49 protein-coding genes, 1 tRNA gene and 3 pseudogenes (1 of these 53 running past the window's edge) are annotated in these 57,671 nt (G+C 70.4%); 31 read left to right on the top strand and 22 right to left on the bottom strand.

Features of this window, described 5'->3' with window-relative positions; all coding sequences use genetic code 11:
- The 3 genes from B277_RS06585 to B277_RS06575 form a co-directional block, all read right to left on the bottom strand.
- A protein-coding gene (locus B277_RS06585; RefSeq protein ID WP_040881008.1) for a SelB domain-containing protein crosses the window boundary here: on the bottom strand, positions 1-1,121 show its 5' portion. The gene continues 775 nt to the left of window position 1, outside the view; only the first 1,121 of its 1,896 coding nucleotides appear in the window; its start codon is at positions 1,119-1,121; the stop codon falls past the left edge of the window.
- Positions 1,118-2,470, bottom strand: coding sequence for an L-seryl-tRNA(Sec) selenium transferase (selA, locus tag B277_RS06580; protein WP_007926452.1), 1,353 nt, complete (start codon positions 2,468-2,470; stop codon positions 1,118-1,120). The genes B277_RS06585 and selA overlap by 4 nt, the downstream gene beginning before the upstream one ends.
- Before the next feature lie 41 nt (positions 2,471-2,511).
- Positions 2,512-2,607, bottom strand: a tRNA-Sec gene (locus B277_RS06575).
- An 81-nt stretch (positions 2,608-2,688) separates the two neighbouring features.
- On the opposite strand from B277_RS06575, the gene selD reads away from it, so the two are divergent.
- On the top strand, positions 2,689-3,690 hold the full coding sequence (gene selD / locus B277_RS06570; protein WP_007926451.1) for a selenide, water dikinase SelD: 1,002 nt from the start codon (positions 2,689-2,691) through the stop codon (positions 3,688-3,690).
- A complete protein-coding gene (locus tag B277_RS06565; RefSeq protein WP_007926450.1) occupies positions 3,687-4,079 on the top strand; it encodes a rhodanese-like domain-containing protein in 393 nt (130 codons plus the stop codon). The genes selD and B277_RS06565 overlap by 4 nt, the downstream gene beginning before the upstream one ends.
- Positions 4,080-4,178: 99 nt before the next feature.
- On the opposite strand, the gene B277_RS06560 is transcribed toward B277_RS06565, so the two are convergent.
- The 6 genes and pseudogenes from B277_RS06560 to B277_RS06530 form a co-directional block, all read right to left on the bottom strand.
- A complete protein-coding gene (locus B277_RS06560; RefSeq protein WP_007926449.1) occupies positions 4,179-4,607 on the bottom strand; it encodes a hypothetical protein in 429 nt (142 codons plus the stop codon).
- Between the two features lie 92 nt (positions 4,608-4,699).
- Positions 4,700-5,971, bottom strand: a complete 1,272-nt coding sequence (locus tag B277_RS06555) for an L-lactate MFS transporter (RefSeq protein WP_007926448.1) — start codon at positions 5,969-5,971, stop codon at positions 4,700-4,702.
- A 43-nt stretch (positions 5,972-6,014) separates the two neighbouring features.
- Positions 6,015-7,160: an NrfD/PsrC family molybdoenzyme membrane anchor subunit gene (gene nrfD / locus B277_RS06550; RefSeq protein WP_007926447.1), complete on the bottom strand. Its 1,146-nt coding sequence runs from the start codon at positions 7,158-7,160 to the stop codon at positions 6,015-6,017.
- A complete protein-coding gene (locus tag B277_RS06545; RefSeq protein ID WP_007926445.1) occupies positions 7,157-8,296 on the bottom strand; it encodes a 4Fe-4S dicluster domain-containing protein in 1,140 nt (379 codons plus the stop codon). Before B277_RS06545 ends, nrfD begins: the two co-directional genes overlap by 4 nt.
- Positions 8,296-11,614 (bottom strand): annotated as a pseudogene (gene fdh, locus B277_RS18975) (formate dehydrogenase). The gene B277_RS06545 and the pseudogene fdh overlap by 1 nt, the downstream one beginning before the upstream one ends.
- Positions 11,615-11,757: 143 nt before the next feature.
- Positions 11,758-13,290 carry an SDR family NAD(P)-dependent oxidoreductase gene (locus tag B277_RS06530; protein WP_007926441.1) on the bottom strand — a complete coding sequence of 511 codons (1,533 nt, stop codon included), beginning with the start codon at positions 13,288-13,290 and terminating at the stop codon, positions 11,758-11,760.
- A 216-nt stretch (positions 13,291-13,506) separates the two neighbouring features.
- Between B277_RS06530 and B277_RS06525 the strand changes: the two genes are divergently transcribed.
- The gene (locus tag B277_RS06525) at positions 13,507-14,154 is read left to right on the top strand and encodes an HAD-IA family hydrolase (protein ID WP_007926439.1); all 648 of its coding nucleotides are present in this window, start codon (positions 13,507-13,509) and stop codon (positions 14,152-14,154) included.
- A 25-nt stretch (positions 14,155-14,179) separates the two neighbouring features.
- Here B277_RS06525 and B277_RS06520 read toward each other — a convergent pair whose 3' ends face one another.
- The 3 genes from B277_RS06520 to B277_RS06510 form a co-directional block, all read right to left on the bottom strand.
- Positions 14,180-14,704 carry a ferritin gene (locus B277_RS06520; RefSeq protein ID WP_007926436.1) on the bottom strand — a complete coding sequence of 175 codons (525 nt, stop codon included), beginning with the start codon at positions 14,702-14,704 and terminating at the stop codon, positions 14,180-14,182.
- Positions 14,705-14,757: 53 nt separating this feature from the next.
- A complete protein-coding gene (locus B277_RS06515; RefSeq protein WP_040881024.1) occupies positions 14,758-14,940 on the bottom strand; it encodes a hypothetical protein in 183 nt (60 codons plus the stop codon).
- Between the two features lie 106 nt (positions 14,941-15,046).
- Positions 15,047-15,835, bottom strand: coding sequence for a PIG-L deacetylase family protein (locus tag B277_RS06510; RefSeq protein WP_040881023.1), 789 nt, complete (start codon positions 15,833-15,835; stop codon positions 15,047-15,049).
- Between the two features lie 205 nt (positions 15,836-16,040).
- Here B277_RS06510 and B277_RS06505 point away from each other — a divergent pair, with 205 nt between their 5' ends.
- The 4 genes from B277_RS06505 to B277_RS06490 are packed head-to-tail and all read left to right on the top strand — an operon-like array spanning position 16,041 to position 19,804.
- Positions 16,041-17,012 carry a siderophore ABC transporter substrate-binding protein gene (locus tag B277_RS06505; RefSeq protein ID WP_007926429.1) on the top strand — a complete coding sequence of 324 codons (972 nt, stop codon included), beginning with the start codon at positions 16,041-16,043 and terminating at the stop codon, positions 17,010-17,012.
- Complete coding sequence (locus B277_RS06500) at positions 17,009-17,992, top strand: ABC transporter permease (RefSeq protein ID WP_040881021.1); 984 nt, start codon at positions 17,009-17,011, stop codon at positions 17,990-17,992. Before B277_RS06505 ends, B277_RS06500 begins: the two co-directional genes overlap by 4 nt.
- Entirely contained in the window at positions 17,985-19,052 is a 1,068-nt protein-coding gene (locus B277_RS06495; RefSeq protein ID WP_007926425.1) for an iron chelate uptake ABC transporter family permease subunit, read from the top strand. Before B277_RS06500 ends, B277_RS06495 begins: the two co-directional genes overlap by 8 nt.
- On the top strand, positions 19,049-19,804 hold the full coding sequence (locus tag B277_RS06490) for an iron ABC transporter ATP-binding protein (RefSeq protein ID WP_007926423.1): 756 nt from the start codon (positions 19,049-19,051) through the stop codon (positions 19,802-19,804). Before B277_RS06495 ends, B277_RS06490 begins: the two co-directional genes overlap by 4 nt.
- Positions 19,805-19,858: 54 nt before the next feature.
- Here B277_RS06490 and B277_RS19500 read toward each other — a convergent pair whose 3' ends face one another.
- A complete protein-coding gene (locus B277_RS19500; protein WP_007926421.1) occupies positions 19,859-21,022 on the bottom strand; it encodes a sterol desaturase family protein in 1,164 nt (387 codons plus the stop codon).
- A 62-nt stretch (positions 21,023-21,084) separates the two neighbouring features.
- Between B277_RS19500 and B277_RS19495 the strand changes: the two are divergent.
- Positions 21,085-21,291, top strand: a pseudogene (locus B277_RS19495) (TetR/AcrR family transcriptional regulator); the annotation flags it as partial.
- Positions 21,292-21,491: 200 nt separating this feature from the next.
- On the opposite strand, the gene B277_RS18365 reads toward B277_RS19495, so the two are convergent.
- On the bottom strand, positions 21,492-23,039 hold the full coding sequence (locus B277_RS18365; RefSeq protein WP_007926418.1) for a spinster family MFS transporter: 1,548 nt from the start codon (positions 23,037-23,039) through the stop codon (positions 21,492-21,494).
- 176 nt (positions 23,040-23,215) lie between these two features.
- Between B277_RS18365 and B277_RS06475 the strand changes: the two genes are divergently transcribed.
- The gene (locus B277_RS06475) at positions 23,216-23,791 is read left to right on the top strand and encodes an LOG family protein (RefSeq protein WP_202948417.1); all 576 of its coding nucleotides are present in this window, start codon (positions 23,216-23,218) and stop codon (positions 23,789-23,791) included.
- 9 nt (positions 23,792-23,800) lie between these two features.
- Here the strand turns inward: B277_RS06475 and B277_RS06470 are convergent, their stop codons facing one another.
- Positions 23,801-24,010: a hypothetical protein gene (locus B277_RS06470; protein ID WP_040881005.1), complete on the bottom strand. Its 210-nt coding sequence runs from the start codon at positions 24,008-24,010 to the stop codon at positions 23,801-23,803.
- A 97-nt stretch (positions 24,011-24,107) separates the two neighbouring features.
- On the opposite strand from B277_RS06470, the gene fumC reads away from it, so the two are divergent.
- On the top strand, positions 24,108-25,508 hold the full coding sequence (gene fumC, locus B277_RS06465) for a class II fumarate hydratase (protein WP_007926414.1): 1,401 nt from the start codon (positions 24,108-24,110) through the stop codon (positions 25,506-25,508).
- A gap of 117 nt (positions 25,509-25,625) precedes the next feature.
- Here fumC and B277_RS06460 read toward each other — a convergent pair whose 3' ends face one another.
- Both B277_RS06460 and B277_RS06455 read right to left on the bottom strand, forming a co-directional pair.
- Complete coding sequence (locus B277_RS06460; RefSeq protein ID WP_007926413.1) at positions 25,626-26,042, bottom strand: tetratricopeptide repeat protein; 417 nt, start codon at positions 26,040-26,042, stop codon at positions 25,626-25,628.
- A 38-nt stretch (positions 26,043-26,080) separates the two neighbouring features.
- Positions 26,081-26,635: a nucleosidase gene (locus tag B277_RS06455; protein ID WP_007926411.1), complete on the bottom strand. Its 555-nt coding sequence runs from the start codon at positions 26,633-26,635 to the stop codon at positions 26,081-26,083.
- Positions 26,636-26,667: 32 nt separating this feature from the next.
- Here B277_RS06455 and B277_RS06450 point away from each other — a divergent pair, with 32 nt between their 5' ends.
- Positions 26,668-28,170, top strand: coding sequence for an amidohydrolase (locus tag B277_RS06450; RefSeq protein WP_007926410.1), 1,503 nt, complete (start codon positions 26,668-26,670; stop codon positions 28,168-28,170).
- Between the two features lie 79 nt (positions 28,171-28,249).
- On the opposite strand, the gene B277_RS06445 is transcribed toward B277_RS06450, so the two are convergent.
- A complete protein-coding gene (locus B277_RS06445; RefSeq protein WP_007926409.1) occupies positions 28,250-29,413 on the bottom strand; it encodes a S1 family peptidase in 1,164 nt (387 codons plus the stop codon).
- Positions 29,414-29,723: 310 nt separating this feature from the next.
- Here B277_RS06445 and ahpC point away from each other — a divergent pair, with 310 nt between their 5' ends.
- The 10 genes from ahpC (at position 29,724) to B277_RS06395 (ending at position 40,431) form a co-directional block, all read left to right on the top strand.
- Positions 29,724-30,290, top strand: coding sequence for an alkyl hydroperoxide reductase subunit C (gene ahpC / locus B277_RS06440; protein ID WP_007926408.1), 567 nt, complete (start codon positions 29,724-29,726; stop codon positions 30,288-30,290).
- A 141-nt stretch (positions 30,291-30,431) separates the two neighbouring features.
- On the top strand, positions 30,432-32,111 hold the full coding sequence (gene ahpF / locus B277_RS06435; protein ID WP_007926407.1) for an alkyl hydroperoxide reductase subunit F: 1,680 nt from the start codon (positions 30,432-30,434) through the stop codon (positions 32,109-32,111).
- A 51-nt stretch (positions 32,112-32,162) separates the two neighbouring features.
- The gene (locus B277_RS06430) at positions 32,163-32,591 is read left to right on the top strand and encodes a cupin domain-containing protein (RefSeq protein WP_007926406.1); all 429 of its coding nucleotides are present in this window, start codon (positions 32,163-32,165) and stop codon (positions 32,589-32,591) included.
- A gap of 172 nt (positions 32,592-32,763) precedes the next feature.
- Positions 32,764-33,579: an alpha/beta fold hydrolase gene (locus B277_RS06425; protein WP_007926405.1), complete on the top strand. Its 816-nt coding sequence runs from the start codon at positions 32,764-32,766 to the stop codon at positions 33,577-33,579.
- A 151-nt stretch (positions 33,580-33,730) separates the two neighbouring features.
- Entirely contained in the window at positions 33,731-34,237 is a 507-nt protein-coding gene (locus B277_RS06420) for a hypothetical protein (protein WP_156811749.1), read from the top strand.
- Positions 34,238-34,470: 233 nt separating this feature from the next.
- Positions 34,471-36,084, top strand: coding sequence for a flavin-containing monooxygenase (locus B277_RS06415; protein ID WP_007926397.1), 1,614 nt, complete (start codon positions 34,471-34,473; stop codon positions 36,082-36,084).
- A complete protein-coding gene (locus B277_RS06410) occupies positions 36,081-36,932 on the top strand; it encodes an SDR family NAD(P)-dependent oxidoreductase (RefSeq protein ID WP_007926395.1) in 852 nt (283 codons plus the stop codon). The genes B277_RS06415 and B277_RS06410 overlap by 4 nt, the downstream gene beginning before the upstream one ends.
- Positions 36,933-36,995: 63 nt before the next feature.
- Positions 36,996-37,988, top strand: coding sequence for an NAD(P)H-dependent flavin oxidoreductase (locus tag B277_RS06405; RefSeq protein WP_040881003.1), 993 nt, complete (start codon positions 36,996-36,998; stop codon positions 37,986-37,988).
- Between the two features lie 50 nt (positions 37,989-38,038).
- Positions 38,039-38,869: an aldo/keto reductase gene (locus tag B277_RS06400; protein ID WP_007926387.1), complete on the top strand. Its 831-nt coding sequence runs from the start codon at positions 38,039-38,041 to the stop codon at positions 38,867-38,869.
- 59 nt (positions 38,870-38,928) lie between these two features.
- Complete coding sequence (locus B277_RS06395) at positions 38,929-40,431, top strand: acetate--CoA ligase (protein ID WP_051987918.1); 1,503 nt, start codon at positions 38,929-38,931, stop codon at positions 40,429-40,431.
- Positions 40,432-40,434: 3 nt separating this feature from the next.
- Here the strand turns inward: B277_RS06395 and B277_RS06390 are convergent, their stop codons facing one another.
- A complete protein-coding gene (locus B277_RS06390) occupies positions 40,435-40,704 on the bottom strand; it encodes an SRPBCC family protein (RefSeq protein WP_007926383.1) in 270 nt (89 codons plus the stop codon).
- 2 nt (positions 40,705-40,706) lie between these two features.
- On the opposite strand from B277_RS06390, the gene aztD reads away from it, so the two are divergent.
- Positions 40,707-41,996: a zinc metallochaperone AztD gene (gene aztD, locus B277_RS06385; protein WP_007926381.1), complete on the top strand. Its 1,290-nt coding sequence runs from the start codon at positions 40,707-40,709 to the stop codon at positions 41,994-41,996.
- Between the two features lie 23 nt (positions 41,997-42,019).
- Here the strand turns inward: aztD and B277_RS06380 are convergent, their stop codons facing one another.
- The gene (locus B277_RS06380) at positions 42,020-43,486 is read right to left on the bottom strand and encodes a cytochrome P450 (protein WP_007926379.1); all 1,467 of its coding nucleotides are present in this window, start codon (positions 43,484-43,486) and stop codon (positions 42,020-42,022) included.
- A gap of 115 nt (positions 43,487-43,601) precedes the next feature.
- Here B277_RS06380 and B277_RS06375 point away from each other — a divergent pair, with 115 nt between their 5' ends.
- Positions 43,602-43,895: a hypothetical protein gene (locus B277_RS06375; RefSeq protein WP_007926377.1), complete on the top strand. Its 294-nt coding sequence runs from the start codon at positions 43,602-43,604 to the stop codon at positions 43,893-43,895.
- A gap of 90 nt (positions 43,896-43,985) precedes the next feature.
- Here B277_RS06375 and B277_RS06370 read toward each other — a convergent pair whose 3' ends face one another.
- Positions 43,986-46,091, bottom strand: a complete 2,106-nt coding sequence (locus tag B277_RS06370) for an NAD(+) synthase (RefSeq protein ID WP_007926376.1) — start codon at positions 46,089-46,091, stop codon at positions 43,986-43,988.
- Here B277_RS06370 and B277_RS16680 point away from each other — a divergent pair.
- Both B277_RS16680 and B277_RS06365 read left to right on the top strand, forming a co-directional pair.
- Positions 46,090-46,278 (top strand): annotated as a pseudogene (locus tag B277_RS16680) (ribosomal protein bL36); the annotation flags it as partial. The gene B277_RS06370 and the pseudogene B277_RS16680 sit on opposite strands and share 2 nt — an antisense overlap.
- A gap of 53 nt (positions 46,279-46,331) precedes the next feature.
- Positions 46,332-47,078 carry a hypothetical protein gene (locus B277_RS06365; protein WP_007926374.1) on the top strand — a complete coding sequence of 249 codons (747 nt, stop codon included), beginning with the start codon at positions 46,332-46,334 and terminating at the stop codon, positions 47,076-47,078.
- 70 nt (positions 47,079-47,148) lie between these two features.
- Here B277_RS06365 and B277_RS06360 read toward each other — a convergent pair whose 3' ends face one another.
- On the bottom strand, positions 47,149-48,726 hold the full coding sequence (locus B277_RS06360; protein WP_007926367.1) for a hypothetical protein: 1,578 nt from the start codon (positions 48,724-48,726) through the stop codon (positions 47,149-47,151).
- A gap of 187 nt (positions 48,727-48,913) precedes the next feature.
- Here B277_RS06360 and B277_RS06355 point away from each other — a divergent pair, with 187 nt between their 5' ends.
- From B277_RS06355 to B277_RS06330, 6 genes are all read left to right on the top strand, one after another.
- Positions 48,914-50,398 (top strand): type I restriction-modification system subunit M, encoded by a 1,485-nt coding sequence (locus B277_RS06355; protein WP_040881001.1) that lies wholly within the window; start codon positions 48,914-48,916, stop codon positions 50,396-50,398.
- Positions 50,395-51,504 (top strand): restriction endonuclease subunit S domain-containing protein, encoded by a 1,110-nt coding sequence (locus B277_RS15910; protein ID WP_007926360.1) that lies wholly within the window; start codon positions 50,395-50,397, stop codon positions 51,502-51,504. Before B277_RS06355 ends, B277_RS15910 begins: the two co-directional genes overlap by 4 nt.
- The gene (locus tag B277_RS06345; RefSeq protein WP_007926359.1) at positions 51,504-52,409 is read left to right on the top strand and encodes a restriction endonuclease; all 906 of its coding nucleotides are present in this window, start codon (positions 51,504-51,506) and stop codon (positions 52,407-52,409) included. The genes B277_RS15910 and B277_RS06345 overlap by 1 nt, the downstream gene beginning before the upstream one ends.
- A 91-nt stretch (positions 52,410-52,500) precedes the next feature.
- Positions 52,501-52,980 (top strand): hypothetical protein, encoded by a 480-nt coding sequence (locus B277_RS06340; RefSeq protein WP_007926358.1) that lies wholly within the window; start codon positions 52,501-52,503, stop codon positions 52,978-52,980.
- A gap of 122 nt (positions 52,981-53,102) precedes the next feature.
- The gene (locus B277_RS06335) at positions 53,103-54,206 is read left to right on the top strand and encodes a Fic family protein (RefSeq protein ID WP_040880999.1); all 1,104 of its coding nucleotides are present in this window, start codon (positions 53,103-53,105) and stop codon (positions 54,204-54,206) included.
- Entirely contained in the window at positions 54,203-57,586 is a 3,384-nt protein-coding gene (locus B277_RS06330) for a DEAD/DEAH box helicase family protein (RefSeq protein WP_007926353.1), read from the top strand. Before B277_RS06335 ends, B277_RS06330 begins: the two co-directional genes overlap by 4 nt.
- The last annotated feature ends 85 nt before the right edge of the window (positions 57,587-57,671 follow it).

Raw genomic sequence — 57,671 nt, 5'->3', positions numbered from 1 at the left:
CACAGCCGCCGGCTGCCCGGGTCGCGCAGGATCGCCCGGTCGCCCACCCGCCACGGCAGATCTACGCGCGCCGACAGCCGGGCGAGGTCGTCACCGAGCGGCCGCACGTGCACCGGCACGTCGATCGACCCCACGTGCAGCGTCGCCTGCTCCGGCACCCCCGCGCCGTCCTCGAGGTCGTGCGCACCCTGTGGCATTTCCCTAGGGACATGCGTCCCCGGTCGCATCTCCCTAGGGAAATGCGTCTCCTTCCGTATTTCCCTAGGGAAATGCCGGCCAGGCGCGCCACCCACCTCGGTGAGCCGCACGTCGACGGTCGGGGCGAGCGCCCAGGCCCCAGGGGTGAGCAGGGCGGCCGTGCGCCCGACCTGATCGACGCGGCGCAGGTTGACGGCCGTCCGTGACACCGGCCCGACCTCGTCGCGGGCCTCGTCCTGGCTGTGCAGCCCGCGGACCGTCACCTCGCGGGTGGAGCCGTGGTCGAGCAGCAGCAGCCGGTCGCCGGTGCGGATCGTGCCGGCCCCGAGCGTGCCCGTGACGACGGTGCCCGCACCCGATACCGAAAAGGCCCGGTCGCACCAGAGTCGCACTGCCGCAGCGGGATCCGGCTCGGGCAGCCGGGCGGCGAGGTCGGCGAGCGCGGTGCGCACGTCATCGAGGCCGATCCCCTTCGACGCTGCCACCTCGACCGCCGGCACGTCGAGACCGGCCCCGGCCAGGCGCCGACCCGCCTCGCCACGGACCGCTGCAATGCGGTCGTCGTCGGCGAGGTCGCAGCGGGCGATGACGAGCAGCCCGTCGGTGATGCCGAGCGCCCGCACGGCCGCGAGGTGTTCGCTGCTCTGCGCCTGCCAGCCCTGATCCGCCGCGACGACGAAGACCACGGCCGGCGCCGGCCCCAGCCCCGACAGCATCGTCCCGACGAACCGCTGGTGCCCCGGCACGTCGACGAAGGCCACCTCGGCCCCGCCCGGCAGCGCCGTCCACGCATAGCCGAGCTCGATGGTCAGGCCGCGCTCCTGCTCCTCGGCGAGCCGGTCGGGGTCGCGCCCGGTGAGGGCGCGAACGAGCGTGGACTTGCCGTGGTCGACGTGGCCGGCGGTCGCGAGCACCCGCCTCATGACGAAGGGGGCCCCGCGCCGGTCGCGTCGTGGGCAGCGCTGTCGCCCAACGCCGCTCGTAGAGCACGCTCGATGTCGGTGTCTCGCTCGGGCGGCACGCACCGGAGGTCGACCAGGCCCCGGCCGCCCTCGACCCGGGCCAGCACGACGGGCACGTCGCCCGGGGGCCGCCGCAGCCGCTCGACCGCCTCGACGGGCACCTCGAGAGCCCAGCCGGGCAGCGGTACGCCGGGGGCACCGCCACCCCCGACGCGGCCGTCGACTCCGACGACGTCACGATGCAGCGCCGCGGCCAGGGCGTCGACCCTCGGCCGCAGTTCGTCGGCGGTCGCGCGCAGGGCTGCGGTGACCGGTGGCACTGGGCCACGCACGGTCGCCTCGAGCGCGGCGAGGGTGAGCTTGTCGACCCGCAGGGCCCGGGCGAGCGGGTGGCGGCGCAGCCGCTCGACGACCTCGGCGTCACCGAGGACGAGGCCGGCCTGGGGCCCGCCGAGCAGTTTGTCGCCGCTGGCGGTCACGATCGTCGCGCCGGCGCGCAGCCAGGTCGTCGCGTCGGGTTCGTCGGGTAGCAGTGGGTCGGGGGTCAGCAGCCCGGAGCCGATGTCGGCGACGACCGGCACCGGTGAGCCGTCGGGCCGGGTCAGCCCGCGCAGCTCCTCCAGCCCGACCGACGTGGTGAAGCCGTCGACGCGGAAGTTGCTCGGGTGCACCTTGAGCACGCACCCGGTCTCGGGGCCGATCGCGTCGGCGTAGTCGCGCAGGTGGGTCCGGTTGGTCGTGCCGACCTCGCGCAGGCGCGCGCCGGTCGAGGCGATGAGGTCGGGCAGACGAAAACCGTCGCCGATCTCGACCATCTCGCCGCGCGAGACGACGACCTCGCGGCCGGCGGCCAGGGCGGTCGTTGCGAGCACGAGGGCGGCCGCGCCGTTGTTGACCGCTAGCGCACCAGCCGCGTCGGGCACGGCCTCGAGCAGTGCGGCCAACGCGCCGGCACCCCGTCGGCTGCGCGCCCCGGTCGTCAGGTCCATCTCGACGTCGACGTAGCCGGCGGCATCGACGACGGCCTCGATCGCGCTGGGGGACAAGGGTGCTCGCCCGACATTGGTGTGCACCACGACGCCCGTCGCGTTGAGCACCGGCCTCAGGGACGAGGCCCGGGCCGGGAGCGACGCCAGCGCCGCACCGGCCACGTCCTCCGGCGGGATCTCGCCGGCCCTCGCCCGCTGCTGGGCCGCGACGATCGCCGCGCGCACCACCGGCCGACCGAGACGCTCCGCCGCCGCGACGAAGGGGGGATCCGCCAGCAGCGTGTCCGTGCGCGGGATCGACCGGCGCGGGTCCTCGCTCACGGGCGCTGCTCCCTTCGTCGGGCGTGGTGGTCGTGCAGATCTGGCGGAGGCGGACGGGAATCGAACCCGCCAGACCGAGATGCTCGGCCTCACCGGTGTTGAAGACCGGGGGGACCACCAGGAACCCAGACGCCTCCGAGGGACACCCTAGACAGTCGGACGCCCGCGATGCCGATGGCGACCGCGGCTCTGACGAGTCCTGGACCTACGGTGGGTCCATGGAGCCGATCCGCCTGACCCAGTACGCGCGCGGCGGAGGCTGCGCCTGCAAGATCCCGGCCGGCGAGCTCGAGCAGATCGTCGCCGGTCTGCACGCCACCGCACCGCCGGGGTCAGACGTCCTCGTCGGGCTCGACGACGGTGACGACGCGGCTGCCGTGCGTATCTCCGGTGGTCAGGCCGTGCTGTCGACGACCGACTTCTTCACCCCAGTCGTCGACGACCCCTACGACTGGGGGCGGATCGCCGCAGCCAATGCCGTCTCGGACGTCTACGCCATGGGTGGCGACCCGGTCATGGCGATCAACCTCGTCGCCTGGCCGCGCGAGCTGCTGCCGACCGACCTGCTGCGCGAGGTCCTGCGCGGTGGGCTCGACATCGCCATCGAGGCCGGCTTCCCCGTCCTCGGTGGCCACAGCATCGACGCCCCCGAGCCGATCTACGGCATGGCCGTCACCGGCACCGCCGACCCCGAGCGGCTCATGCGCAACGACGCGGCGGAGGCCGGTCTGCCGATCAGCCTGACCAAGCCGCTCGGCGTCGGCGTGCTCAACAACCGGCACAAGGCGACCGGCGAGCGGAGCGAGGAGGCGATCGCCTCGATGGTCACCCTGAACCGCGACGCCTCCCGGGCCGCCATCGCGGCGGGCATCCGGGCGGCGACCGACGTCACCGGATTTGGTCTGCTCGGCCACCTCTACAAGATGACTCGCGCCTCGGGCATCGCCGCTCGCGTCGACGCCGCGGCCGTGCCCTACGTCGCCGGTGCTCGCGCAGCCCTTGCCGCCGGGCACGTCCCCGGTGGGTCGCAGCGCAACCTCGACTGGGTGCGGCCGCACCTCGCGGCCGACGGCATCGGCGAGGACGAGCTGATCCTCCTCGCCGACGCGCAGACCTCCGGCGGCCTGCTTGTCGTCGGCGAGGTGCCGGGCGCCCCGGTCGTCGGCGAAACGGTCGCGGCCGGCTCCCTCGGTGACGGCGTGCTCGTACAGGTCTCGTGAGCGAGGTCGACCGGGTCCTCGAGGCGGCTCGGGCCAGCCTGACTCGGTTCACCCCGCAGCAGGCCCACGACGCGGCGAAGGGGGGAGCCCTCCTCGTCGATACCCGCACCTCCGCGCAGCGGGCCCGGCAGGGCGAGCTGCCCGGCGCGCTCGTCATCGACCGCACCGTCCTCGAGTGGCGGCTCGACCCGACCTGCCCGCACCGCATCCCCGAGGCGCTGCCCGGGACCCGGGTCGTCGTGCTGTGCCGACAGGGCTACAGCTCGTCGCTGGCGGCGCACTCTCTTCGCTCGCTCGGGGTGGACGCCACCGATGTCATCGGCGGGGTCGAGGCCTGGGCCGCCGCCGGCCTGCCCCTGCACACCGGCCCCGCCGACATCCGGGAGTGACCGGTCGAGACGCGAGGATGCCCTCCGTGACCTCGCGGAGCGTCACGGAGGGCATCGGCCGGAACCGGGGCCCGGACGTGCGGGCTGGCGGGCTGCGCCTCAGACGGGGACGTGCCCGATGTAGTAGCGCTGCACGTAGACCTTGGAGATGTAGACGCTGCCGGTCTTCGTGAGCTTGCTGGCCGTCGGGTACATGGTGGAGCCGTAGCCGGTCGGGGTACGCCAGCTCTTGGTGCACCGCGTCACGTACTTCGAGCTGTTGGTGAAGGAGGCGACGGTGCCGAAGGCCGTCGGCTGCAGGTTGGCCTTGGTGGTGCCCTTGCCGACGACGCAGTACCGGTAGGTGGCTCCCGGGACGGGCTTGAAGGAGCGGCCCAGCGTCGTCCACGAGGAGTACGAGAGGGACTTGCCGACGGTGGACGTCGACACGGTGCTCCAGCCGGAGGCGTTGGCGGGTGCAGCGGTGGTGCCGGCGATGCCCGCGGCCATGGCCACCGCCGCGGCCACGCCGAAGAGTCGAGTGCGCATGTGGAGTTGTCCCCTGATCTCGTGATGGTGGCCGACCCCGTGCCAGCCGGGTAGAAGACTGCCAGAGCCGCACCACCGTGCGCCAGAGGTGATCAGGCGTGCTGCGGCTTCCTTGTGATGACGGGGATGATCGCCCCCACGAGGGCGATGACGCCGACGACGGTGAAGGCGAGCGTGTACGCCTGGTCCTCGCCGATGAGCCACGAGATGAGCAGCGGGCCGACGACGCCACCGATCGACCAGCCGATGAGCATCAGGCCGTAGATCGCGCCGGAGTTCTTCACCCCGAAGAAGTCTCCGGCGGTCGACGGGAGGGTGCCGAAGGCCCCGCCGTAGCAGGTGTAGACGATCGCGCACAGCACGTAGAAGGCGACCGCCGAGCCGGCGTGGGGGATCGCGAGCAGAGCGAGCCCCTGCAGGCCGAGGATGCCGATGAAAGCCGGCATCCGCCCGATCTTGTCGGAGACCGCCGCCCAGAGGATGCGGCCGCCGCCGTTGAAGAGGCCCATGACACCGACGAGGGTCGCGGCCGCCGCAGCACTCATGCCGGCGACGTCGGTCGCCGTGCCCGCGGCGACCGAGATGAGCGAGATGCCCGCCGTCACCGAGATCGTTAGGATGAGCGTCAGCAGGTACCACTGCGGGGTGCGCATCGCCTCCTGCTGGGTGAAGTCCTTGCCGGCGGTGCTGGCGGGAGCAGCCCCCTTCGCCGCGGCCGTAGCGCCGCCGACGGTGTAGCCGGCCGGGGGGTTCTTGAAGACCGAGGCGCCGACGAGACCCATGACGAGGTAGGCGATGCCGAGGTAGAGGAAGACCTTGGTCGGGTACTGCTGGAAGTCATCGCTCGAGTCGATGAGCCGCTGCGCGAGCGGCGAGGTGATGACCGCACCGAAGCCGAAACCACCGACGGCGATGCCGGTGATCAGGCCCCGCTTGTCGGGGAACCACTTCTGCAGCATGGCGATCGGCACGATGTAGGCCAGGCCGAGGCCGAAGCCGCCGAGCACGCCGTAGCCGAGGACGAGCAGCCACAGGTCGGAGGCATCGCGCGCGAAGCTCGCGAGGATGATGCCGATCGAGTAGATCGTCACCCCGACGAGGGCGACGAGTCGTGGCCCCTGCTTGTCCTGGATCCGCCCACCGAGGAAGGTCCCGACGAAGATCATGCCGATGGCGACCTCGAAGGGGATGGTCGCCTGCACCTTGGTCAGCTCCAGCGCCGACGGGTCGGCCTGGATCGCCTTGCTGAAGGTGCTCCACGCGTAGACCGCGCCGATCGCGAGCTGGACGAGGACGCCGCCCGCGAGGATGAGCCAGCGGTTGCCGCCGGCGCTCGTCGGGGCCTGCTCGGTTGCCGTGCTCATGGAATCTCCCACTGATCGGGTGCCACCGGAGGGTGACGCCGTGCTACCGGACGGTGACGCTGCTGTCGTGGACGATGCCCTCCCTGCGACGACGCTCGAGGCGGTCGCGCTGCACCCGGACGGTGTAGCGCGGGTCCTTGGCCGACTCGATGCCTGCCTCGACGATGCCCATGCGGGTCAGTGCCGACGCCGTGGCGAGGGCGGCGCCGGAGGCGATGGCGACGAGCCGACTGCGTCCGGCGAGCAGGGTGCCGAGACCGCCACCGATGGCGAGGGCGCGGGCCAGGCGCAGGCGACCGCCTGCAGTGCCGGTGCGCACGGGCTCGTCGATGCCCAGGTCGGTGAGGTGCTCCTCGAGGCGGTGCATGGCGAGCAGCTCGGTGCCGACACCGAGCAGCGCCAGTCGTCGCACCGGTCCGGCGAGGGCCGTGGGCGTGAGCACCATCTGCACGCCGCCGGCGGCCAGCGCGGCCGACCCGACGAAGACGAAGGGGAGCTGCCGCCGGCTCTCGTGCCACACCGGGTGCGCGGTGTCGGCGAGCAGCACCGCCGTGTAGGCCGCGAGCGGGGCGCCGAAGGCGGCCTGGCCGATGGTCGAGGGCGTGCCGAGGGCATCGGTGACCCGGGTGAGCGCGGGTACCGGACCACGGGAGGGCAGCAGGCGCAGCACCTCGGCGCCCGTGGTCACCCCGGCGAAGCCCGCGTAGGCGGACAGGATCCACGTGCCGACGGACATCGGTGAGGTGAGCTTGACCGTGCGCATCATGTTGAGGAAGCGCTCGGGCCGGCCGAGGTCGGCGACGAGAGCGATGCCGCTGAGGCCTACGGCAGCCATCGCCGTCAGGCGCGAGTTGCGTTGCAGCACGGAGTTGCCCGTGGCCGCAGCGCCCGCCTGGACGATGCCGGAGACACCGGCGATGCCGCCGACGAAGAGATAGGCGGAGATCTTGTGGTCCCACGGCACCGGCTTGACGATCGGCTGGCCGTAGTAGCTGCTGAACTCCGCGTCCGGCACCGCCGGCGCCTCGCGTCGGCCCCCGCCCTCGCGGGTGAGCCAGCTGCGGGCGGCGCCGGCCCTCCTCGGTCCCTGAGGTGCGACGGAGGAGCCTCGAAGGGACGCGCGGTCGCGCCGGCGCCGCCGACCACCCTCCTCGGGCGGTCGGTAGCTGTCGAAGGGAGAGGTCGTCACGATCGGCTCCCGAGGAAGGAGACGGCGACGGCGCCGAGCAGGCCGACCCCGGCGAGGCCGGCGGCGCGGAACATCTCGGGCAGGCGCTTGGTCGGGGCCTCGGGGTCCGGCGGCAGCCCGTACACCTCGGGCTCGTCGAGCAGGAGGAAGACCGAGCCGGTGCCGCCGACCCCGTCGTGCTCGTTGGCCCCGTAGAGGCGCGCCTCGGTGAAGCCCTGCTCGTGCAGCTGCGCCACGCGCGCCTTCGCCGTGGCGACCATGTCGTCGTGGGTGCCGAACTTGATCGACGTCGTCGGGCAGGTCTGCGCGCACGCGGGTGTCTGGTCGTGGGAGAGACGGTCGTAGCAGAGCGTGCACTTCTGCGCGACGCCCACGTTGGGCACGTGGTCGTCGGCCCGGACCGAGACACTCGCGTCGTTGCGTCGCTCGATGACGCCGAAGGGGCAGGCGCCGACGCAGTAGCCGCAGCCGTTGCAGATGTCGGCCTGGACGACGACCGTGCCGTGCTCGCTGCGGAAGAGCGCACCCGTCGGGCACACATCGAGGCAGCCGGCGTGGGTGCAGTGCTTGCACACGTCGGAGGACATCAACCAGCGAAACTCCGGCACCGCTCCGACCATCGGCACGCCGTCCGCGGTCAGGCCGAGGTCCTCTCCCGGTCCCTGAGGAGGCGCGCCAGCGCCGTCTCGAAGGGCGGCGAGCATGTCGGTCAGTGCGGGCCCGTGCCCCTCGATCGGCGCAGGCAGGGTGCCGTAGCCGGCCGGCGCCGCACCTCCGGTCCCTGAGGTCCGAGCTTGCTCTGCACGCGAGGAGTCTCGAAGGGACGGCATGCCCAGGTCCACGAGCCGCTGCCCGGACTCGCGGGCGGCCTCGATCCGCTCGCGGGTCTGCTCGACGAAGGCGACGTGTCGCCACGTGCTCGCACCGAGGTCGCCGGTGTTGTCGTAGGAGTTGCCGGTGATGGCCAGCCCGTCGAGCGGGATGCCGTTCCACTCCTTGCACGCGACCTCGCAGGCCTTGCAGCCGATGCAGATCGAGGTGTCGGTGAAGAATCCCTTGCGCTCGGGCGCCTCCTGCCACCCGGCGTCACGGGCCGGGTCGGTGGCCCCGGCGAGCTGGCGGGCGAGGTAGCCCATCACGGTCTCCCTTCGTCGTGGGGCTCGTCGCGGTGGGTGTTGCCCGTCTCGACGGTGGTGCCCGAGCGGGACTGGTACTCGGCGACGAAGCGCAGCAGCTCCTCCCCACGCGGCCGACGGCCGGGGATGATGTCGCACAAACCCACCTTCGACTCCTGGATCTGGACGTTGGGGTCGAGCGCGATGCCGAGCAGGTCGTTGGCCCCGTCGCCCTCGACGACGGCATCGCGGCCGACGCCCCAGTGGTAGGGCAGACCGATCTGGTGGATCGTGCGGCCCTTGATCGTCAGCGGGGTCATCCGCTCGGTGACGAGCACGCGTGCCTCGATGGCGCTGCGGGCCGAGATGAGTGTCGCCCACTCTCCGTTGACGAGGCCCTGCTGCTCGGCGAGCTCGGGCGAGACCTCGCAGAACATCTCGGGCTGCAGCTCCGACAGGTAGGGCAGCCACCGGCTCATGCCGCCGGCCGTGTGGTGCTCGGTCAGGCGATAGGTCGTGAAGACGAAGGGGTAGACGTCCGACCCCGGCTCGTCCCCGGAGGGACTCCACAGGTTGTCCTTGCGCGGGTAGACCAGCCGGGCCGGGTTGCGCTGCTGCCCGTAGAGCGGGTTGGCGACCGGTGACTCCTGCGCCTCGTAGTGCGAAGGGAGCGGACCGTCGACCATGCCCTTGGGCGCGAAGAGCCAGCCCTTGCCGTCCGCCTGCATGATGAAGGGGTCGTCGCCGGCGATGGCCGCCGGCCCGCCGACGTCAGGGTCGGGCCGGAAGGACGGGTCGCGGTCGACGGGGAAGTCGGGGACGTCCTTGCCCGTCCACTTCTGCTCCGTCTCGTCCCACCAGATGTACTTCTTGCGCTCGCTCCACGGCCGCCCCTGGGGGGTCGGCGGAGGCGCGGTTGTAGAGGATGCGCCGGTTCATCGGCCAGGCCCAGCCCCACTGCGCGGCGGTTTCGTCCTGCTCCGGCCCGGGCACGCGGTTGGCCGACTTGTTGACCCCGCCGGCGTAGACGCCGGTGTAGATCCAGCAGCCGCCCGAGGTCGAGCCGTCGGCCTTCATGTCGGCGAACTTGTCGAGCAGCTGCCCGGCCCGCTCGCCGGAGACGTGGTAGCCGTTGATCTCGCGCAGGACCGCCTCGGCGTCGGTCTCGCCGTGCTCGTCCTTGGGGTAGTCCCACGTGAGGTCGAGCAGCGGGCGGTCACGCTCGTCGGTCGAGTCGGCGAGGCGCTCGCGGATGCGCACGCCGAGCTCGTGGAAGAACTCGAGCTCGCTCTGCGCGTCGTTCGGCGGCTGCACGGCCTGGTGGTGCCACTGGAGCATCCGCTGGGTCTGGGTGAAGGTGCCCGACTTTTCCACGTGGTTGGCCGCGGGGAAGAAGAAGACCTCGGTGTCGATGTCCTCGGTCTTGAGCTCGCCGCTGGCGATCTCGGGGGAGTCCTTCCAGAAGGTCGCCGACTCGATGAGCTGGAAGTCGCGGACGACGACCCACTTGAGGTGCGTCATCGCCAGCCGCTGCATCTTGCCGTGGGCGGAGCCGACCGCGGGATTTTGCCCGAGCACGAAGTAGCCCTCGACCTCGTCCTCGAGCATCGACATCACCGTCTGGTAGGTGCCGTGGGCGCCGGTCAGGCGCGGCAGGTAGTCGAAGCAGAAGTCGTTGTCGGGGGTCGCCGCGTCACCGAACCACGCCTTGAGCAGGCTCGCGGTGTAGGCCGGCGCCTCGGTCCAGAAGCCCTTCTGCAGCGGCGAGGAGATGCTCGCCAGGTACTGCTCGAGGCTGTCGTGCGTGCCGACCACCGGCATCGGCAGGTAGCCGGGCAGGAGGTTGAAGAGGGTCGGGATGTCAGTCGAGCCCTGGATGCTCGCGTGCCCGCGCAGCGCCATGATGCCGCTGCCCGGTCGGCCGACATTGCCCATGAGCAGCTGGAGGATCGCGGCGGTGCGGATGAACTGCGCGCCGAGGCTGTGCTGGGTCCAGCCGAGGGCATAGGCGAAGCAGGTCGTGCGCTCGCGACCTGAGTTGCTCGTCAGCGCATCGGCGATCTCACGGAACTGCCACTGCGGGATGCCGCACACCTCCTCGACCATCTCGGGCGTGTAGCGCGCGTAGTGCCGCTTGAGCACCTGGAAGACCGAGCGGGGGTGCTGCAGAGTCTCGTCGCGCTCGACCTTCGCGTGCTCGAGCGCGGGCCCGGCCGCGCCGTGCTGGTCGCCCGCGGCGCGGGCGCTCTTGTGCGCTCCGTGCTCGTGACCACCGCTCGGGCCGCCGACCTCGTCGTCACTCGCCCCTTCGCCGTCCTCGCGTTCGGCGTAGGCCCACGAGCTCATGTCGTAGGTGCCGGTCCGCTCGTCGTAGCCGGAGAAGACGCCGTCGAGGTCCTCGGTGTCGACGAAGTCCTCGCCGACGAGCGTCGCGGCATTGGTGTAGGCCACGACGTAGTCACGGAAGAAGAGGTCGTTGTCGACGACGTGCTTGATGAGCGCGCCGAGCAGCACGACGTCGGTGCCCGCCCGGATCGCGACGTGCGTGTCAGCGATCGCGGAGGTGCGGGTGAAGCGCGGGTCGATGTGGATGATCCGCGCACCGCGGGCTTTGGCCTCGGAGACCCACTGGAAGCCCACCGGGTGGCACTCGGCCATGTTGGAGCCCTGGATGATGATGCAGTCCGCGTTGGCCATGTCCTGAAGGGACTGGGTGGCGCCGCCGCGCCCGAAGGAGGCTCCCAGACTGGGAACCGTGGCGGAGTGTCAAATACGCGCCTGGTTCTCGATCTGGATCGCGCCGGCCGCCGTGAAGAGCTTCTTGATGAGGTAGTTCTCCTCGTTGTCGAGGGTGGCTCCCCCGAGCGAGGCGATGCCCATCGTGCGCCGAAGGGGGCGGCCGTGCTCGTCGTGGTCCTGCCACTTCGCGCGGCGCGAGGCGAGGAAGCGGTCGGCGACCATGTCGATGGCCTCGTCGAGCTCGATCCGCTCGAAGTCCGTGGCCCCCGGCGCGCGGTAGAGCACGTGCGTCTGCCGGGTCGGCGAGTTGACCAGCTGCTCGCTCGCAGCGCCCTTGGGGCACAGGCGCCCCCGGCTCACCGGCGAGTCCGGGTCACCCTCGATCTGGACGACCTGCTCGTCCTTGACGAAGACGCGCTGGCCGCAGCCGACGGCGCAGTAGGGGCAGACGCTCTGCACGACGCGGTCTGCCGTCGAGGTGCGCGGCTCGGTCTCGCGCGTGCGGCGCGAGGTGACCGCGTTGCCGCGCCCGAGGAAGTCGCCCGAGGCCAGCTGCCGCAGCACGGGCCAGCCGAGGAAGGTCGAGTCCTTCGGTGCCATCGCTGCTTCTCCCTTCGTGAGACGACGTGCTCTGGATCACCGTAGCCCCTTCCGGTCCCTGAGGAGTGAGGCCGCCTGTGCCTGCCGACCTCCGGTCCCTGAGGAGGTCGCCCCGCGACCGTCTCGAAGGGACGCCAGCCCGCCTACCAGGCGTAGGGCTCGAAGTTCTTGAGGAAGACGCCGTAGAGGTCCTCGCCGCGCTCGCCACGGACGATCGGGTCGTAGACGCGGGCGGCGCCGTCGACGAGGTCGAGGGGCGCGTGCCAGCCCTGGGCGGCGATCTCGAGCTTTTCGTGGTGCGGTCGCTCGTCGGTGATCCAGCCGGTGTCGACCGCCGTCATGAGGATCTTGTCGGTGTCGTACATCTCGCCGGCGGAGGTGCGGGTCAGCATGTTGAGCGCCGCCTTGGCCATGTTGGTGTGTGGGTGGCCGGCGCCCTTGTACCGGCGGGAAAACTGCCCCTCCATCGCCGAGACGTTGACGACGTAGGCCCGGGCGGCGTCGCCGACGACCTGGCGGCGGCGCTCGACTGCCGCCCGCATGGCCGGGCGCAGCCGCGAGACGAGGAGGAAGGGGGCCACCGAGTTGCACATCTGCACCTCGAGCAGCTCGAGGGGGTGGACCTCGTCGACGGTCTGCTTCCACGAGTTGGTCGTGACGACGTCGGGGAGCAGCCCGCCGGCGTCGACGGCAGTGCCCGCGAGGTGGGCCTCGAGGGAGGCGTTGCCGGCGGACAGGGCCAGCCGGGTCAGGTCGGCGGCGCTGCGCCCGGTGAGCTCCTCGTGCGGCACGGGATGCTCGCCGAGCGTCCCGACGAGCGCGGCGGGGTGGGCATCGCTCACCCGGTCGAAGGAGATCGTCGCCGATGTCGGCCCGGCGATCTCGAGGGGCTGCGACTCGCCGTCGACGAGCTGGCTGTAGGCGCCGGGGGAGCGGCGCACCGTCTGGCAGGCGTTGTTGATGAGGATGTCGAGCGGCCCGCGGGCGGCGATCTCGTCGGTGAGCGCGACGACCTGGGTCGGGTCGCGCAGGTCGATGCCGACGATCGTCAGCCGGTCGATCCACTCCGGCGAGTCCGCGAGCTCGGCGAAGCGCCGGGCCGCGTCGCGCGGAAATCGGGTCGTGATCGTCAGGTCGGCCCCGTCACGCAGCAGCCGCAGCGCGATGTACATGCCGATCTTGGCCCGCCCACCGGTGAGCAGCGCACGGCGACCGCGCAGGTCGGTGCCCTGGTCGCGGCGGGTGTGGCTCATCGCGGCGCAGTCCGGGCAGAGCCAGTGGTAGAAGGCGTCGACGAGCGTGTAGTCGGCGTGGCAGATGTAGCAGCCGCGCGGGATCTGCAGCTCCCCGACGAAGCGGCTCTCGCTCGTCGCGGCGAGCGGGATCCCCTTCGTCTCGTCGTCGATGCGCAGCGGTGAGCCGGTCGCGGTCTTGTCGAGCACGGCCTGGTCGTGCGCCATCTTGGGGCCGCGCTCGGCCTGCCGGGCCTCCCGCCGCCGGGCCTTCTTCACCCGGTTGTACATCGTGCCGGCGGCCCGCTTGACCTTGGCGATGTCCTCGTGGCCCGGGGGCAGCTCGTGCAGCATCCCCAGGACACGAAGGGTGGTGGCCAGGTCCTCGGGGTCGACGCCGGCCACGTCGGGCGTGGTCGAGGCGTCGTCAGGGGTGGTGCTCACGGGGTTCGAGGATACGGCCCACACCCACCCCGACCCGCCACCTGCGCATTTCCCTAGGCAAATGCGATCCCCCCGCCGTTTCCCTAGGCAAATGCGCACCCCCTGCGCATTTGCCTAGGGAAATGCGCAGGCCATGTGGCGGGCGCAGCCCCTTGCCCCTCCCCGCCGGGAGCGGAGCGGCTCCCTTCGTCCGGACGGGACACCTAGGGTCGAGCCATGAGCCTCGCCGACCGCACCTTCGCCGCCGTCATCTTCGACAACGACGGCACCCTCGTCGACTCGACCGGCTCGGTCGAGCGCTCGTGGGTACGGTGGGCGGTCGAGCACGGGGTCAACCCCTACACGCTCGTCGGCCACCACGGCATGCCGGCGGCGGCGATCATCGCCTCGGTCGCGCCCCACCTCGACGCGGCCGCGGCACTGCGCCGGATCGAGCAGCTCGAGGTCGACGACGTCGAGGGAGTCATCGCGCTGCCCGGTGTGCACGACGCGCTGGAGGCGCTGGCGCACGCGCCTGTCGCCGTGGCGACCTCGGCGACCCGTGACCTTGCCACGGTCCGGCTCGCGGCCGCCCGCATCGCCATCGACGAGGTCGTCACCTTCGACGACGTCGAGCGGGGCAAGCCGCACCCCGACCCCTTCCTCCTCGCGGCGCAGCGTCTCGGGGTCGACCCGGCCGACTGCCTCGTGTGCGAGGACGCGCCGAGTGGCATCACCGCGGCCCGGGCGGCCGGCTGCGCCGTGCTCGCCGTGACGACGACGAGCGAGGCCGGCGCCCTCTCGGACGCCGACCTCGTGGTGAGCTCGCTCGTCGACGTGACCTTCGCGGTCGTGGACGGTCGGGTGCGGGTCAGCCCGCGCTGACCCCCTTCGCGCTGGCTCCCGTCGATCAGGCGCCGGCCTGCGGCGGGGCGGTGGCGTCCGCGCCGCCGGTCCCCAGGTCCCGCTCGACGTAGGTCTCGATGTCGTTGAGGTCGTCGGCGCTGCGCTGGGCCACGGTCAGCAGGTCCTGCATCGTCGAGACCTCTTCGACCTGCTCCTTGATGAACCACTGCATGAACTGCTCGGCGGCGAAGTCGTTGTCGTCCCGCGCGACCCGGGTCAGCTCGTTGATCTGCTGGGTGACCCTCTTTTCCTGGGCGACGGCGAGCTCGATGGGCGTGACCACGCCGTCGAAGTCGCTGGTCGGGGCCGGGGTTGCGGGGATGCGCACCGGCTGGTCGGTGTCGAGCAGGTACTGGACCATCATCATCGCGTGGCCGCGCTCCTCGGCGGCCTGACGGTAGAAGAAGCCCGCCAGCTGCGGCAGCGTCATGCTCTCGTAGTGGGCGGCGATCGCGAGGTACTGGTGGTGGGCAGCGAACTCCTCGCCGATCTGGGCGGTCAGCTGGGCGGCGAACTTCGACGTGGTCATGGGGCCTCACGCTAGACCCGTGTCTGGAACCGTTCCAGCAAGGACAGGCGACCCTACGCGGCCTTGCGGAGCCGCTCCTTGGCCTTGGCCGTGACGAGCTTGCGCTTGTGGACGGCATAGCCGTCAGGGAGGCGCCCCTCCTTGAGCAGGCGGATCGGGCAGGAGCTGCAGCGCTTCTTGCTGACGCAGCACTTCTCCTTGACCTTGACCTTGCCGATCTTCACCTTCTTGCCCATGGCTGCACGGTAGGCCATGGGGGTAAGGCACGCCTACCCTGCGTTTGCTCCTCGGGAACCGGTGCCGAGGAGGGGTCCTGGTTCCCGCGTGGTCCCCGCGGTCCGGTCAGGCGAAGGGGAGCGCGCTGCCCATCCCTTCGGGTCGCGCCGGCTCGGCGTAGTGCTCGACGCCGAAGGCCGCGGCGAAGATCTCGCGCGGCATCTGCAGCATCTGCTGCACGTCACTCTGCGAGGCATGGCAGGCCAGGGCCGCGCGCTTGACGTCGATGACCTCGGTGACGTCGACGGCGTGGTGGATCTCGCTCTGCGGCAGGCCCATCGGGTTGCCGTCGTCCATCGGATCGTCGGGCGAGAAGCCCGGGTCGATGCCCATCGCCTTGGCCGCCTCGATCTGCTCGCGCATCCGGTCGCGGTTCATCGTGTTTTCGAGCACGCGGGGGCGGCGGGCGGCCAGCTCGGCCGCGCGGTGGGCGACGTGGTGCACCTTGACGTGGTCGGGGTGGCCGTAGCCGCCGTGCCAGTCGTAGCCGACGAGGATGTCGGCGTCCTCCTCGTCGAGGACCGCGGCCAGCCGGGCGGCGGCCTCGTCGAGGTCGGCGCCGTGGAAGGACCCGTCCCAGGCGTTGTGCTCCCAGCCGGTCATGCCGGAGTCGACGTAGCCCAGCCAGACGACGCGGGCGGTGCCCGTGACGGCGGCCGAGGCCTCGGCCTCCTGCCGACGGTGGTCGGCGAGGCTCCTCCCTTCGCCCAGGTCGTCGGGGACGGTGCCGTGCTCGCCACCGGTGGCGTAGACGACGACCACGCGGCCGCCGGCGCGCGCGGTGAGAGCCATGGATCCGGAGGTCCCGCTGGCCTCGTCGTCGGGGTGGGCGTGGAAGAAGACGGTGGTCGTCACGAGGCCATCGTGCACCGCTGCGCCGACACCTCGCTGGCCGCGGCGGACGAAGGGGGACACGCTCACCCTGACCCGGGGCGGGGCGGGAGCGTTCCGCACAGCGGAACCCGCGTGACAGGTTCGGGGTTGCTGAGGCTATCCTTACAAACTCCGCGGCGAGGTGGCCCACCCGACGCGGCCACCCCCCTTCGCAAAGGACCTCATCGTGCTCAGCCGCACTCGTTCGCTGGCCCTCGTCAGCGGTCTCGCCCTCGCCCTGTCCGCCTGCGGATCGTCCGACTCCGACTCCGCATCCGGCCCGACCATCGCGGTCGAGGACAACAACGGCACGCAGCAGGTGCCGCAGGAGCCGACCTCGGTCGTCGCGACCGACAACCGGACCTTCGAGACCCTCGCCGACTGGGACGTCGAGCTCTCCGCCGCCGCGGTGAGCCTCATGCCCGAGACGATCTCCTACACGAAGGACAAGGACCTCGTCGACCTCGGCACCCATCGCGAACCCGACCTCGAGGCCATCGTCGCCGCGAAGCCCGACCTCGTCATCAACGGCCAGCGCTTCACCCAGCACGAGGCCAAGCTCAAGGAGCTCGCGCCGGACGCAGCCTTCCTCAACCTCGACCCGCGCGAGGGCGAGCCGCTCGACACCGAGCTCAAGCGGCAGACCGAGGTGCTCGGCGAGGTCTTCGGCAAGCAGGACGAGGCCAAGACCCTCGGCGAGGACCTCGACGCGCAGGTCGCGCGGGTCAAGGAGGCCTACGAGCCGGGCGACACCGTCATGGCGATCAACACCTCCGGCGGAGAGCTCGGCTACATCGCGCCGACCGTCGGCCAGACCTTCGGCCCGGTCTTCGACCTCTTCGACCTCGAGCCCGCCCTCGAGGTCGAGGGTGCGAGCGACGACCACCAGGGCGACGAGGTGTCCGTCGAGGCGATCGCCAAGGCCGACCCCGACTGGATCCTCGTCCTCGACCGGGACGCCGCCATCGCCGCCGACGAGGAGGGCTACACGCCTGCCAAGCAGCTCATCGAGGACTCCGAGGCGCTCCAGGACGTCACCGCGGTCAAGGAGGGACAGGTCGTCTTCGCCCCGGCCGACACCTACACCAACGAGGGCATCCAGACCTTCACCGAGTTCTTCGAGGACTTCGCCGACGCGCTGGAGGGGAAGAAGAGCTGACGACCACGACGGCGGAGCGCGTCGCCTCCAAGGGGCGCCTCCTCGACGCGAAGCTCGTCCTCGGCATCCTCGCCGTGGGCGGGCTCCTCGTCGTGTCGCTGCTCACCGGGGTGTACGACATCTTCGACGGCGACCGGGGCGGCGAGATGTTCGCCATCACCCGCATCCCGCGGACCGTCGCCCTCGTCCTCGCCGGCGCCGCGATGGCGATGTCGGGCCTGGTCATGCAGCTGCTGACCCAGAACCGCTTCGTCGAGCCGACGACGACCGGCACGACCGAGTGGGCCGGCCTGGGCCTGCTCACCGTGATGATCCTCTTCCCCGGGGCCAGCCTCCTCGAGCGGATGATCGGGGCGATCATCGCAGCCTTCATCGGCACGATGGTCTTCTTCCTCTTCCTGCGAAGGGTGACCCTCCGGTCCTCGCTCATCGTCCCGATCGTGGGGATCATGCTCGGCGCCGTCGTCGGGTCAGTCTCGACCTTCATCGCGCTGCAGACCGACATGCTGCAGAACCTCGGGATCTGGTTCGCCGGCAGCTTCACCTCGGTCCTGCGCGGCCAGTACGAGGTGCTGTGGATCGTCGCCCTCGTCGCGATCGCGATCTTCGTCGTCGCGGACCGCTTCACCGTCGCCGGCCTCGGCGAGGAGATCTCGACGAATGTCGGGCTCAACTACAACCAGGTCGTCCTCATCGGCACGGTCCTCGTCGCCGTCGCGACCGGGGTCGTCACGGTCGTCGTCGGCAACCTGCCCTTCCTCGGGCTCATCGTCCCCAACATCATCTCGATGTGGCGCGGCGACGACCTGCGCAGCAACCTGCCGTGGGTCTGCCTGCTAGGCATCGCCATCGTCACCGTCTGCGACCTCGTCGGGCGCACGATCATCGCCCCCTTCGAGGTGCCCGTATCGCTCATCCTCGGCGTCGTCGGCGCGGTCGTCTTCATCGTCCTCCTCCTGCGGCAGCGTCGTCGTGGCTGAGGCACCCGCGCAGCCGCGCACCACCCCGCCGCTCACCGCACCCGTGGCGACCGGCGGAGCACGCGAGTCCGGCCCCCTTCCCACCGCCCGCTCCCGCCGGCGCTACCGGGTCGTGCTCGTCGGCCTGCTCGTGCTGGCCGTCGGCCTGGGCTTCGCCCACCTCGCGGTGGACAACCCGATGCCGGTCGGCAGCGAGGGGTTCTGGCTCGTTGCGCAGATGCGGGGCAGCTCGCTCGTCGCGATGGCGGTGGTCGCGGTCTGCCAGGCGATGGCGACGGTGAGCTTCCAGACGGTGACCAACAACCGGATCATCACGCCGTCGATCATGGGCTTCGAGTCGCTCTTCGTCGCCGTGCAGACCGCGGCCGTGTACTTCCTCGGCGTGTCCGGGCTCGGCATGCTCACCGGGCTGCCGCAGTTCGTCCTGCAGATCGCGCTCATGGTCGGGCTCTCGCTGGCGCTCTACGGGTGGCTGCTGTCGGGGCGCTATGCCAACGTGCAGATCATGCTGCTCATCGGCATCGTCATCGGCGGTGGGCTCGCGTCGGTCTCCTCCTTCATGCGGCGGATGCTCACGCCGAGCGAGTTCGACGTGCTCACCGCACGGATGTTCGGCTCCATGACCAACGCCGACCCGATGTACTTCCCCATCGCGATCCCGCTGTGCCTGGCCGCGGCGGGACTGCTGTGGTGGCGGGCCCGCCGGCTCGACGTCGTCGCCCTCGGCCGAGACGCGGCGACCAACCTCGGGCTGGACCACCGGCGCGAGCTCATGGTGACGCTCTTCCTCGTCTCGGTGCTGATGGCCGTCTCGACCGCGCTCGTCGGGCCGATGACCTTCCTCGGGTTCCTCGTCGCGACCCTCGCCTACCAGTTCGCCGACACCCACGACCACCGGCGGATCTTCCCGGTCGCGGTGCTCACCGGCTTCGTCGTGCTCTGCGGCGCCTACGTCGTCATGAAGCACGTCTTCTACGCCCAAGGCGTCGTCTCGATCATCATCGAGCTCGTCGGCGGGTCGGTCTTCCTCCTCGTCATCCTCAAGAAGGGGCGCCTGTGATCACCCTGACCGATGTGCGCAAGACCTATGGCAGCGAGGTGACGATCGGTCCGGTCGACCTCGAGATCCCGGCGGGCGGGGTGACCGCGCTCGTCGGGCCCAACGGCGCGGGCAAGTCGACGCTGCTGACGATGGTCGGCCGGCTGCTCGACATCGACGAGGGCGTCATCGAGATCGCCGGCTACGACGTCGCGAGTACGAAGTCCAAGGACCTGGCCAAGATCGTCTCGATCCTGCGCCAGGAAAACCACTTCATCACCCGGCTCACCGTGCGCCAGCTCGTCGGCTTCGGCCGCTTCCCCCACTCGCAGGGGCGGCTGACCGTGCAGGACGAGGAGGTCATCTCCCGCTCGATCGACTTCCTCGACCTCACCGCGCTCGAGGGGCGCTACCTCGACCAGCTCTCCGGAGGGCAGCGGCAGCGGGCGTACGTCGCGATGGTGCTCGCCCAGGACACCGACTACGTGCTGCTCGACGAGCCGCTCAACAACCTCGACATGCAGCACTCGGTGCACATGATGCGGCACCTGCGCCGGGCGGCCACCGAGCTCGGCCGCACGATCATCGTCGTGCTCCACGACATCAACTTCGCCGGCCACTACGCCGACCGGATCTGCGCAGTCAAGGACGGGCGGGTCGTCGAGTTCGGCCCGCCGGAGCAGATCATGACCGACGAGGTGCTCACCCGCGTCTTCGACACCGCGGTCCAGGTGGTCGACGGGCCGCGCGGCCCGCTCGCCGTGTACTACTGAGTTGCGGTTCGGTGGGGCTCCACGAGCGCCCGCCCCGTCGACCGACCTGCCGGCTCAGCCCGCGACGGGCGTGGCGACCGGCTCGTTGGCCGGTGGCGCGAGCTGCTCGCGCCGCTCGTAGGCCCAGCCCGGGCCGCGCAAGAGGAAGCCGAAGCGGTCCGACCAGGTCGGCGCCGTCGAGATGTCCTTGGCCATGTCGCGCCACTCGTGCGTGGCGATCGTCCCGAGGTTGAAGGTGTCGATGTTGCGGGTCAGGCCGTAGCGCACCCGCTCGACCTCCGGCTCGAAGGTGCCGAAGAGCTTGTCCCACAGGATGAGGATCGAACCGTGGTTGATGTCGAGGTACTGGCGCTGGCTGCCGTGGTGGGCGCGGTGGTGGCTCGGGGTGTTGAGCACCTTCTCGAGCCAGCCGATCGAGCGGACGGCCTCGGTGTGGATCCAGAACTGGTAGATGAGGTTGATCGCCCGCGCGTCCTCGATGTAGCGCGGCGGGATCCCCATGAGGGCGAGCAGCCCGTAGGGCACGACCATCGTGAATCCCTCGGCGACCGGCTGCCGCAGCGCGGTCGAGAGGTTGTACCGCTCGCTGCTGTGGTGGACGACGTGCACGGCCCACATCCAGCGTGACTCGTGGGCGAGGCGGTGGTTCCAGTAGTAGACGAAGTCCCAGGCCGCGATCCCGAGCAGGTAGCTGGCGGCGCCGGTCCGCATGCCGAAGGGGGAGAGTCTCGTCAGCCGAGTGGCGGAGGTCTGGGCGGCCCAGATCGTCGCGGCGGCGACGGCCGAGGAGGCGACGGCGGCGACCGCGGATCCGCTGGTCATCAGGCCGAGGGCGTCGACGCGGGAGCGGACGGTGACCGGCTCTGGTGCGTCGGAGGGCAGTGTGCCGGCCTCGGGCAGCTCGCCCCCCTGGCGGCGACGGCTGCGCAGGACGTCACCGATCGTCGTCGTGACCCCGGCGGCCGCGGCGACGGCGAGGAGGGCAGTGCCCCCCTTCGACTGGCCGGGAGTGAGGCGGCGCAGGAGCGGAGCGGTGGCGAGGGGGACGACGAGGCTGCCGATGCCCATGCTCAGGCTGGCGATCGTGTCGTTGAGCTCGTAGTCGCCCGGGCGGTCCTCACCGTCGGCGGCGGGGTGCTGGCGCTGCCACCAGAACTCGAAACCCATGGCCCCGATGTACGCGGGGATGGCGAGGACGGTCAGGTCGGGGCGTGCCATGGGGGCTCCTTTGCCGTGGGCGAACGTAACTGACCATAGGGTCAGTTAGCGCGCCTGACAAGATGTGCCCGATCACAGGAGGAGGCCCCGTGAGCACGATCGGGACGAAGGGCGTCGCCCGCGCCGAGCGCAGGCGGCAGCTCGTGCACGAGGCGGTCGAGGAGCTCGGCAGCCAGGGCTACGCGCGCGCCTCGATGGCCGACGTCGCCGCACGCGCCGGGGTCTCCAAGGCGATGGTGCACAACGTCTTCGGCTCCAAGGCCGACCTCGCGCTGGCCTGCCTCGAGGAGGTCGGGCCGCGCCTCGTCGCCACGATCGCGCAGGCCCAGACGGCGACCGACCCCGGGGAGCGCGCCGTCGACACCTTCACCGCGATCTTCTCGGCGATGGCCGAGCACCGGTACGCCTGGGCCCTCGTCAAGGACGAGACCCTGCCCGCGGGGTCGGGGGCGGCCGAGCTCGCCGAGGGCTACCGCGAGCAGCTGCACCTCATGGGGGCCGCCGGCACCCGCGACGTCCTCGAGGCGGCAGGCCTGACCGACCCGCTCGACCACGACCTGCTCGACCGCATCTGGGAGTCGATCGTCGAGGCCGCGGTCGCGTGGTGGCAGGAGCACGACGACCACACCGCAGAGCAAATGGCGCAGCGGCTCACCCGCCTGCTGGCCGCGGTCACGCTGCGGGGGTGACAGGGCCCGGTCCCTGAGGAGGCGAGGGACGAGCCGTCTCGAAGGGCGTCATCGCCTCGCGGTCGTGGGGCAGCGCCCGGCTGGCCCGCCACGCACCGAGCACGGCGATCGCCAGGCCGATCGGGATCACCGTGAGCAGTGCGCGGTGCAGGCCGACGGCATCGGCGGCCAGGCCGTCGACCGGTGTGGCGAGGCCGTCCGAGAGGGCGCCGACGAGGATCGGCCCGATCGTCGCGCCGACGAGGTTGAAGGAGGCGAAGTAGACCGCGATCGCGGTGGCCCGCAGCTGGGGTGGGGTGACGTCGGCGATCGCGGGTGATGCTGCCGCGGAGAGGAACTGGGTGCCCGTCCACCCGACGGCGAAGAGCGCGACGAAGGCCGCGGCGCTCCCGGGGCCGAGCAGCAGGGCGGCGAGCGTCAGGGGGGATTGCGGCGGCGAAGCCGGCTGCGGCGACGACGAGTCGACCCGCGGGGTGTCGGTCGGAGGCCCGGTCGGCCAGGCGCCCGCCGAGCAGCAGCCCGACGATGCCCGCGAGCCCGAGGATCGCGCCGGCGCCGATGGACGCCGACCCGATCGACAGGCCGAAGTAGCGCTGGAGCAGCGGCACGACGAAGGTCGCGACGCCGTACGTCGGGATCTGCAGCCCGATGCCGGCGACCATGAGCCAGGTGATCGTGCGGATACGCAGCACCGCGCGATAGGGGTGCCGCTCCTGCTCCTGCGCGCGCAGCTCGACGGTGTCGGTGGCTCCGCGGGCCGGTTCCTTGACGAAGAGGACGGCGATCGCGAGGAGCAGGCCGGGTACCGCCGCGATGACGAAGGGAGCCCGCCACGTCCCCGTGGCCTCGACGAGCACGCCGACGGTGAGGAAGGCGAGGAGCAGGCCCACGGGGATCCCGAGTGAGACGATGCTGATGGCGCGGCTTCGGCGCTTCGGCGCGTAGACGTCGCAGATCAGCGCATTGGACGCCGGGCCGTAGCTCGCCTCGCCGATGCCGACACCCAGGCGGAAGAGGAAGAGGAAGAGGAAGCCCTGCACGAGCCCGCTCGCCCCGGTGAAGAGGCTCCACACGACGAGTCCGGCCGCCATGACGTAGCGACGCGGGACCCGGTCGGCGAGCCGACCGAGGAGCACGCCGGCGATGGCGTAGACGACGGTGAAGGACCCGCCGAGCACGCCGACCATCGTGTCGGTGAGGCCGAACTCCTCCTTGAGCGGTTCGACGATGACGGCCGGGATCGTCCGGTCGTAGAAGTTGACGACGTTGGCCAGGGTCAGGCTCGCGAGGAGGTACCCGCGCTGCCCGCGCGTCAGTGGCTGCCACATGCCCCCAGTCTGTCGTCTGCCCCGGTCCCTGAGGAGCTTGCTCTGCAAGCGTCTCGAAGGGCCGCCAACCCCCGGTCCCTGAGGAGCTTGCTCTGCAAGCGTCTCGAAGGGCCGCCAACCCCCGGTCCCTGAGGAGCTTGCTCTGCAAGCGTCTCGAAGGGCTCTATCGTCGACCCGTGATCACGCGCCTCACCGTCTTCTGCGGCTCGACCCCCGGCACCGACCCTCGCTGGGTGGACTTCGCGCACGACGTCGGGGCCGAGCTGGCCCGCCGGGAGATCGGCCTGGTCTACGGCGCGGGCGGCGGTGGCCTCATGGGCGCCGTGGCCCAGGGTGCGCTCGACGCAGGGGGCGAGGTCATCGGCGTGATCCCCTCCTTCATGATCGAGCGGGAGTGGGGCCGCGACGACCTCACCGAGGTGCACGTCGTCGAGACGATGCACGAGCGCAAGGCCCTCATGGCTGACCTGACGAGCGCCTTCCTCGCGCTGCCGGGCGGCATGGGCACGCTCGAGGAGGTCTTCGAGGTGTGGACCTGGCGGCAGATCGGCCTGCTCGACAAGCCGGTCGGCTTCCTCGACGCCGACGGCTTCTGGACCCCGCTGCTCGAGTCCCTCCGCGGCATCTCGCAGGCCGGCTTCATGTCGCAGGCGAGCCTCGACGACGTCGTCGTCGCGCCCGACCTCGATGCCGCGCTCGCCGGCCTCGAGGCCCGCGGCTCTGGCACCCGGCTGCTGCGGGCGGTGACCTGACCCCCTTCGTCAGGCGGCGTCGGGACGGGTGCCGATGAGGCGAAGGGAGGCGCCCGCGCACTCCGGGCACGGGTGGACCAGGGGCGCGTCGACCTCCGGCCACAGGATGCGGAAGGTCTCGTGCACGCCGCACCGGTAGGCGACGATCCGCGGCCCCTCGGCGGGGCGGGCGAGCTCGGGCGCGGTGAGGCGACGGACGGGGCGGGTGTGGCGCTGCATGCGAGTGATGGTGCGCTGCAAGGGTTTCGCCACTGCTGCCCGGATGTTTCCGGGGTATTGCACGGGGCGTCGCTCGCTGCCGAGTAGCGTTGACCTCATGACTCAGATGCGCGCGGAGAAGGACAGCATGGGCACCATCGAGGTGGCCGCGGACAAGTACTGGGGGGCGCAGACGCAGCGCTCGCTCGGCAACTTCGACATCGGTCGTGACACCTTCGTCTGGGGCCGCTCGATGATCCGCGCCCTCGGCATCCTCAAGAAGTCCGCCGCCCTGGCCAACGCCGAGCTCGGCGAGCTGCCGCAGGACGTCGCCGACCTCGTGGCGCAGGCGGCCGACGAGGTCATCTCGGGCGACCTCGACGACCACTTCCCGCTCGTCGTCTTCCAGACCGGCTCGGGCACGCAGTCCAACATGAACTCCAACGAGGTCATCTCCAACCGCGGCATCGAGATCGCCGGCGGCGAGATGGGCTCGAAGACCCCGGTCCACCCCAACGACCACGTCAACCGCGGCCAGTCGAGCAACGACACCTTCCCCACGGCGATGCACATCGCGATCGTCCTCGACCTCAATGAGCGCCTCTACCCCTCCGTCACGCAGCTGCGCGAGACCCTGGCCGCCAAGGCCAAGGAGTTCGCCGACATCGTCATGGTCGGCCGGACCCACCTGCAGGACGCCACCCCGGTGACCCTTGGCCAGGTCATCGACGGCTGGGTCGCCCAGATCGACTTCGCCCTGGACGCGGTCAAGCACGCCGACGAGCGCGCCCGCGAGCTCGCCATCGGTGGCACCGCGGTCGGCACGGGCCTGAACGCCCACCCCGATTTCGGCAAGCTCTGCGCGGCCAAGATCAGCGGCGAGGCCGGCTATGACTTCGTCCAGGCCCCCAACCTCTTCGCCAGCCTGTCGGCCCACGACGCGCTCGTCGAGGTGAGCGGCTCCCTTCGCACCCTCGCCGGCGCCCTGATGAAGATCGCCAACGACGTGCGCTGGTACGCCTCTGGCCCGCGCAACGGCATCGGCGAGCTCGCGATCCCGGAAAACGAGCCGGGCTCCTCGATCATGCCGGGCAAGGTCAACCCCACCCAGGCCGAGGCGATGACGATGGTCGCCACCCGGGTCTTCGGCAACGACGCGACGGTCGGCTTCGCCGGCAGCCAGGGCAACTTCCAGCTCAACGTCTACAAGCCGGTCATGGCGCACGCGGTCATCGAGTCGATCCGCCTGATCTCCGACGCCTGTGTCTCCTTCGACACCAACTGCGCCGTCGGCATCGAGCCGGTCCGGGAGAAGATCGACGAGAACCTCTCGCGCAACCTCATGCTCGTCACCGCACTCAACCGCCACATCGGCTACGACAAGGCCGCGGCGATCGCCAAGAAGGCGCACAAGGAGGGCACGAGCCTGCGCGAGGCCGCCGTCGCCTCCGGTGACATCTCCGGCGAAGACTTCGACGCCTGGGTGGTCCCGGCCGACATGACGCACCCCAGCGCCTGAGCGGCGACGCCCCACCCGCCCGCGGATTCTCGGGTGACCCGAGAAACCCCGCCTTCGCAGGAGTATCAAACTCTTGCGAAGGCGGGGTTTCTCTTGCTCAGCTGCGGGGCGGGCCGGTCAGAGCCCCTCGTCGCTGACCTCGGCGCTCGGGCCGCCGCCGGTGCCGTACCCACCGAGCAGCTCCGCCAGGCGAAGGGGGCCGCGCGCCTCGTCCTTGTGCCCGGCCCGCTCGAGGGACCGGCCGAGGAGCAGGTGGGCGTAGGCGTCGTCGGGGCAGGCCGCGATGACCTCGCGGGCGGCGGCAGCCGCCCGCTCCAGCTGGGCGGAGTGGAAGTAGGCGCGGGCCAGGATCAGGTGCATCTCGGCGGTGCCGTGCCCCACCGGGTCGTCCGCACCTTCGGCTCGGGCCGCTGCGAGGTCGGTGAAGAAGTCCTCGAGGTCGCGGGCGGCATCGGTGTACCGGCCGTCGTCGAAGGCGTGCTTCGCGCGCTCGTAGCGCTCGAAGCCGTACAGCTCGCGCGTCGTCGTGGTCATGTCGTCCTCAACCCCGAGCGGTCGATAACCATTCCCAGTCAGTGCCTGGCGGCGAAGGGGCCCAGCCAGTCCCCGAGCAGGCGGGCGCAGCCGTCGACCGCCGCGGACCAGTCGTGCGCGGTCTCGTCGGCGTTGTCGCTCACGACCTTCACGAGGTGCACGGGCACGCCGAGCTCGGTGCACGCGAGGGCGATGGCGTAGCCCTCCATGTCGACGAGGTGGGCGCGCTGGGCGAGCGCGGACCGCACGACCGGGTCGGTGACGAAGAGATCTCCGCTCGCCAGCACCGTCGCGTGGCCGCCGGGCAGCTCGACGACCTCGCGGGGGTCGAGACCGAGCTGGCGGATCGGCTCGGCCGACAGGTCGTGGTTGATGGCCGTCCCGATCTCGTGCAGGCCGGTGACGTCGTCGCGCAGGGCGCCGGCCGTGCCGATGTTGACGACGACGAGCTCGTCGCGCCGCGGGTGCTCGCAGATCGCCCGCGTCACCTGCACCGCGGCGAGCGACTTGCCGACCCCCGTGACGAGGACCTCCAGCCCGTCGGGGACGTGGGCGGCCTCGGCCTCGATGGCGGCGACGACGAGCAGGTGCATGGCGTCACCGTATCCGTCGTATCGTGCCCAGCATGGCCCCCTTCGCCCCGCACGCGCTGATCCGTGGCGCCCGCCTGCGACCCGGCGCTGCACCGGTGGACCTGCGGCTGCGCGAAGGGGGGATCGCCGAGATCGGCGAGCACCTCACGACCGCGGGGGCAGAGGTCCACGACGCCGGCGGGGCGCTCGCGGTCCCGGGCCTGTGGGACGCGCACGTGCACTTCGGCCAGTGGGCGGCGATGAGCCGGCGGGTCGACGTCGCCGACACCGCGAGCCCCGAGGAGGTCACGGCCAGGGTCGCGCGTCACCTCGACGTGGAGCGGCCGGCGCCCGGGACCGTCGTGCAGGGTTTCGGCTGGCGGGTGGCCGGCTGGGACCGGCTGCCGAGCACCGCCGAGCTCGACGCCGTCGCCGGCGACCGGCCGGTCGTCCTCATCAGCGGCGACTGCCACGCGGGCTGGCTGAGCAGCGCCGCCTTCCGCGCGCTGGGCCTGCCGGTGCACGAGGGCCACCTCGACGAGGACGAGTGGTTCCCCATCTACCAGCGGCTGGCCGACCTGCCGGAGGACCCGGCCGTCGTGCGCGGCAGCCTCGAGTCCGCGATGCGGGCTGCTGCGGCGAAGGGGGTCGTCGGCGTTGCCGACATGGAGTTCGAGGCGGGGCGCCTCGAGTGGCCGCAGCGCACCGCCGCAGGCCTCGACCTGCTGCGCGTCCGGCCAGCGACCTACCCCGAGGGGCTCGACGACACGATCGCCGCCGGGGTGCGCACCGGCGACGTGCTGGACGAGACCGGCCTGGTGACCATGGGCCCGCTCAAGGTCATCACCGACGGCTCGCTCAACACGCGCACAGCCTGGTGCTGCGAGCCCTTCGTCACCGACGACGACCTCGGCGACCCTCACGGCAAGAGCACTGTCGGTCCCGAGGAGCTCACCGGGCTGCTGCGGCGCGCCCACGCGCACGGCCTCGACGGCGCGGTCCACGCGATCGGCGACCAGGCGCTGCTCGACGCCCTCGACGCCTACGCCGCGAGCGGCGCACGCGGCACGATCGAGCACGCACAGCTGGTGCGGATGGAGGCGCTGCAGCGCTTCGCCGACCTGGGGCTGGTCGCGAGCGTCCAACCCGCGCACCTGCTCGACGACCGGGACTCGACCGAAGCCCTGTGGCCCGACCGGCTGGAGCGGTGCTTCGCCCTGCGGTCGATGACGCAGGCGGGGATCCCCCTTCGACTGGGGTCGGATGCGCCGGTCTCCCCGCTCGACCCGTGGCTCGCGATGTCGGCGGCGGTCCACCGCAGTGCCGACGAGCGCGAGCCGTGGGCGCCGGAGCAGGCGATCACGCCCCGCGAGGCGCTGCTCGCCTCGACCGACGGGGTCACCCAGCTCGCCGTCGGGGCCCCGGCCGACGTCGTGCTCCTCGCCGAGGATCCGTGCCCCTCAGGTCTGTCCGGCACCGCCGAGCAGGCCGCGCACCTTCGAGCGACACGGGTGCTCGCGACATTCGTCGGCGGGCGCCTGACCCACTCCGCCTGACGTCGTTGATGTCACCTGGTGGCCCGGAGCAGGGGGACCAGGCGACACCAACGACGCCGGGCTGGTGCTGGCAGATACCTCAGTTGGCCGTGTCGATCCTGACGCCGTAGTAGCTCGCCGCGTCGACGACCGGCTGGTAGAAGCTGTACGACCCGGCGTTGTAGCCCTGGTTGTAGCCGCACTCGACGCCGACCGGGCCGCCGGAGGTCATGCCCTGGGCGAGGTTGCCGACGCCGATGTAGGCGCCGCCGGAATCGCCGCCCTCGGTGCACACGCTCGCCTCGGCGAGGCCGGAGACGACGGTGCCGCCGTAGTTGACGGTGCGGTTGTAGGCCTTGATGGTCCCGCAGGTCCAGCCGGTCGTGTTGCCGGCCTTGCAGATCTCGGAGCCGACTGCGTTCTTGCTCGCGCCCGCGACGGAGTAGTAACCCGAATGACCGCGGCTGTCGACATAGGGCCGACCAGTGTCCTCGGAATCGATGTCCATGAGGCCCATGTCGACGCTGCTGTACCCGGTGCGGAAGCGCGTGTGCGTCCCCTTGCCGATGTGGGTGCCGTTGGCGTCGAGGATGTCGGGGAGCCCCTCGACGCAGTGACCGGCAGTGAGCAGCACGTTGTTGCCCGACGAGGTGCGGCCGGGGTAGCCGAGGCTGCAGTTGGTCCCGGGGGACAGGTCCATGATCCGGCCCGGGTAGACGTCGGCCTGGGTGGTGAGCTCGTCGGCGGTGGTGACGCTCACCCGGTCCATGGCAGCCAGACGCTGGCGGAGGGAGGCGGGCGCGTCCTCGGCGATCCGCACCTCCACGGTGCCCTTCTGCAGGTTCGGTCCGACCGTGACGACGTGCTGGGCGGCGCCGGCGCGACGCATGACGGCCTGGGCCACCTTGTCGAGCGAGCTCTGGGTCACCGAGGTGCTCGGCCGGAGGCCGGCCGCGCGGACGGCGTCCGCGTCGGCGGTGGAGTCGACGCCGACGACGAGCTGGGTCCCGTCGAACCACGCCCCGTCGACGTCGACCCCCTTCGCCTCGAGACCACGAAGGGAGGTCTGCTTGCGGTCCTTGGCGGCGAGGTAGCTCGTGGCCTGGGCGTGGGTGCGGCCGTCCCGCTCCATGACGTACGAGGTCATCGGGTCGGCGCGGTTGATGCCGTCGTCGGGGACGGGCGCCGCGCTACCGGCCGGGGCCAGGACGATGCCGGCGCCGAGGACGGCCCCGGTGAGGGTGAGGGTGGTGCGCAGGGTCATTGCCTTCTCCTTCGTCAGGCCGGGGTGTCCGGCTCGTGAGTCGAAGGTGGCGGCAGCATGTGACCCGCGCCACGCGATCTGACCAAGTCCGGACGCGACTGACCGTCCCCGGTGACAAGCACGCGCAAGCGCTGACTCCCGCCGGACCTTTTCGCGAGGGGTGCGCGCAACGTTCACGTCGACTTCACGTCCCCCGTTTTGCACCCCGGGGAAGTCTTCGCTAATCTGGAATCGTTCCAATCCACGGAGCACTCAAGTGCACCGTGAGGCGGGACCACTGACCCCAATGAGATGCACAGGAGCTCAACGCATGTCCCTCATCAACACCCAGATCAAGCCCTTCCAGGCCACCGGCTACATCAACGGTGAGTTCAAGGACTTCTCCGAGGCGGACATCGCCGGCAAGTGGGCGATCTTCTTCTTCTACCCGGCCGACTTCACCTTCGTCTGCCCGACGGAGCTCGAGGACCTCGCGGCCGAGTACGACGCGGAGCTCAAGGGCCTGGGCGTCGAGGTCTTCTCCGTCTCGACCGACACCCACTTCACCCACAAGGCGTGGCACGAGACCTCCGACGCGGTCGGTAAGGTCACCTACCCGATGCTCGGCGACCCGACCGCCACCATCTCGCGCAACTTCGAGATCCTCCGCGAGGACGAGGGCCTGGCCAACCGCGGCACCTTCCTCGTCGACCCGGACGGCGTCATCCAGTTCCTCGAGATCACTGCCGAGGGCATCGGCCGCAACGCCAAGGAGCTCGTCCGCAAGGTCAAGGCCGCCCAGTACGTCCGCAACAACCCCGGTGAGGTCTGCCCGGCCAAGTGGGAAGAGGGCGCTGACACCCTCGCCCCGAGCCTGGACCTCGTCGGCAAGATCTGATCGAGCCCTGACGGGTCTGTCGGGTCGTTGACCCGGCACAGCATCTCGGTGAGGGGCGACGCAGCCCCGTCGCCCCTCACCCGTGCCCCCACCCGGCACCCACTGACCACCCCCCTTCGTCCTGCAGGAGTCGCTCGCACCATGGCCCTCGATCCCAACCTCGCCGCCCAGCTCAAGGCCTACCTCGACAACCTCCGCGAGCCGATCGAGCTCGTCGCCTCCCTCGACGAGGGCCCCAAGTCGCGTGAGCTCGACGAGCTGCTCGTCGAGATCGCGGACATGAGCCCGCAGATCACCCGTCGCGTCGTCGAGGGCGCCGAGCTGGACGCCCGCGTCCCCTCCTTCGCGATCACCCGCGCGTCCGATCCGCAGGTCTCCGTCCGCTTCGCCGGCATCCCGATGGGCCACGAGTTCACCTCGCTGGTCCTCGCCCTCCTCCAGGTCGGCGGGCACCCGAGCAAGGCGTCGCAGGACCTCATCGAGCAGGTCAAGGGCCTGACCGGTGAGCACCACTTCGAGACCTTCTTCTCGCTGAGCTGCCAGAACTGCCCCGACGTCGTGCAGGCGCTCAACCTCATGAGCGTGCTCAACCCCGGCATCACGCACACGGCCATCGACGGCGCGGTCTTCCCTACCGAGGCCGAGCAGCGCGGTGTGCTCGCCGTGCCCACCGTCTTCCGCAACGGCGAGTCCTTTGGCTCCGGCCGCATGGAGCTGGCCGAGATCGTCGGCAAGGTCGACGAGCTCTCCGGCGGTGACTCCGCGGCCAAGGCCGCCGAGGAGCTCTCCGCGCGCGAGCCCTACGACGTCCTCGTCGTCGGCGGCGGCCCCGCCGGTGCCTCCGCCGCCATCTACGCGGCGCGCAAGGGCATCCGCACCGGTCTCGTCGCCGAGCGTTTCGGTGGCCAGGTGCTCGACACCATGTCGATCGAAAACCTCGTCTCCGTCCCGCACACCGAGGGCCCGAAGCTCGCGGCCGACCTCGAGCGCCACGTCGGCGAGTACGAGGTCGACATGATCCGCAGCCAGGCTGCTGCGGGCCTGTCCGCCGGCGACGACGGCCTCACGGTCGTCGACCTCGTGGGCGGCGCCGCGCTCAAGGGCAAGACCGTCGTCCTCGCGACCGGCGCCCGCTGGCGCACCATGGGTGTCCCCGGCGAGGAGGAGTACCGCAACAAGGGCGTCACCTTCTGCCCGCACTGCGACGGTCCGCTCTTCAAGGGCAAGCGCATCGCTGTCATCGGCGGCGGCAATTCCGGCGTCGAGGCCGCGATCGACCTCGCCGGCATCGTCGGTCACGTGACCCTCGTCGAGTTCATGGACGAGATGCGCGCCGACGAGGTGCTCCAGCGCAAGCTGCGCTCGCTGCCCAATGTCGACATCCGGCTCGGCACGAAGACGACCGAGGTCGTCGGTGACGGCGGCAAGGTCACCGGCATCGTCGTCGAGCCGCGTGATGGCGGCGAGGGCGAGACCCTGGCCCTCGAGGGCGTCTTCGTCCAGATCGGTCTGCTGCCCAACACCGAGTGGCTCGGTGACGCGGTCGAGCTCTCCGAGCGTGGCGAGATCGTCATCGACGGCGTCGGCCGGACCAACTTGCCGGGCGTCTTCGCCGCGGGCGACTGCACGGTCGAGCCCTACAAGCAGATCGTCACCGCGCTCGGTGCAGGCTCGACCGCCTCGCTGAGCGCCTTCGACCACCTCATCCGCACGAGCGCCCCGAGCGAGGAGGCCGCGATCGCTGGGACCAAGGCTGCCGACGGCCCGCTCGAGGCCGGCGACCAGATCGACGTCCCGGACTCGGTGGGCGCGCGGGCCTGAGGCCTCGGTAGCGTCAGCGTCGTCCCCCCTTCGACCTGATCAGGAGACTCCATGAGCGAGCAGACCGACCTCACCGACCACGGCCCCGCGCCCTACGTCGTCGACATCGAGTCGGCAACCCTGCAGAACTCCAACTACCGCTCCACCCTGTGGACCGGCACCAACCTGCAGCTGACCGTCATGGCCATCGCGCCCGGTGACGACATCGGCCTGGAGGTCCACGAGGACCACGACCAGTTCATCCGGGTCGAGGAGGGACGCGGCCGGGCCCAGATGGGGCCGGCCGAGGACGACCTGAGCTTCGACCGCGAGGTCGGGGACGACGACATCATCATGGTGCCGGCCGGTCAGTGGCACAACGTCACCAACATCGGCGACGTGCCGCTCAAGGTCTACTCCCTCTACGGCCCGCCGGAGCACGTCCACGGCACGGTCCACGCGACCAAGGCCGACCAGGACGCCGACCCCAACGAGCACTGATCACGACGAAGGGTGGGACCCGCCAGCTGGTGGGTCCCACCCTTCCTGACGCTCGCGAGGCGACCTCCGGGTCCTGAGGAGGAGGCCGTCCGCGGCCGACGTCTCGAAGGGCAGGGACCACCCTTCGTCATGTGGTGGCGCGTCAGGTGACCCGCCGGTAACGTCCAGCGCCATGCGGAGCACCATCGAGTACACCCACGTCCCCGGGGACGGCGCGCCCGTCGTCCTCGTCCACGGCATCGGCCACCGGCGGCAGGCGTGGGGCGAGGTGCCGGAGCTGCTCGCGGCGAGCGGTCACGACGTCTACGTCGTCGACCTGCCCGGCCACGGGGAGTCGCCGCGGCCCTCCCGCCCCGACGGCTGGTCGATGCGCAGTCATGCCGAGCAGTTCGAGCGGCTCTTCCGCGAGCTGGGCATCGAGCAGCCGCACATCGTCGGTAACTCCCTCGGTGGCGCGATGGCCCTCGAGATGGCCGTCCGCGAGGGCGTCGTCAGCAGCGTGACCGCCCTGTCGCCGGCCGGGTTCTTCCCGCCCTGGCACCTGCCCAATGTCGCGGCCAACCTGCTCTGCATGAAGGCCGGCAGCCACCTCCCCGAGGCGCTGCACCGCCGCCTCACCGCCCACGTCTGGTTTCGCAAGCTGGCCTTCCGCGCCCTCTACACGCACCCGGAGCAGGTCACCGTCGAGGCGGCGGTGGGGGACACCCTCAACCTGCGCCGGGCACCCGGCTTCTGGCCGCACTTCGTCCGGGCGACCTTCCTGCGCGTCACCGCGCCGCTCGCCGTCCCGACGACCATCGCCTGGGGCGACACCGACCGCCTGCTGCTGCCCTCCGAGGCCGGCACCGCACGGGCCCGCTTCCCCGAGGCGACCCACGTCTCGCTCGAGGACTGCGGGCACTGCCCCCAGATCGACCACCCCGAGCTCGTCGTCGACACCGTCCTCGCGACGATCGAGCGGGCGAGCTCTCGGCAGCCCGCCGTCTAGCAGATCCGGGACGGGGACGGCTACTCATCAGCCGACCTGTGGATGAGTACTTCTCCCGTGCTGCCTCCTGTGGACGCACGGGCACTCTCGGTCCAGCGGCGCAGCCGCAGGGACCCGGGGAGAGGCCCCCGGTCCGGGAGGAGGAGCAGAGATGAACATGTCACAGGGATCGCGACGGGTGCGACGAGCGGGTGCGGTGGTGGCCGCCATGTCGATGATGGCGGCCGGGGCCGCGATCGCGGCGGCACCGGCGACGGCTGCCGGTGGGGGCGGGGACTGCCCCGCCGCCGACCAGCGTCCCCCGTCGCCCAACACCTACTACGCCCGGGACGGGGTGAGCATCCGGGGCGTGCAGGTCCGGTCCACCACGACCGTGGGCTACGGCTACAACACGCGGCGGCTCGTCCGCTACAGGACGACGCAGGACACCTACGTCCAGGACGAGGTCTGGGACGTGACCGACCGCCTCATGCCCCGGCGGGTCGAGTGCGACCGCGACGACACGGACGGCACGCCGGATGTCGAGATCGGGCCGCGCACGTCGGGCGGCGGCGGTGGCCGGACCGGGAGCCTCGGCGGCGGGAGCGTGGGCTGGAGGGTGCTGCCCGGGGCCGAAGAGGTCCGCTACGGCAAGGTCGGTGAGATCCAGCCGATGTGACTGCCTGCCGACGCCCGGGGGTCACGCGGCCCCCGGGCGCCGGCGTGCCCGCCGATGAGTAGCGTCCGAGCATGACCCAGAGCGCAGACCAGGCGACGACCGTGCAGACCGACGTCCTCGTCATCGGCTGGGGCGCAGCGGGCAAGACCCTCGCCGGCTGAGCGGGGGTGCGAGGTTTCTCGGCGAGGCGTAGGTTACTGGCGAGAAACAAACCATTGGATGGAAGGTCACCGATGACTGCCGCGCCCGAGCGCCACCCGCAGGGCACCACCCGCCGCGAGCTGCCGGACCGTGTCGACGTCCTCGTCGTGGGCGCCGGCATCTCCGGCATCGGTGCTGCCCACCGCATCCTCGAGGCCACGCCCGACGTCGATCTGGCGATCGTCGAGGCCCGCGAGGCGACCGGTGGCACCTGGGACCTCTTCCGCTACCCGGGCGTGCGCTCGGACTCGGACATGTTCACCCTCTCCTTCCCCTTCCGGCCGTGGCAGGGGCGCAAGGCGATCGCCGACGGTGGTGACATCCGGGAGTACATCCGCGAGACGGCGCGCGACGGAGGGCTCGACGAGCGGACCTTCACCGGCTGCCGGGTCGCCGCGATCGACTGGTCGAGCGGCGCCCAGGAGTGGACCGTGCAGGTCGACACGGCCGGGGGCCGGCGCGAGGTGCGCGCCGGGTGGGTCCACTTCGGCAGCGGCTACTACGACTACGAGCAGGCCCACGACCCGGGCTTCGCGGGGGTCGAGGACTTCTCCGGGACCGTGGTGCACCCGCAGTTCTGGCCGCAGGACCTCGACCACGCCGGCAAGCGCGTGGTCGTCATCGGCTCGGGTGCGACGGCCGTGACCGTCGTCCCGGCGATGGCGCAGACGGCGGCCCACGTGACGATGCTGCAGCGCACACCGAGCTATGTCTTCTCGCAGCCGGGGGTCGACCCCTTCGTCCAGCTGCTGCGCAAGCGGCTGAGCCCGCAGCGGGTGCAGTCGCTCACCCGGATCAAGAACCTCGGCATGCAGTCCTTCCTCTACGAGCTCTCGCGCAAGCGCCCGCGGGCGGCCAACGCGATCGTCCTCGGACAGGTGCGCGCCTTCTTGCCCAAGGACGTCGTCGCCGAGCACTTCACCCCGCCCTACGACGTGTGGGACCAGCGCCTGTGCGCGGTGCCGGACGGCGACCTCTACGCGGCGATCCGGCGCGGCGCCGCCGACGTCGTCACCGGGCACATCGACCGATTCGTCCCCGAGGGCGTGCGCCTCACCGACGGCCGGGTCGTCGAGGCCGACATCGTCGTCACCGCCACGGGTCTGCGGCTGCAGCTCTTCGGTGGCGCGAGCGTGGCCGTCGACGGCGAGCCGGTCGACATGGCCCGCCGATTTGCCTACCGGGGCCTCATGCTCGCGGGCGTCCCCAACGTCACGATGACCGTCGGCTACGTCAACGCGTCGTGGACCCTGCGCGCCGACCTCGTGAGCCGCTACGTTGCTCGCCTGCTCGGGCACCTGCGTGACCGGGGCCTGGGCACCGCCGTCCCGGTTGCGCCCGACGGCATGACCGCCGGCCCGATCTTGGACCTGACGGCGGGCTACGTGCAGCGGGTCATCGCGACCTTCCCCAAGGTCGGCGACCGGGCGCCGTGGACGATGCCGCAGAGCTACGTCAAGGACAAGATCGCCTTCCGCCGCGCCGACGTCACCCAGGACATGTTCTTCGCTCCGCTCGGGGCGAAGGCAGTGGCCTTGCCCCAGAGCGCACCCGCGCCTGCCGAGCTGCCGCTGCCGGGCTCGTCGAGCAATGCGGACGGCACCGCCGGAGACCTGGTCGACGCCACCGCAGCGGTCGTGCCGTGAAGCGGCCCGACCTCGTCGTCGCCGGCGGCACAGCGGTCGTCACCGGCGCGGCCGGAGGCATGGGCGAGCACATCGCCACGGGACTGGCCCGACGTGGTGCCGACCTCGTCGTCCTCGACCGCGATGCCGACGGTCTGGACCGGGTCGTCGCCGAGATCGGCCGGGAGACGCCGGGGGCGAGAGTGACCCCCTTCGTCGTCGACCTGGCCGACCGGGCCGCCGCCGACGAGACCATCGAGCGCATCCGTGACGAGCACCCCGGCGTGACGATGCTCTTCAACAATGCGGGCGTCGCCGTCGGTGGTCGCTTCACCGAGGTGGGTGCGGCGGACTTCGACTGGCTGCTCGAGATCAACCTGCTCGTCCCCATCCGGCTCACCCGGGCGCTGCTGCCGCTCATGCTCGGCAACGGCGAGGGGCAGGTGGTCAACACCTCGAGCCTCTTCGGGCTCATCGGCCCGCCCGGGCAGAGCGCCTACTCGACGAGCAAGTTCGGGTTGCGCGGCTTCAGCGAGTCACTGCGCAGCGAGCTCGAGGCGGAGGGGCGGCCCGTGGGGGTCACCTCGGTGCACCCCGGCGGCATCCGCACGGGCATCGCCCGCAATGCCCGCAACCCCGAAGGGGTCGACCGCCAGGAGGCCGAGGAGGGCGTCCGCGACTTCGACAAGGTGCTGCGGTACCCAGCCGACCGGGCCGCGGAGGAGATCATCGAGGCCGCGATCGCCCGTCGCCCGCGCCTGCTCATCGGCAACGACGCCCGGGCCCTCGACGCGGTCGCCCGGGTCCTGCCGGGTCGCTACTGGTCGCTCATGGGGCGCGCGATGTCCCTCGCGGCGAAGCGCTCGTAGGGCCGGCGCCACGGTGTGGACCCGGGGTGTCCGCCGGCACCGACCGGGTGGGACGATGCGGCCATGACTATGCCCCAGCAGCTCCAGGGCCGACTGCGCCTGCCGATCATCTCTGCGCCGATGTTCCTGGGCTCGGGCGTCGACCTCGTCGTCGGTGCGTGCCGCGCCGGCGTCGTCGGTACCTTCCCCGCGCTCAACCTGCGCACCACAGAGGACTTCGACGCCTGGCTGACGCAGATCGAGACGGCGCTCGCCGAGCCCGACCCGAGCGGTCGCCCGCCCGCCCCCTTCGGCGTCAACTTCATCGTCCACCACACCAACAAGCGCATCGAGGCCGACCTCGGGCAGATCGTCGCGCACGAGGTCCCGATCGTCATCACGAGCCTCGGTGCGGCCCGCGAGGTCGTCGAGGCCGTCCACTCCTACGGCGGCCTCGTCTTCCACGACGTCACCAACGCCAAGCACGCGGCCAAGGCGGCCGAGGCCGGGGTCGACGGACTCATCCTCGTCTCGGCCGGTGCAGGTGGTCACGCCGGCGGGCTCAACCCCTTCGCCCTCATCACCGAGGTGCGGGCCGTGTGGGACGGTCCGCTCGTCCTCGGTGGCGCCCTGTCGACCGGCCGTGACGTGCTCGCCGCGCAGGCGGCCGGAGCCGACCTCGCCTACATGGGTACGCGCTTCCTCGCGACGACTGAGTCGCTCGTCGCCCAGGAGTACCGCGACATGATCGTGGACCACACGGCCGAGCAGATCGTCTACACCCCGTCGATCAGCTCGATCCCCGCGAGCTTCCTGCGCGGCAGCATCGTCGCCGCCGGCCTCGACCCTGACGCGCTGCCCGTGCCCGAGCGGGTCGACCTCGCGCACGTCACCAACCCGCACACCGAGGAGTCGCAGGCCACGACGACCGCGCCCAAGGCGTGGAAGGACGTCTGGAGTGCCGGCCAGTCCGTCGCCGGCATCGACTCCGTCGTCCCCGTGGCCGAGCTCGTCGACCAGCTCGAGGCCGAGTACACCCAGGCGAAGGGGGAGCTGCTCGCGGTCCTCGGGGAGTAGGCGCGAGACACCCTTCGACGTGCCGGGTCCCGGGGCCTAGCGTGGGGGGCATGGCTGAGATCCCCACTCGCGTCCTCGGGGACGGCACGTCGGTGCCGGTCCTCGGATTCGGCACCTACCCCCTGCGGGGCGACGACGGCGTGCGCGCCATCGCGTCGGCGCTCGAGGTCGGCTACCGGCTCATCGACACGGCGGTCAACTACCGCAACGAGCGTGAGGTGAGCGAGGCGATCCGGGCGAGCGGGGTCGACCGTGGCGACGTCTTCGTCCAGACCAAGGTGCCCGGCCGCGACCACCGCGGTGCACGCGACTGCATCGAGACCTCGCTGCAGGTCATGGGCCTGGAGTACCTCGACAGCGTCCTCATCCACTGGCCCAATCCCTCGCAGGGGGCCTACGTGCAGGCCTGGCAGGGGCTCGTCGAGGCGCAGGAGGCCGGGCTCGTCCGCTCCATCGGCGTGAGCAACTTCCACCCCCACCACCTCGACGCGATCATCCAGGCCACCGGGGTCACCCCGGCGAGCAACCAGATCGAGATGCACCCGAGCTTCCCCCAGGCGGAGCAGCGCGCCGACGACGAAGCCCGTGGCGTCGTCACCCAGGCGTGGAGTCCGATCGGGCGCGGGGAGATCTTCGAGGCCGCCCCGGTCGCCGCCGCCGCCCGCGCACACGACGTGACGCCCGCCCAGGTCGTCCTGCGCTGGCACCTGCACCTCGGGTCGCTCCCGCTGCCGAAGTCGGCTGACCCGCGGCGTCAGCAGGCCAACCTCCAGGTCCTCGGCTTCGACCTGTCGGAGGCCGAGGTGAAGGCGATCACCGCACTCGGGCGCCCCGACGGGCGCCTCTTCGACGCCGACCCGGACACGCACGAGGAGATGTGACCGACCGCCGCTGGCCGGTGCGCCCCGTGCCCGCCGAGGCGGTGCCGACCCCCTTTGGCATGTCTGCCTACTGCGTCGGCGACCCGGCAGCGCATGCCCCCGACCGCGACGCCCTTGTCGTCGTCCACGGGACCGGTGACGACTCCCGATGGACCTTCGCCGAGGTCGACGACGTCGTGCGGGCCGTCGCCGCCGGCCTGCTCGGGCGGGGGCTGCACCCGGGTGACAGGGTGCTGCTGCGCATGGGCAACCGGGCGGAGTTCCCCTTTGTCTTCTTCGGGGCTATCGCGGCCGGGCTCGTCGCGGTGCCCACGAGCGCACAGCTGACTGCTGACGAGGCCGCTGGGTTGCTCGCCGACTCTGGGGCGCGGGCCGTCGCCTTGGACCCGGACCTCGATCTCGCTGTGCCGCAGGGGGTCTCGGTCGTCACCGCCGAGGACGTCGACGGCTGGGTGGCCAGCAGCGACCGAGCCGAGCACGACCTCGGCGACCCGGATCGGCCGGCCTTCGTCACCTACACCTCGGGCACCACCGGACGGCCGAAGGGCGTCGTCCACGCCCACCGCAGCGCCTGGGGCAGGCGCCCGATGTACCGCGGCTGGTACGGCCTCGACGAGGGCGACGTCATGGTCCACGCCGGTGCCCTCAACTGGACCTACACGCTCGGCGTCGGCCTCACCGACCCGTGGGCCAACGCGGCCACGGCCATCGTCTACGACGGGCCGCGCGACGGTCTGGTCTGGCCGCGGATCGTCGAGGAGCACCGGGCGACGCACGTCGCGGCCGTGCCCGGGGTCTACCGACACCTGCTGCGTCACGGCGACCCGGGGGAGTGGGACCTGTCGTCGCTGCGCGCCGCGCTCGTCGCCGGCGAGGCATTGCCCGCCGCGCTGCTGGAGGAGTGGGGCGAGGTGACCGGCGTGCCCCTCCATGAGTCGCTCGGCATGAGCGAGATCTCGACCTTCGTCTCGACGGGGCCGGATGTGCCGGTGCGACCCGGCAGCCCCGGGCGGGCGCAGCCGGGTCGCCGCATCGGCGTCCTCGACCCCGATGCGCTCGAGGACCCGGTGGCCTCGCCCGTGGAGCTCGGCGTCGGCGAGGTCGGGCGCCTGGCCGTCCACCGCAGCGACCCGGGCCTGATGCTCGGCTACTGGCAGCGACCCGAGGAGACGGCCGAGGTCGTGCGGGGGGAGTGGTTCGTCAGCGGTGACCTCGCCGAGGTCGACGCTGACGGCTACCTGACGTACCACGGTCGCTCGGACGACGTCGTCAACGCCATGGGCTACCGCGTCTCGCCGGTCGAGGTCGAGGACGCGCTCGCCGGGGTGACCGGTGTCGCCGAGGCGGCCGTGACGGCCCTCGACGTCGGCGACGGGGTGAGCATCGTGTGCGCCTGGATCGTCCCGACGGATCCAGATGACGACCCGGATGCCCTGCGGCAGAGGGTGATCGAGCGGGCCAGCGAGCGGCTGGCCACCTACAAGCGACCCCGCGAGGTGCGCTTCGTCGACGCGCTGCCGCGCACGGCCAACGGCAAGGTGGTCCGGCGCGACCTGCGGTGAGCCTCAGCCCCGCTCGCTGTCCCACATGAAGGCGAAGGTGTGCGGTGGGTCCCACTCGAGGATCTCGCCCTGGAGGGTGGGCGTGTCCTGCGGCTGCTGGTCCGCCTCCGGCCAGGAGGGCAGGGTGACGCGGGCTCCCTTCGCCCGCTCGCCGACGACGTGGGCCGGGAACCAGTCGTGGAGGTGCTCGGACTCGGTGAGGCCACGCCTGGCAGTGCCCGTGAAGGCATGTCGTGACTTGACGATTTCATCAAAAACGATAATCGTTCTCAATTATGCGCACCACGCGACGCCACACCCAGGTCCTCTCTGCCGCCGCCGTGCTCACGCTCGGCCTGACCGCATGCGGGTCCGGCACGACCGCCGACCCGTCGGCGAGCTCGACGCCGACGCCGATCACCCGCGCCGATGACGTCTCGACCTCGGTGGGAGCGCCCTCGGGCGCGACCGTCGAGGAGGGCGCCCGCACCCCGCGCGTGGCCCTCACCCACGACGAGGGGGTGATCGTCCTCGACGCCGTCACGATGGAGCTGCTCGGCGAGTTCCCGCTCGAGGGCTTCACCCGGCTCAACCCCGTGGGGGACGAGCGCCACCTCATGGTCACCGAGGGCGAGGGCTTCCGCGTCCTCGACCTCGGCGGCTACTCCCTCCCTCACGGCGACCACGACCACCACCACTCGACCGAGCCCACGCTCACGGAGATGACCTTCGCGGCAAAGTGCCCCGGCCACGTCGTCGTCCACGCCGGGCGCACCGTGCTCTACGGCGACGGAGACGGCTCGATCCGCTCCTTCGACTCCGACGCGCTGCGGGAGGGCGCGACGAGCAAGCCCGAGGTGACGACCCGGACCGAGCGCACGCCGCACCACGGGGTGGCCGTCGAGCGGGAGGACGGCTCGGTCGTCACGACGGTGGGGACGGAGGACGAGCGCACCGGCATCGTCATCCGCGATGCGAAGGGGAAGAGGGTCGCCTCCTCCGACGAGTGCCCCGGAGTCCACGGTGAGGCCGCGGCACAGGGCGGCGCCCTCGTCTTCGGGTGCGAGGACGGGCTCCTGCTCGTCCAGGGTGACGAGATCACCAAGGTCGACGCCCCGGACGACTACGGGCGCATCGGCAACCAGGCGGGCAGCGAGGAGTCGCCTTTCGTCCTGAGTGACTACAAGACCGACCCCGACGCCGAGCTCGAGCGCCCGACGCGGGTGAGCATCACCGACACCCGTGATGGGTCGCTGCGGCTCGTGGACCTGCCCGCGAGCTACTCCTTCCGCTCGCTCGAGCGCGGCCCCGACGGCGAGGGCGTCGTCCTCGGCACCGACGGCCGGCTGCACGTCATCGACATGGCGAAGGGAGAGGTGAGTCGCTCCATCGACGTGGTCGAGGAGTGGACCGAGCCGACCGAGTGGCAGCAGCCCCGGCCCACCGTGCACGTCCAGGACGGCACGGCCTATGTCACCGAGCCGAGCAGCAAGGCCCTGCACATGGTCGACCTCGAGTCCGGCAAGGTCGTGAGCAGCGGCGAGCTGCCCGTCGTGCCCAACGAGATCGACGGCACTCTGGGGTGAGCACCCGGGTGGGCCGGCCGGCGTCAGCGCCGGGTCAGGCCCACCCGGAAGCCCACCGGCATGAGGGTCAGCCGCTCGGTGATCGTCAGCTCGTAGCCCGGCTCGGGCGTGAGGTCGAATCGGTGGAGGAGCTTGGCCAGGACGATGACCGACTCGTGCAGCGCAAACTGCCGCCCGATGCACGCCCGCTCACCCGTGCCGAAGGGCTTGTAGGCGTGGGCCGGGCGTGCCCGGATGTGCTCCGGCAGGAAGCGGTCGGGATCGAAGCGCTCCGGGTCGGGCCATACCTGCGGGTCGCGGTGGAGCAGCGGGATGAAGACGAGGACTCTGTCCTCCGGCGTCATCCGCAGGCCGCCCGGCACCCCCGCCGAGCCGTCGGCGCCGATCGTCGTCGTCTCCCGCGGCGAGCGGGCGAAGCCCGGCGCCGTCGGCCACAGCCGCAGGGTCTCGTCGACGACGCGGCGCAGGTAGCGCAGCTTGGGCACCTGCTCGAAGGTCGGGGTCGCGGACGGGTCGGTGCCGAGCACCTCGTCGAGCTCGGCCCGCACCCTCGCGAGCACCTCGGGCTCACGGGTCAGGTGGTACAGGGCGAAGGAGAGCGCGCCCGACGTCGTCTCGTGTCCGGCGACGAGGAGGGTGAGGATCTGGTGGCGCACGTTGGCGGCCTCGAGGAGCGCGCCGGAGTCGTCCACGGGCTCGTGCATCATCCGGCCGAGCAGGTCGTCGTGGCGCTCCGCCGATGCCTCGCGCTCCGCGACGATCTGCTGGAGCAGGTCGTCGATGTAGCGGTGCCGCTCCAGGGCCCGTCGGTCCCTGCGCCGCACCATGCGCCGACCGGCGAGCGGCAGGGCGGCGAGGTTGGAGCGGCTGGCAGCGTGCGACATGTCGCCGACGAAGGTCGTGACGAAGGGGTCGACCTCCGCGGTCGCGAAGCTGCCGAAGGTGTGGCTGAAGGCGGCCCGCCCGATCGTCTCGAGGGTGAGCTTGGTGAGCCACGGGGAGACGTCGACGGTCCTCCCTTCGCCGGCGGCCTCGTCCCACACCGAGATCAGCTCGTCGGTCGCCGCGACCATGACCTCGTGGTACCCGCGCATCGCCGACTTGCTGAAGGCCGGCATGAGCAGGTCGTGGGCCAGCCGCCAGTTGGGCTCGTCGGTCTGGGCGGTGAAGAGCCCGTCGGCGACGAACATCCGCAGGTCCTCCACGCCGGGGGCCAGTGCCTTGGTGAAACGCCTGTCGTCGCACAGCTCGCCGACGAGGTCGACGCCGCGGGCGAAGACGAACTTGCGGCCCATCGCGAGCATCTCGAAGATCGGCCCCAGGTCGGCGCCGAGGCGCAGCATGTTTTGCACCGGCGTGGTCGGGTCCATGCCCTTGCGGAAGGCGTCGCCGAGGAGACGACGTCGGCCCGCGGGGTGGGGGAAGTCGTGCTCGCGCCAGCCCATCCCGGCATTGGGTGGGTAGTCCACGAGGGTGTCGATGGCGGCCACGCTGCCGCTCCCTTCGTCAGATGTAGTGACTCGGCTCACGGTAGCCGCCCGGTGGCGACGACGACACCGCCCGGCCCTTGCCGATCGCCGCGGGGGTCATGGGATGATGTGCGCCATGAGCAAGCACCCCCCTCGTCTGTCCCACCCGCCGACCGGGCCGCACGCCGTCGAGGACCTCGGGCACGCGCAGAACCCCGCGTGGTGGACCGTCATGACCCTCGGCATCATCGCCGGTGCCGTCGGCACCTGGGCGGTCGTCGTCCTGAGCCCCATGCTCGGCATCGTCGCCGCCGTGCTGGCGGTGCTGACCATCGTCGTCGGCGTCGTCATGTCGAAGATGGGCCTGGGCTCCTACACCTACGGCAAGGGCGACACCGCCACCGACAGCGCGTCGGTCGGCATCAAGTAGCCCTCACCCGCTGGCCTTCACCCCGCCGGCTGAGGTGGGGCCCGTCCATCCCCGCCGGCTGAGGTGCGAGCGCCAGCGAGCCTCGAAGCCTCACCCCGGGACGTTGTCCTCGATGTCGGCGAGCCAGCGGGTGGCGACGGCGTCGCTGGGCATGCGCCAGTCACCACGCGGTGACACCGCGCCGCCCGGCAGCACCTTGGGCCCGTTGGGCAGCGCCGACCTCTTGAACTGGTTGTCGAAGAAACGCTGGACGAAGACGAGCAGCCACGTCCGGATCTCGGCAAGGTCGTAGGCGCCGCGGTCCTCCTCGGCGACGGAGCTGGGCCACGCTCCCTTCGTCGCGTCCGACCACGTCTGCTCCGCGAGGAAGGCGATCTTGCTCGGCCGGTCGCCGCGACGCAGCACGTGGAAGAGCGTGAAGTCCTGCAGCGCGTAGGGCCCGATCTTGTCCTGCGTCGACTGCGGCCGGTCGGCGTCCTTGCTCGGGACGAGCTCGGGGGAGATCTCGGTCGCGAGCACCGAGCGCAGCGTCTCGGAGACCTCGGGCAGCTGGCCGGTGTCGGCGACCCAGTGGACGAGGTGCTGCATGAGCGTCTTGGGCACGCCGGCGTTGACCCCGTAGTGGCTCATCTGGTCGCCGACGCCGTAGGTGCACCAGCCGAGGGCCAGCTCGGAGAGGTCGCCGGTGCCCAGGACGATCCCGCCGCGCTGGTTGGCGATGCGGAAGAGGTAGTCGGTGCGCAGCCCGGCCTGCACGTTTTCGAAGGTCACGTCGTAGACCTCGTCGGGGTGGTCGGCGTCGGGGTCGAGCCCGTAGGGGTGGCCCATGTCGCGCAGCATCTGCGTCGCGGTGGGCCGGATGTCGAGCTCCTCCCACGTGATGCCGAGCGACTCCATGAGGGCGACGGCATTGGTCTTGGTGTGGTCGCTCGTGGCGAAGCCGGGCATCGTGATGCCGATGATGTCGGTGCGCGCCCGCTCCAGCCGGTCCATCGCCTTGGCCGCGACGAGCAGCGCGTGGGTCGAGTCGAGCCCGCCGCTCACGCCGATGACGATCTTGGGCTGCCAGTCGGCGCCACCGATGGCGCGCAGCCGCTGCTCCACCGCGGAGACCTGGATGTTGTAGGCCTCGTAGCAGTTCTGGGCGAGGCGGGCCTCGTCGTCGGGGACGAAGGGGAAGCGGTCGAGCGGGCGCAGCAGCCCGAGGTCGCCGGTGGGCGCCTCGAGCTCGAGGTGGAGGTCGCGGTAGGGCGCCGACTCCGAGCCGATGCCCAAGGCGACGCCGTTGTCGTCGAAGCTGCCCTGCCGCATCCGCTCCTGCCGCAGCCGGTCGACGTCGACGTCGACGAGGGTCTCGCGGGGACCGGAGGGGAAGCGCTCGGACTCGCCGAGGAGGTCGCCCCCTTCGTAGACCATGGTCTGGCCGTCCCACGACAGGTCGGTGGTGGACTCCCCTTCGCTTGCGGCGGCGTAGACGTAGGCCGCGCTGCACCGGGCCGAGGCGGAGCGGGCGAGCAGGTGCCGGTCCTCCGCGCGGGCGACGGTGATGGGGGAGGCGGAGAGGTTGAGCAGGACCGTCGCGCCGGCCAGGGCGGCCTCGGCGCTCGGCGGCACCGGCACCCACATGTCCTCGCAGACCTCGGCATGGATGACCAGGCCCGGCACATCGTCGACGTGGACGAGCAGGTCGGTGCCGAAGGGGACACCGTCGAGGACCGCGGCGTCCTCGCCCTGGGCGAAGGTCGGCCGGAACCACTCGTCGTCGATGCCGGCGCCGGCGGCGAAGTGCCGCTTTTCGTAGAACTCGCGGTAGTTGGGCAGGTAGGACTTCGGGGCGATGCCGATGATCTCGCCGCGGTGGATGAGGACCGCGCAGTTGTAGAGGCGGTTGCGGTGGCGAAGGGGGGCGCCCACGACGACGAGCGGCAGCAGGTCGGCGGTGGCCCGGGTCAGGTCGACGAGGGCGGCCTCGACGTCACGGAGCAGCACGTCCTGCAGGAGCAGGTCGTCGATGGCGTAGCCGGTGAGGCTCAGCTCGGGGAAGAGTGCGACCGCCGCACCCTGCACGCCCACGTGCCGGGCCCGGTCGAGGATCGCCGCGGCATTGGCGTGCGGGTCGGCCATCGTCACCGGCAGCGTGCACGCGGCGATGCGCGCGAAGCCGTGGCGGTAGAGGTTGTGGAAGTCGCGGTCCATGCCCCGAGCCTATGACCCCCGCCCTCCACCGGTGGTCGAGGTGCGAGGAGCTCTGCGACGAGCCTCGAGACCCCGCTCCCGGCGAGGAGGCCCGGCGCGCCGCCAGTCCGGCAGTCAGGTCGTGCGTCGCCGGGGCAGGACCTACGTCATCAACAAGCAGAACCCGCGGCTGAAGGCCCGCCAAGGCTGCGCCGGCGATATCCACTGGTCTGGGCGGCTCCCTTCGTCTTGGATGGAGCGATGCAGACGCACTCACTCGCCGAGCGACCTGACCTCGTGGAGGCCTTCTGGTCGATCGCGGGGGACTGGCCGACCTTCATGCTCCAGGACCCGACCTCCGACCGGGCCTACGAGGCGGCGGTCGAGGCCTTCCCGCAGCTGCACCTCGTCGTCATGGAGGGCGAGACGGCGGTGGCGCGGCTGCACGCGGTGCCCTTTGGCCATGGCCTGTCGGACCTGCCGGCCCGGGGCTGGGACGCCGCGATGCAGGAGGCCGAGTGGCTGGCGGCGAAGGGGGCGGCCCCGGACTGGTCGACGGTCAGCCTCATCGAGGCGCGGGTCGCGGTGGACCGGCGGGACGAGGGCCTGAGCGGTGCACTCCTCGCCGAGGCGCGTCGGCGCTACGCGGCGCTCGGGTGCCGCGATCTCTTCGGCCCGGTGCGCCCGACGCGCAAGTGGCTTGAACCCCGCACCGCCGCCGACGAGTACGCGCGTCGGGTCCGCGAGGACGGGCTGCCGGTCGACCCGTGGTTGCGGGCCCACGTGCGGCTCGGTGGCCGGATCGTTCAGGTGGCGCCGCTGTCGATGACGATCCCCGGGACGCTGGCCCAGTGGCGGGAGTGGACCGGTCTGCCCTTCGACGTGGACGGGTCCGTCGAGGTCGAAGGGGGCCTGGCCCCGGTCCACGTCGACCTGGCCAACGACCACGCGGTGTATGTCGAGCCGAATGTCTGGGTCCACCACGACCTGCGCTCCCACGCTGGTTGAGGTGCGTGGCCCCCGTGTCCTTCCCGGCTGGCGGAGGGAGCCGGACAGCTCCTGGTGGCAGCGGGGCCCTTTAGATTCCGTATAGCTTGAGGCCGACGTGGTCGACTACGAAGCGAGCGTTCTCCTTGTCGGTTGCGAAGTAGATTCGGCCAACCTCGTTGGGCTTCACGTGATCGTCGAGTTTGAGGTGCGGCTCGCGCTCGTAGGTTCGCCCGTCGTGTGTGAACTCGTGCAGCTTTTGGCGAACTAGTGGCACGTCCTCAGGTGAGAAGTTAAGCCCATACGCGGTCTTGAGCCACGACTTCATCGCCATCCCGAGATCACATTCCTTGTTCCGCCACTCAGCTGCGGCGCGGGCGAGCTTTATTAGGGCTTCTTGCATGGCGGTCACGTGCGGATAACCACTCTTGCGCCAACTGCGCTTTGCCGCCGCAGTAAAAACTATCGCCCCAGCGCTCACCTGCTGCAGATGTTCGGCCAGCTCGGACATGTCATCCGGATCCAGTTCTGGACACGGGTCCCACCCTTCAACTGCGCGTTCCCCGGTATCTGCGTAGGCTCTCTCGGCTTGTTCTTTCCAGTAGCTGGCTTGGTATTTCAAGTCCGAGAGCGCCTCAATTTCAGTCGTGAGGCGCTCAACCTCTTGAAGCCACTGGGCCAACTCTCGATCCAGTTCGGCAACACGAGTGCGCAGGGTCTCAAGCTCGGCGTCTTGGCCCCCGTGGGCGACCGCCTCCGCAAGTGCGGCTTGGAAGGTTGCCTCGCGCGCCCGTCGGTTCTCGTCCGCGGCGCGTAGCCTCCACGGGTTAGTACCGCGAGCCGCGACGGATACAGGAGCGACAGTCTCCATTAGGGTCGAAATGAAGTCAGTCCGCGGCTCGAGACTCGTGAGTTCCTTATGTTGGGCGTCGAGCACCGGCCAAATCAGACGCGCCCCGTGTTCGGGAATTTCGGCGCCAATCGACGCGAGGTAGGCGCCCATCTTGGCACGCGAGGCCCGATCCACGAGCAGCACGCGGGCAAGGCCAGCGAACTCCTGTGCTGCGCGAGACCCAATCTCCTTGGCTTCCTCTGCCCCCCCGTCGATAAGTAGCATCGGCAATCGTCGCTCGTGAGCCAGTGTTTCTTGGAGGAGTGGAACATGTGCCGGATTGATCCACTCGAAGCGCCCATCGACTACCTGATTTTGATACGTAAGCCGCAGGTCCCGGTCCTTGACGCTCAAAGCGAGTAGTCCGGGGCGACGTATGAAGTCAACGGTGACAGGGGATACCAAGCCGCTCACGGATTCACGCCCAAGTTCAATGCGGAAAGCGGTGTCGGTTTCCTCTTGGAAGAGCGTGAAATCGCAGATGAACTGGGCGCCATGGCCATGCTCTAGGGGCTGACTCATCTTGCAGTGCACTGCCCGGACACGAGGGGTTCGCGTGACGGTCCAACGAAGGGTCTTGATGAACTCGAACCCCCCGCGGCGTGCAGGCAACTCTGCAGTGCCAGACTGCGACAGGTCGAGTTGGCCGTCGCCCTCGATGTCGCGGGACAACCATGTCACCGCGTGGGCTACCAACCTGTCGTACACGCCTTCCGGGTCTACGGCGGAGTCATCAGTTGCTTCGACCTTCAACTCGACGATGTACATCGAATCCATTCGTCACTCCCCTGTGGATCGAGGTTGGCCAGACTGCCCCTGCTCACAGGGTACGTCCAGCTGAGTGGGCAAGGGGCGTCGGTCATGGTGCCCATCTATGGACCAAGCGGCCACGGACTAGAGACCATCGGTAGGGAGTTGCGTCGATATCGCCGTCCGTCGTCCCGGGCCGGATAGCCTGACGCCCGTGATCACGGGTGAGATGAAGAGCAAGGTCGATGCCGTCTGGAACGCCTTCTGGAGTGGCGGCATCTCCAACCCGCTGGAGGTCATCGAGCAGATCACCTACCTGCTCTTCATCCGTCGCCTGGACGAGCTGCAGACGACGAAGGCGCGGCGGGCCCGCGTCGAGGGCGGGGGAGTCAAGGACCCGATCTTCGGGCCGGGCCAGTCCAACCTGCGGTGGCAGAACCTCAAGAACGCCGGCGCGGCGGAGGCGCACCACACCATGGCCCAGGAGGTCTTCCCCTTCCTGCAAAAGCTCGGTGGCGAGGGATCGACCTACTCCGACCACATGAAGGACGCGCGATACACGATCCCGACGCCGGCGCTGCTGTCCAAGGTCGTCGACCTCATCGCCGAGATCCCGATGGACAAGCGCGACACCAACGGCGACCTCTACGAGTACCTGCTCTCTAAGATCGCGTCGGCAGGGACCAACGGCCAGTTCCGCACGCCGCGGCACATCATCGAGCTGATGGTCGACATGATGGCGCCGACCCCGACCGACGAGATCTGCGACCCGGCGTGTGGCACAGCGGGATTCCTCGTGGCGGCATCCGAGTACATCCGCGAGCACCACCCGGCTGCGCTGACCAACGCCCAGCAGCGGACCCACTTCCACAACAGCATGTTCCACGGCTACGACTTCGACTCCACGATGCTGCGCATCGGCAGCATGAACATGCTCATGCACGGTGTCGAGGCGCCGGACATCAGCTACCGCGACTCCCTCTCCGAGGGTGCGAGTGGCGACGCCGAGAAGTACTCGCTCATCCTCGCCAACCCGCCCTTCGCCGGGTCGCTGGACTACGAGGCGACGGCCAAGGACCTGCAAAAGGTCGTCAAGACGAAGAAGACCGAGCTGCTCTTCCTCGCGCTCTTCCTCAAGCTGCTCAAGCCGGGTGGCCGGGCGGCGGTCATCGTCCCGGACGGCGTGCTCTTCGGCTCGTCGAAGGCGCACAAGACCCTGCGCAAGATGCTCGTCGAGGAGCAGAAGCTCGACGCCGTCGTGAAGCTCCCCTCGGGTGTCTTCAAGCCCTACGCCGGTGTCTCGACCGCGATCCTCTTCTTCACGAAGACCGACTCCGGCGGCACGGACGACGTGTGGTTCTACGACGTGCAGGCCGATGGCTTCTCCCTCGACGACAAGCGCAACGCCGTTGAGGCCAATGACCTCCCCGATGTGCGTGAACGCTGGCTGAGGAGGTCGCCCAGCGACCGACTCGAAGCCAGGTGGGCCGAGCTCGACCGCGCGCGGACCGAGCAGTCCTTCACCGTGCCGAAGGAGGAGATCGTCGCCCAGGACTACGACCTCTCGCTCAACCGGTACAAGGAGGTCGTCCACGAGGAGGTCGAGCACCGTGCCCCCCTCGAGATCATCGCGGACATCAAGGCGCTCGAGGCGGAGATCGCTCAGGGGTTCGACGAGTTGAAGGCGATGCTGTCGTGAAGCGCGTTCCTCTGCTCGAGGCGGTGTCGGATGTGTCTGGCGGCAACCGCAAGATCTTGCAGTCAGACTTTTTGCCGGAGGGGCCCCTCGCGGTGGTTGACCAGGGCAGGTCGCAGATCGCCGGGTACACGTACGACACGTCGGCTTCCGTGAAGGCGGATGGACCCGTGATCGTTTTCGGAGACCACACGAGGGCCATCAAGTTTGTGGACTTCCCGTTCGCGATGGGTGCAGACGGGGTGAAGGTTCTGCAGGTCCGCGAGGGCTTCGACCCGAAGTTCGTGTATCACTATCTGATTTCGCGAGAACTCCCCAGCGCTGGGTACTCCCGTCATTTCAAGTTCCTCAAGCAAGTCGAGGTTCCTAGGCCTCGCATTGAGGAACAGCGGCGGATCGCGGCCATCCTCGATCACGCCAACGCTCTACGCGCCAAGCGCCGCCGGGTCCTCGCCCACCTCGACGACCTCACCCAGTCGATCTTCCACGACATGTTTGGAGACCCTGACGACTTCACGGACCAAGTCCCGTTCTCGGAGATCGCAACACTGGCGGGTGGTCGGAACCTCGTTGCGGACGACGACGCTGCTGCGTCGGAGTATCGCGTGTTGAAGATCAGTTCAGTGACTACGGGGCGCTTTAAGCCAAGCGAAGCAAAGGCGCTGCCGCCGGAGTATGTACCGCCGGCAGAGCACATGGTGCGTGTCGGCGATCTCCTCATGAGCCGGGCCAACACGACGGAGTTAGTCGGAGCTGTGGCACTGGTCGACAGCGATCCGACGGGGTTGGTCCTACCCGACAAGATATGGCGATTCGTCTGGGGGGATCCGGAGAGCGAACCGGCCTTCTTCCACGCACTGTTGAGCACGCCGTCCATGCGAAGGCGAATCAGTCGGTTGTCTAGCGGAACGGGTGGCTCGATGAAGAACATTTCGAAGTCCAAGTTGGGTCTTATGTCGGTGCCACGGATCACTCCTACGTCTCAGCGTGAGTTCGTCGCTGCGTCGCAAACCTTGTCCGCTGTCCGCCGACGGCAGTCACGAACCGCGGGTGTTGGTGACGAGCTCTTCGCCTCTCTGCAGGCCCGCGCCTTCACGGGTGACCTCTGATGACGGCCCTCCCCTCCTGGGACCAGTTCATGATCCCGGTCCTCCGGCTCCAGGCAGACGGTGAGGTCCGCTCCCTTCGCTCCATCCGGACGGGCGTCGCGGATGCGACGCTCACCGAAGACCAACGCGCGGAGGTCCTCCCTTCGGGCTCGGCGAAGTCGGACAACCGCATCGGGTGGGCCGTCTCCTACCTCTACCGCGTCGGGGCCTTGGAGCGGCCGTCGCGCGGGGAGTACCGCATCACCGACATCGGTCGCCGCATCTTGGCCGGCCACCCGCAGGGCATCACCGAGGTGCAGCTGCGCCAGCACGCCCGCCCCGGTGACACGTGGTGGGTGGCCAAGGCCCACGAGCCGTCGGCCCCGACGCCGGTGACCGCCACCCCCGAGATCGACCCGACCGAGCAGGTGGAGGAGGGCATCGCCCGCATCCACGCCGATGTCGCGGCCGAGCTGCTCACCCGGCTGCACGCCAACGACCCCGCGTTCTTCGAGCAGGCCGTCCTCGACCTGCTCGTCGCCATGGGCTACGGGGGAGCGGACGGTCGCGCCACCCGCACGCAGCTGTCCAACGACGGCGGCATCGACGGGATCATCGATCAGGACGCGCTTGGCCTGAGCCGGGTCTACGTGCAGGCCAAGCGCTACGCCCTCGACACGAGCGTGGGGCGCCCCGAGATCCAGGGCTTCGTCGGCGCGCTGCACGGGCAGTCCGCCAACCAAGGTGTCTTCATCACCACCGGGCGCTACAGCGCGGGCGCTCGCGACTACGCCGACGGCGTGGCCACGCGGGTCGTGCTCATCGACGGGCAGCGGCTGGCGGCGCTGATAATCCGGTACGGCGTCGGGGTGCAGGTGCGGCGGTCGGTGCAGATCGTCGAGGTGGACGAGGACTTCTTCGAGTAGGGGGGCCGGGACTGCTCCAGGGGATCCCGGTCGGGCAACTCTCTTGCCGACGACGTGGACTGTTTCGGCTCCTCAGGTCTACCGTGCACTGATGGAGGTTGTTGGGGCTGGGCGCGTTCGGGTCACCTTCGGCGAGCATCACCGGGGGTGCGCTGTCGGCGACATCCGGGTGGGCTCTGTCGAGGATGCGCCTCTCATCCACCAGTTGGCCAAGGACTTCAAGGCGGAAGTCGGTGAGGGCGCCGACGTCCACCTCCAGATCTGGGCCGGACCATTCGAGTTGATGGTGGCTGTTCGTGATCTGCTGGCGGCTTCGGGGGCCGCTGCGGGGGGCATCGCCGCCCTACTGACGGCCCTCAAGCGCAGGCACCCGCACTACGACATCGAAGTCCACCCCGATGAGCAGACCACGGTGAAGATCACGGGACACGAGTTGCCACCCGAGTTGGCCGAGCAGGTGAACCGGTACTTCGCGGCCAGGTCAGACGCTTCGGACCTGGTGGGGTCTCGGATCGAGGCAGATCCTGACGACACAACTGATCTCGAGTCGGACGCGCCTCACGGAGATTGAGGAGTTGAGGCGCGAGCCTTTTCCTTGGGCGTGAGGAAGGTCGGGGTCCACACGATCTGGGAACATGTAAAAGATTCCGCGAAACCTTTACATGTTCCACGTGACATGTCAGGTTATGTGACATGACGAGATGGCGGGCGGAACGGCCCTTCAACGAGTTGCCGCCACCACCGACTGCCGATGTCCTGGAGACCAAGGCGGTGCTCAAGGCGGCGATCGGTGCACGCGCCGCGATCGCTCAGCTGGACCAGGCGAGCCGCGCCATGCCCAACCCTGGGGTGCTGATCAACACGATCCCGCTGCTCGAGGCGCAGGCCAGCTCCGAGATCGAAAATGTCGTGACGACGTCGGACGACCTCTTCCGGCACATGGACGATGACGACTCCTCGACCGACCCCGCGGTCCGCGAGACCCTGCGGTATCGGACTGCGCTGCACGCAGGATTTCAGATGGTGCAGGAGCGAGGGCTCACCGTGCGCACGGCGGAGCGCGTCTGCAGCACCATCCACGCACGGGAGATGAGCATCAGAGCCCTGCCGGGGACCCGCATCGCCAACCCCGCGACCGGTGCCATCGTCTACAGCCCTCCCGAGGGGGCGGACGTCATCCGGGACAAGCTCAGCGAGTGGGAGCGTTTCGTCCACGCGGACGACGGCGTGGACCCGCTGGTGCGCATGGCCGCTGCCCATTACCAGTTCGAGGCGATCCACCCCTTCTCAGATGGCAATGGACGCACCGGGCGGATCCTCAACGTCCTCATGCTCGTCGAGGCTGGTCTCCTGTACCTCCCGGTCCTCTACCTCTCCCGGTACATCATCCAGACCAAGGACGACTACTACCGCCTCCTACGTGAGGTCACGAGCGACGGCAATTGGGAGGAATGGATCCTCTACCTCCTGACTGGAGTGGAGCGGACGTCCGCGGCAACCGTCGCCAAGATCGGTGCCACCCGAGAGCTTCAGGCCGACTTCGCTCGCCGGGCGCGCGCGGCCTCCAAGGGTGGGGCCGACGCCGAGTTCCTCGCGGTGCTCTTCGAGCAGCCTTACTGTCGCATCGCCACCGTGATCGACCGGTGTGGCGTGTCCCGACCGACAGCCACCCGTTGGTTGTCCGAGCTGGCTGTCGCCGGGCTGCTGGATGATCACAAGGTGGGCCGTGACCGGCTCTTCATCAACCGTGAGTTCCTCACGCTGTTGCTCAGCGACCAGGGGGAAGGGGACCAGTGACCAACTTCGCCTTCATCAAGGCCACGTGGCCGGCCATCCACGCCAACTGCCACCACGCCGAGTCGTACCTGACGACCGACCCGCGCACCGCGTGCTTCTACGCGCGGCGGGCAGTCGAAGAGCTGGTCGGGCACCTCTACGACCTGATGTCCCTGCCCATGCCCTACAAGGACGACCTCGCGGCCCGCGCCAACGACCCGGCCTTCAAGGCGAAGACCGGCCCGGCCATCACCCAGAAGCTCAACCTCATCCGCAAGCTCGGCAACACCGCCGTCCACGACGCCGGCGACGTCCCGGCAAGTGACGCGATGACCTCCCTTCGCGAGCTGCACCACGTCGTCATCTGGGCCGCCTTCCGCTACTCGACCACCCCCGACGACGTCCCGACCGATAGCCACTTCGACCCCGCCCTCGCGCAGAAATCGGCGCCGCTCTCCCGCGACGAGCTCGTCAAGCTCGCGGCGAAGATCAAGGCGTCCGACGAGGCGCATGCCGCCGAGCTCGCCGCCAAGGACGAGCTCGCCGCAGCCCAAGCGGCTGAGATCGAGGAGCTCAAGGCGCAGGTGGCCGCGGCCCAGGCCGCCAAGACCCAGACGGTCGACGACCACGACTACGACGAGGCGCGCACCCGCCGCGACATCATCGACCAGATGCTCCACGAGGCCGGCTGGCCGCTGGCTGACCCGCAGGACCGCGAGTACGAGGTCAGCGGCATGCCCAACTCGAGCGGCGTCGGGTACGTCGACTACGTCCTCTGGGGCGCCGATGGTCTGCCGCTCGCCGTCGTCGAGGCCAAGCGCACGACCAAGGACGCCGCCATCGGGCAGCAGCAGGCCAAGCTCTACGCCGACTGCCTCGAGGCGACCTGCGGCCGCCGCCCGGTGATCCTCTACACCAACGGCCACGAGCAGTGGCTCTGGGACGACGCCGCCGGCTACCCGGCTCGCAAGATCAGCGGCTACCTGACCCGCGACGAGCTGGAGCTCATGATCGCGCGGCGCAGCACGCGCCGGCCGCTCGCCACCGAGCCGATCAACACCGAGATCGCAGGCCGCCCCTATCAGGCGCGAGCGATCAAGGCCGTGGGCGCGGCCTTCGACGGCAAGCAGCGCGAAGCCCTGCTCGTCATGGCCACCGGCTCCGGCAAGACCCGCACGACGATTGCCCTCGTGCAGCAGCTCATGGCGGCCGGCTGGGTCAAGCGCGTGCTCTTCCTCGCCGACCGCACCGCCCTCGTCAACCAGGCCGCGCGCGCCTTCACCGAGCACCTCCCGGAGGTCGCGACGGTCAACCTCGTGACCGAGCGAAGGGGGGAGGGCCGGGTCTACGTCTCCACCTACCCGACGATGATGAACCTCATCAACGAGCTGAGCGACGACCCCGACCCGAGCACGGTCAAGCGGACCTTCGGCCCCGGTTACTTCGACCTGGTCGTCATCGACGAGGCGCACCGGTCGGTCTACGCCAAGTACGGCGCGATCTTCGACTGGTTCGACGGCCTGCTCGTCGGGTTGACCGCCACGCCCAAGGACGAGGTCGACCACAACACCTACCGGCTCTTCCAGCTCGAGGACGGAGTCCCGACCGACGCCTACAGCCTCGACGAGGCCGTGGCCGACGGCTATCTCGTCCCGCCCAAGGGTGTCTCCGTCGGTACGAAGTTCCTTCGTCAGGGCATCCGCTACGTCGACCTGACCGAGGAAGAGCGTGACCGGTGGGACGAGCTCGACTGGGGCGAGGACGGCGCGCCCACCGAGGTCGGCGCCGAGGAGATCAACCGCTTCCTCTTCAATGAGGACACCGTCGACAAAGTGCTCGCCACGCTGATGTCGGACGGGTACAAGGTCGCCGGCGGCGACCGACTGGGCAAGACGATCATCTTCGCCAAGAGTCAGCAGCACGCCGACTTCATCCAGCAGCGCTTCGACATCGCGTGGCCGGAGTACGGCGGGCACTTCGCCCGCACCATCACCCACGGCAGTCCATACGCGCAGAGCCTCATCGATGATTTCGCGACGCCGGGCAAGGCGCCGCACATCGCGATCTCCGTCGACATGCTCGACACCGGCATCGACGTGCCCGAGATCGTCAACCTCGTCTTCTTCAAGGTCGTTCGGTCCAAGAGCAAGTTCTGGCAGATGATCGGGCGCGGCACCCGGCTGTGCCCCGACCTCTACGGTCCCGGGCAGGACAAGCAGGACTTCCTCGTCTTCGACTTCTGCGGCAACCTCGAGTTCTTCCAACAGGACCTGCCGGGCAGCGAGGGCTCGATCCAGAAGTCGCTCGCCCAGCGACTCTTCGAGGGTCGCGTCGGCCTGATCACCGCCCTCGACCAGGCGAAGGGGGATTCCTCCCTTCGCGCATCGGCAGCGGATCTCCTGCACCAGGTCGTCGCCGGGATGAACCTCGACAACTTCATCGTCCGCCCGCACCGCGAGTGGGTGGAGCGGTACGCCGAGCGCGGCGCCTGGGACGGTCTGACCGCCGAGGAGGCGGGGCGCGTCGTCGAGGAGCTGGCAGGCCTGCCGTCTGCGAAGCGTGACGACGACGAGGACGCCAAGAGATTCGACCTCGTCGTGCTGCGGCGGCAGCTGGCGGATCTCGAGGGGGACACCGTCCTCGCCGAACGCCTGCGCGAGGTCGTACAGCAGGTCGCTGTGGCCCTGCTCGGCAAGACGGCGATCCCGTCCGTCGCGGCCCGCGCCGAGCTCCTCGAAGACGTCGCGGGCGACGACTGGTGGGTCGACGTGACGCTCCAGATGCTCGAGCAGATGCGCCTGAAGCTGCGGGCCCTCGTGCGGCTGGTGGAGAAGACGAAGCGCAACCCGGTCTACACGGACTTCGCCGACGAGCTCGGGGAGGCGACCGAGGTGCCGTTGCCCGGGACGACGCCGGGGACTGACATGGAGCGCTTCCGCGCGAAGGCGAGTGCCTACCTGCGCGCCCACGAGAGCAACATCGCCCTGCAGCGACTGCGGCGCAACCGGCAGCTGACCGAGGGTGACCTCAGCGCGCTCGAGGAGATGCTCTTGGAGAGCGGCGCCGGGGCTGCCGCGGACGTCGAGCGGGCGGCTGAGGAGGCGCACGGTCTCGGGCTCTTCGTGAGGTCGCTCGTCGGGCTGGACCGCGAGGCGGCCAAGGAAGCCTTCGGTGGCTACCTCGACGGGGCAAGGTTCGACGTCCATCAGGTGCGCTTCGTCGAGCTGATCGTCGACGAGCTGACGCTCAACGGCGTCATGCAGCCTGGCCGGCTTTACGAGTCGCCGTACACCGACCATGCGCCGACCGGTCCTGACGACCTCTTCGACGAGAACGCAGTTGATGACATCGTCGAGATCCTGCGTGACGTTGAGTCGCGGGCTCAGCCGATGGGGGCGTAGCCCTCAGGCGGCCAGATCCAGGTGCTGGCATCAGCCCCGTCGACTGCTGGAACGTGACACCTGAGACGCTGCCAAGCCACTAGGA

This window comes from Janibacter hoylei PVAS-1 (assembly GCF_000297495.1).
GTDB classification, from domain to species: Bacteria; Actinomycetota; Actinomycetes; order Actinomycetales; family Dermatophilaceae; genus Janibacter; species Janibacter hoylei.
Note: the sequence above shows the minus strand (reverse complement) of the source record. Positions and strands in the feature narration are given on the sequence as shown.

Bases quoted from the DNA above. Each gene is read 5' to 3' on its own strand.
- B277_RS06555 (WP_007926448.1), bottom strand. From the start codon at position 5,971: ATGAGCACGGCAACCGAGCAGGCCCCGACGAGCGCCGGCGGCAACCGC.
- fumC (WP_007926414.1), top strand. From the start codon at position 24,108: ATGACTCAGATGCGCGCGGAGAAGGACAGCATGGGCACCATCGAGGTG.
- B277_RS19500 (WP_007926421.1), bottom strand. From the start codon at position 21,022: ATGGCACGCCCCGACCTGACCGTCCTCGCCATCCCCGCGTACATCGGG.
- selD (WP_007926451.1), top strand. From the start codon at position 2,689: ATGGAGCCGATCCGCCTGACCCAGTACGCGCGCGGCGGAGGCTGCGCC.
- B277_RS06470 (WP_040881005.1), bottom strand. From the start codon at position 24,010: ATGCAGCGCCACACCCGCCCCGTCCGTCGCCTCACCGCGCCCGAGCTC.
- aztD (WP_007926381.1), top strand. From the start codon at position 40,707: ATGCGCACCACGCGACGCCACACCCAGGTCCTCTCTGCCGCCGCCGTG.
- B277_RS06405 (WP_040881003.1), top strand. From the start codon at position 36,996: ATGACTATGCCCCAGCAGCTCCAGGGCCGACTGCGCCTGCCGATCATC.
- B277_RS06430 (WP_007926406.1), top strand. From the start codon at position 32,163: ATGAGCGAGCAGACCGACCTCACCGACCACGGCCCCGCGCCCTACGTC.
- ahpC (WP_007926408.1), top strand. From the start codon at position 29,724: ATGTCCCTCATCAACACCCAGATCAAGCCCTTCCAGGCCACCGGCTAC.
- B277_RS18365 (WP_007926418.1), bottom strand. From the start codon at position 23,039: ATGTGGCAGCCACTGACGCGCGGGCAGCGCGGGTACCTCCTCGCGAGC.
- B277_RS06375 (WP_007926377.1), top strand. From the start codon at position 43,602: ATGAGCAAGCACCCCCCTCGTCTGTCCCACCCGCCGACCGGGCCGCAC.
- B277_RS06560 (WP_007926449.1), bottom strand. From the start codon at position 4,607: ATGCGCACTCGACTCTTCGGCGTGGCCGCGGCGGTGGCCATGGCCGCG.
- B277_RS06400 (WP_007926387.1), top strand. From the start codon at position 38,039: ATGGCTGAGATCCCCACTCGCGTCCTCGGGGACGGCACGTCGGTGCCG.
- B277_RS06370 (WP_007926376.1), bottom strand. From the start codon at position 46,091: ATGGACCGCGACTTCCACAACCTCTACCGCCACGGCTTCGCGCGCATC.
- B277_RS06515 (WP_040881024.1), bottom strand. From the start codon at position 14,940: ATGGGCAAGAAGGTGAAGATCGGCAAGGTCAAGGTCAAGGAGAAGTGC.
- B277_RS06425 (WP_007926405.1), top strand. From the start codon at position 32,764: ATGCGGAGCACCATCGAGTACACCCACGTCCCCGGGGACGGCGCGCCC.
- B277_RS06365 (WP_007926374.1), top strand. From the start codon at position 46,332: ATGCAGACGCACTCACTCGCCGAGCGACCTGACCTCGTGGAGGCCTTC.
- B277_RS06445 (WP_007926409.1), bottom strand. From the start codon at position 29,413: ATGACCCTGCGCACCACCCTCACCCTCACCGGGGCCGTCCTCGGCGCC.
- ahpF (WP_007926407.1), top strand. From the start codon at position 30,432: ATGGCCCTCGATCCCAACCTCGCCGCCCAGCTCAAGGCCTACCTCGAC.
- B277_RS06450 (WP_007926410.1), top strand. From the start codon at position 26,668: ATGGCCCCCTTCGCCCCGCACGCGCTGATCCGTGGCGCCCGCCTGCGA.
- B277_RS06455 (WP_007926411.1), bottom strand. From the start codon at position 26,635: ATGCACCTGCTCGTCGTCGCCGCCATCGAGGCCGAGGCCGCCCACGTC.
- B277_RS06545 (WP_007926445.1), bottom strand. From the start codon at position 8,296: ATGGGCTACCTCGCCCGCCAGCTCGCCGGGGCCACCGACCCGGCCCGT.
- B277_RS06335 (WP_040880999.1), top strand. From the start codon at position 53,103: ATGACGAGATGGCGGGCGGAACGGCCCTTCAACGAGTTGCCGCCACCA.
- B277_RS06420 (WP_156811749.1), top strand. From the start codon at position 33,731: ATGAACATGTCACAGGGATCGCGACGGGTGCGACGAGCGGGTGCGGTG.
- B277_RS06460 (WP_007926413.1), bottom strand. From the start codon at position 26,042: ATGACCACGACGACGCGCGAGCTGTACGGCTTCGAGCGCTACGAGCGC.
- B277_RS06360 (WP_007926367.1), bottom strand. From the start codon at position 48,726: ATGGATTCGATGTACATCGTCGAGTTGAAGGTCGAAGCAACTGATGAC.
- B277_RS06415 (WP_007926397.1), top strand. From the start codon at position 34,471: ATGACTGCCGCGCCCGAGCGCCACCCGCAGGGCACCACCCGCCGCGAG.
- B277_RS06525 (WP_007926439.1), top strand. From the start codon at position 13,507: ATGAGCCTCGCCGACCGCACCTTCGCCGCCGTCATCTTCGACAACGAC.
- B277_RS06520 (WP_007926436.1), bottom strand. From the start codon at position 14,704: ATGACCACGTCGAAGTTCGCCGCCCAGCTGACCGCCCAGATCGGCGAG.
- B277_RS06340 (WP_007926358.1), top strand. From the start codon at position 52,501: ATGGAGGTTGTTGGGGCTGGGCGCGTTCGGGTCACCTTCGGCGAGCAT.
- B277_RS06345 (WP_007926359.1), top strand. From the start codon at position 51,504: ATGACGGCCCTCCCCTCCTGGGACCAGTTCATGATCCCGGTCCTCCGG.
- B277_RS06395 (WP_051987918.1), top strand. From the start codon at position 38,929: ATGTCTGCCTACTGCGTCGGCGACCCGGCAGCGCATGCCCCCGACCGC.